Here is a 55,470-nt window from a genome sequence, read left to right as displayed (position 1 = left end):
TATCCGCATTTCGCTGAACCAGAAGGCCGCCGGCAAGGTCACCTTCCTCGCGCGCGACCGCATGGCCGCCCTCCAGCGCGAGCAGCAACTCAAGCAAACCGGCCAGGTCACCGCCAGCGCCGACCCCAACACCGTCGAGTTCAAGGGCGCTGATTATTTTCTCACGGGCAAACTCAGCAGCCTTTCCACCCGCACCAGCCAGGGCCTGAGCGACTACGTCATGTATTCATTCCAGCTCATCAACGCGCGCACCTCGGCCATCGTTTGGGAGGACATGGCCGAAATCAAAAAACAGGGCCTCGAGGATGCCGCGTATCGTTAATATAAAACTTTAAAATACCATTAACCACGGATTGCACGGATAAATACAAAAAACCGGGTTCCGCATACGTGATAATCCGTGCAATCCGTGGTTAAAATAAAAAATATAAAATCGCCAAGCATCATGAAAACACTCCTTTCAGTTCTCGCCATTGCAGTCACGCTTTTCGTGACGGTCGGCTGCGCGTCCAAAAACACACACGGCACCGGTCCCTACCTGCCGCAGGACACCACCAAATACACGATCGAAAACACGGAGAATTTCGTGCTCATGGACCAGGCCGCGCAATACTCGATCACCTGCACCGGATTGCAGCAGCGCACCACGGCCGACGGACGCCTTGAAATTGTGGCAAACGTGAAAAACCGCGAGGCCCGCCGCGTGCAAGTCCAGATCAGCTGCGTGTTCAAGGACGCCCAGCGCTTCTCCACCGGCGACGAAACGCCCTGGCAAACCCTGATCCTCGGCGAAAACGCCACCGAGGCCGTCCGTTTTACCGCGACCAACCTCAACTCCAAAACCTACACAATCCGCGTTCGCCAGGCCCGGTGAGGAATATTAAACAAATATAAACGGAAAGCCGACATATCATGAAAATACAATTCGCGTTCACGCTGGCGGCGGCACTTGCGGCGATTCCCTTTTTCGCGGGCTGCGCCAGCAAATATAAAACACAGCCCTCCGAGCCCGCGCCCGTCACGTCGGTGACGACGGTTGCCGCCCCGCAAAATGAAGCCGCGCGCGCGGACAACCAGCGCCTGTATGGAGCCGAGGGCGTCCCGCTTCCCCAATACACGCACGCCGCGGAAATAATAAACGAATTCCGCCCCGTTTATGAAAAACTCGGCAAGCCCCGCTTTGTGTTTTATATAAACCGCGACCTCAAGGGCAGGGCCCGGCCGTCCGCGAAAACACAATCCGCCAAGGACAAGCTGGCCGATAAGCAAACCGCGCGCGACATCGAGCGCATCGCCGCGCAACCCTTCGTCCAGGCCGGCGCCACCATTGCCGACCAGGCCACCGCCGCCGCGCTCGCCTCGGGTGCCGCGGAACCCGCGCCCGCGAGCAACGACGTCGCCATCGAAACCCTCGTGACCAGCCGCCAAGTGATCGTTCCCGCGATCTCGGGCAACGACCCGGCCGTCACGATACCCGACATTCAAATGACAGCCGTCCGCCTCTCTGACGCCGCGATACTCGGGCAGGCCACCGCCAGCGACATTATCAACCAATTGCCGCCCGCCTCGCTTGGAACCCTGGGCGTCCAGGAAGCCCTCGAAGCCACCGCGTTCAACCTCATGGTTGACATGACCGCGCGGGCGAAATGAGCATTGTATAACCGGACGGGAACAGTGCAACCGCTCCTGTTTGCGAGCGAAAGATGACTAACAAAATAGTTTATATGAAATACAAAAACGGCACAGGCACACCGGCCTGTGCTACTTTGTTTATTTTAACTGTCGCGTTGTTATTCATCACTGGTTGCTCGACCACGCCCCCGCGCCCGCCTCCGCCCGCGCCTACGGGCGATGCGGTTGTTGATTACCAAAACCAACTCGCCGCCGCTTCCGAAAAGGATCGCGCCCTCTGGCAATACCGGCTCGGGCTGGCCGCGCTCCGCCGCGGCGAATCCGACATTGCCACCCCCGCCCTTGACGACGCGCTCGCGATTTCCGCGGCCAATTACGGCAACATCAACAAGGCCGCAGCCAAGTCGCGCGGCATGTTCACCCAAGAGGCCAGCAAACCCTTTGTCGGCGAGGCCTACGAGCGCGTCATGGCCAATTTTTATCGCGGCATTATATACTGGGCCGCGGGCGAGCCCGACAACGCGCGCGCCCTCTTCCGCACCGGGCAGTTGCTCGACTCCGACACGTTGAACAAGGAATACGCGGGCGATTACGTGTTGCTCGATTACCTCGACGGTTACGTCTCGGCAAAACTCAATCCGCACAGTCCCGACGCCGGCGCCGACGCGCTCAAGCGGGCGCGTGCCAGCGCCGCCGCGCAGGAGCGCGCCGCGCCTCCCGACTATGAGACGGCGGCCAACGTCATGGTGTTTGTCGATTACAGTCCCGGCCCGAAAAAATACGCCGGCGGCGACAGCGGCCAGCAACTCCTCTACCGCGTCGTGCCCGCCTCGGCGACCTCCGCGCGCCTGACTGTCGGCGGACGCAGCCATGCGCTGCCGCCCTACGACGACGTGAGTTTTCAGGCCATCACGCGCGGCGGACGCGTCATGGACCAAATCCTCGGCAACAAGGCCGCCTTCAAGCGCACGACCGATACCATTGGCGATGTCGGATTGATCGGAGCCATGGCCGTGTCGAACAGCTCCAACAGCAAGGATGCGCAGATTGTCACCGGCGCGCTGCTCCTCGCGGGGTTCGCCTCAAAAATCATCTCCGCCTCGACCAGAACGCGCGCCGACACCCGCTGTTGGGACAACCTTCCGCGCTACCTCAGCTTTGCCGCGATTCAACTGCCACCCGGCAAGCACCAGGCCGAGCTCACTTTCTTTGACGGGAAAGGCAACGCCTACACGCAGCAGACCCAGCGCTTCACGATCACCGTGCCCGACCCCGCCGCGCTGCCCATCGGCGCGGCGACAAAAGACGTGGTAATCTACCGCAGCCAGATGCGGAATTGAATGAGGCGGATGCGCCTTTTGCAGGGGCGCACCTCACGCGCGCCCCTGTGATTTGCTCCGATCAGACCTTTGCCAGCGCCTGTTCGAGGTCGGCTTGGATATCGACGAAATCCTCCGTGCCGATCGACAGGCGGATGAAGTCCCGCGACACGCCAGAGGCGTTCAACTCGTCCTCGTTGAGCTGGCTGTGCGTTGTGCTCGCGGGATGAATCGCGAGCGAGCGCGCATCGCCGATGTTCGCGAGGTGCGAGAACATTTGCAGCGACTCGATGAAGCGTTTGCCCGCCTCGTAGCCGCCCCTCACGCCGAAGCCGACAAGCCCGCCGTATCCATTTTTCAAATACTTTTTGGCGCTGGCGTGGCGCGGGCTTGCGGGAAGGCCGGGATAGTTGACCCAGGCCGCCTTGGGATGCGCGGAGAGAAACTCGGCGGTTTTGAGCGCGTTTTCGCAGATGCGCGCCATGCGCAAGTGCAGCGTTTCGATGCCGGCGAGCGTCATGAAGGAGTTGAAGGGCGAGGGGCAGCCGCCGGTGTCGCGGAGCAGCTGCAGGCGCATTTTCATGACGTAGGCGATGTTTGCGCCGCCGGCGGGCGGGAAGGCCTTGAACGCGTCCCAATGCGAGAGGCCGTGGTAGCTCGGGTCGGGCTCGGTGAGGCCGGGGAATTTCGCGGCATGTTTGCCCCAGTCGAAATTGCCGCCGTCCACGACGATGCCGCCGATCGAGTTGCCGTGGCCGCCGATGTATTTGGTGGTGGAATGCACGACCACATTGGCGCCCCATTCAAAGGGCCGGTTGAGGATCGGCGAGAGGCAGGTGTTGTCCACGATGAGCGGCACGCCGGTTTCGCGGGCGATGGCGGCGACTTTTTCGAAGTCCAGCACATTGAGCGCGGGATTGCCGAGACCCTCGCCGTAAAAGGCTTTTGTGTTCGGGCGCACGGCGCGGCGGAACGCCTCGGGATCGAGCGCGTCGACAAAGCTCACGTCGATGCCGAGCTTTTTGAGCGTGTAATGGAAGAGCGTGTAGGTGCCGCCGTAGAGTTGCGCGACGGAGACAATGTGGTCGCCCGCGCCGGCGATGTTGAGGATGGCGGCGGTGATGGCGGCCTGGCCCGAGGAGAAGGCGAGCGCGGCGCTGCCGCCCTCGAGCGCCGCGACGCGTTGCTCGAGCACGTCGGTCGTGGGGTTGCCGAGTCGCGTGTAGATGTTGCCCGCCTCCTTCAGGCCAAAAAGATTCGCGGCGTGGTCGGTGTCGCGAAACGTGTAGCTGCTGGTCTGGTAAATCGGCACGGCGCAAGCTCCCGTGGTCGGGTCTGCCTTCTGGCCGGCGTGAAGTGCTTTGGTGCCAAGTCCTGTGAGTTTCATAAAAGTAGCAATTAGTGAGTAGCGAGTGGCGGGTGGAAAGCAAGCGGCGGCGTGATGCAAAGGCGGCTTGCCGGTTTTATGCAAAAAGCCAATGCGGGGCGCGCATTGGCTGGGAAGTTGCGATCCTGGCGTGATTGCGTTTACGCGCGCTTGCCGAGCACGTCGCGCTCGTAGGCTTTCACTTCGGCGAGCCAGGCGTGGCCGGCGGGAACGTCGTTGCGTTTGCAGAACTCGTCCCAAACGGCGCCGAAGGGCATCACCTTCGCGTCCTCAAGAAGGGCGAGCCGCGAGGTGTAGTCGCCCGCGGCCTCGTATTTGCGGAGTTGCGCGGCGGGTTCGAGGAGGGCGAGCAGCAGCGCTTTTTGCGTGTTGCGCGCGCCGATCACCCAGCAGGCGAGGCGGTTGATGCTCGCGTCGAAGAAGTCCATGCCGATATGCACGCGGTCGAGATAATTGCCGCGCACGATTTCCTCCATGAGCGCGCGGGTCTGGTCGTCGAGCGTGACGACGTGGTCGCTGTCCCAGCGCACGCCGCGGCTCACGTGCAGGAGGATTTCGGGGACAAATTGGAGGACGGCGGAAATCTTGTCGGCGAGCGTCTCGGTGGGATGAAAATGGCCGGCGTCGAGGCAGAGGATTTTTTTGTTCTTCACGGTGTAGCCCATGTAGAATTCGTGCGAGCCGATGGTGCACGACTCGACACCCACGCCGAAGAGTTTGCTCTCGACCGCGTCGCGGTTGAGCTTCTGGTCGATCTTGACGGCGAAGATTTTGTCGAGCGAGTCCTCCATGCGCTCGCGGTATTCGCGGCGGTTGACCGGGGTGTCCTTGAAGCCGTCGGGCATCCAGAAGTTGGTGATCACGGTTTTGCCGAGGCGGCGGCCCATTTCCTGCGCGATCTTGCGGCAGGCGATGCCGTGGTTGATCCAGAATTTGCGCACGCCGGCGTCGCGATGCGAGAGCGTGAAGCCGTCGGCGGAAAGCGGGTGCGAGAAATAGGTGGGGTTGAAGTCGAGCCCGATGCGGCGCTTTTTGGCCCAGGCAACCCAGTTTTCGAATTGCGCGATCGTGTAGGCGTCGCGGTCGACTTTTTTGCCGTTGAGCTCGGCGTAGGAGGCGTGGAGGTTGACGCGGTTTTTGCCGGGGATGAGCGAGAGGGCCTTGTCGAGGTCGGCGCGCAGTTCGTCGGCGGTGCGGGCCTTGCCGGGATAGTTGCCGGTGGCCTGGATGCCGCCGGTCAGCTCGGCGCCGGCGCGTTCGAAGCCGCCGACGTCGTCACCCTGCCAGCATTGGAGGGAGACGGGTGTGCGCGCGAGCGTCTTGAGGACTTTTTCGACATCCACGCCGATTTCGGCGTAGCGTTCTTTGGCGAGGTTGAAGGCATCCATGTGATACGAAGGGTTGGGATTAATTAGTGTTGAGGGAAAAACTTTCGGGAGAACTTGCGGGACAATGCCCGCCGCTGAAACAGTGACGGGCATCCAACAGTCAGAAACGCTATTGGATATGACCGGAGTCGCGCAAATAAAAACGAGCGCTATTTGCACCTTGGCGGCATGGTGAAAACGCGGATGGTCGTTTTTAATTGGCGGAAAGGCGCGCAGGGGGCGCGGAGGGCGTTTCCCTTTCCGTTTTCGTTGCAGCGCTTCCTTGCGCGAACACGGTTTTCCTGCATCAGTTTTATTTTTCAATTTCCATGACGACCACTGACAACTCCGCCGCTGATTCCATTCCCAACGTCCTCGCCGAGCGCTATGCCTCGCCCGCGCTCAAGGCCATCTGGTCGCCTTCGGGGCGCATCGCCATCGAGCGCGATTTTTGGATCGCAGTCATGAAGGCGCAGCGTGATCTCGGCGTCGCGATTCCCGCGAAGGCAATCGCCGATTACGAGCGCGTCAAAAACAATATCAACCTCGCCGGCATCGCCGCGCGCGAGCGCGTCACACTTCACGATGTGAAGGCGCGCATCGAGGAGTTTTCCGATCTTGCCGGCCACGAGTTCATCCACCTCGGCCTGACCAGCCGCGACCTCACGGAAAATGTCGAGCAGCTGCAAATCCAGCGCTCGCTCGCCGTCGTGCGCATGAAAACCGCGTCCGCGCTTCTCGCCCTCGCGAAGCAGGCGCGCGCGCATCGCGCGCTCATGATCACGGGCCGCACGCACAACGTGCCCGCGCAACCCACCACGCTTGGCAAGCGCATCGCGATGTTCGGGCAGGAGCTGCTCATCGCGTTCACGCGACTCGGGGAGCTTTGCGCGCGGTATCCGGCGCGCGGGCTCAAGGGCGCCGTCGGCACGCAGCTCGACCAGCTCACGCTTCTCGGCGGCGACGCGAAAAAAGTCGCGCGACTCGAGGCCCGCGTTGTCAAGCACCTCGGTTTCCGCACCGCGCTCAACGCCGTCGGTCAGGTTTATCCGCGCTCGCTGGACTTTGATGTTGTCTCCGCGCTTCACCAGGTCGCGGCGGCGGCGGCGAGCTTCGCCACCACGCTCCGGCTCATGGCGGGGCAGGGGCTTCTCACCGAGGGTTTTCAAAAGGGCCAGGTCGGCTCGTCCGCGATGCCGCACAAGGTCAACGCGCGCAACTGCGAGCGCGTTTGCGGTTTCGCCACGATCATTTCGGGCTACGTCACCATGACTGGCGCGCTCGCCGGGCACCAGTGGAACGAGGGCGATGTTTCCTGCTCGGTGGTGCGCCGCATCGCGTTGCCCGACGCGTTTTACGCCATCGACGGACTCCTCGAAACCTACCTGACCATCCTTCGCCAGATGAATGTGTTCCCCGCCGCGATCGCCGCCGAGAACACGCGCAATCTGCCCTTCCTCGCCACGACCACAATTTTGATGGAGGCGGTCAAGGCCGGCGCGGGACGCGAAACGGCGCACGAGGCAATCAAGGAGCACGCGCTTGCCGCGGCGAATGCGATGCGCTCGGGCGGGGGCGATCCCGACCTCGTCGGACGGCTCGCGGGCGACGCGCGCCTCAAGCTCACCCGAGCGAAGCTCGAGTCGATTCTCGGCGAGAGCGCGCGTTTTGTCGGCGCCGCCCCGCAGCAGGTCGATGCGTTTGTCGCCGAGGCAAGGCGCGTCGCGGCCAGGGTCAAGGGTGCGTCCACCTACCAGCCGGGAAAGCTATTGTAAGCGCGGGCTCACGCCAGCTTCTGTTTTTCCGGCTTGAGCACGCCGATGCACGGCAGGCCGCGGTAACGCTCGGCGTAGTCGAGGCCGTAGCCGACCACAAATTTGTCGGGGATTTCGAACCCGACAAAATCGGCCTCGAAGTCCACCTCGCGGCGTCCTTTTTTGTCGAGGAGCACGCATGTGCGCAGGCTCGCCGGCTTTTGTTTTTTCAGCAGGTTGACGACGGCGGAAAGCGTTTTGCCGGTGTCGAGGATGTCGTCGATCACGAGCACATGCTTGCCCTTGATGTCGAGCGTGAGGCTGTGCAGGAGCTTCGGTTTGCCGTGCGACTTGGTGCTGTTGCGGTAGCTGAAAATGCGGACGCAATCCAGGCGGATCGGGTTGTGCACATGCCGGAGCAAATCCGCCGTGAAAAAGATCGCCCCGTTGATGATGGGCACCACGGTGACCTCCTCCTTGCCGTAGATTTTGCTGATTTTCGCGCCAAGCGCCTTGAGCCGGCGCTTGATTGCGGCGGGTGTGACGAGGACGCTTGCAAGATCGGAGCTCAACGGCGCTTTTACGGAGACTTTTTTGCGAGGCATGGGATTTATGAATGAAGTTTCCCACCGATAGCGGCGGTGTCGCCGGCTGGCAACTGGTTTCCTTTTTTGGATTCGCTCAGCCGGCCTTCGCCGCCTCTCCGGCGAGCCGCCTGTCAACGGCCTTCCGGATTTTTTCCGTATCCACTTTTTGGATATACTTGGGGATGTTTTTCCAGATCGAGTGATAGCCGTAGCCGCCGTTGCGCAACTCGTCGAGCGCGGCGTCCCTTGTCCACCCCTGGTAAACGATGCGATACATCGCCGTCACCAGCCCCGTGCGGTCCGCGCCGTGCTGGCAATGCAACACCACGGGCCCCTCCGCCTGCGCGGCCTGGATCGCGGCAAGCGCCGCAACCACGTGCTTGTCGGTGATGCTCCATGTGTTGATGCGCACGCGCACTTGTTTGATTTCCGAGCCTTCAAGCTCCTTGTCGTCCGAGTTAAAATTGCGCAGATTGACCGACGTGCGGATGCCCAGGCGCTGCAGCTCTGCAACCTCGCTTTTTTTGAATTGTTCGCAGCGGTAAAACGTCGGCGTCACGCGCCATAGATTCATCTCCTTGTTGACGAGCACGGCCCATTCCGGATTGCGCGCCTCCGCGTTCGCGGACTCGGTTGTTTCCGGTTGCGTCGCATTTGTGATGCTGCATCCGCATGCGGCGAACACGCACAAAAACAACACAAGCAGTAAGGGCCTCCCGCCGGAGAATCGGCGTTCCGACTGCCCCACATGCAAAGCCCGCGCTTTCATGACGCCGCTTATTTCGACACGACGTAGGCCGCCTGAAAATCAACCGCCGTCTTGCCATCCTCGACGACGCGCGCGCGCAACTTCAGCTTCGCCTTGCCGTAGCGCGAGAAGGCGTCCTTGAACTCCGCGATGGCGGCTTGCGCGGGACGCTCGCAAATAGCGATCAAGTCGCCGATCACGGGGCGGCGATAGGCGGCCTTGCTTTCCTTCACGACGATGTGCCACTGGGGTTTTTCGGTCGCGCCCTTTCCGTCCGCGGGCTCGCTGCGCATCACATCCCAAACGACACCGTAACCCGCGAGCGTGGCCAGCGAAACAAGGCTGCCGCCAAACGCGGTGTTGAGCGAATTGCGATTTTGCTCCTTTGGCGCGCGGAGCACGAGCGCGTTTTCATCGCTCAAATCCACGCCCACGCCCATCGCCTTCGCGAGCGGAATCATCTCGTGCAGGAAATGCTCAAATGCTGGAATTTTGACCGGCTTCATGGTTCGAATTGGCGTGACTGATCGAAAAACTAGAGTCGCATAAAATGAACAAGTTTATTGCGTTCGTCAAAATCAGACTGAAATCAATTTTCACAAGAGGGAGGGTGTTTTCGCAATTCGTTGGATTAGATTTGGTTGTGGGTCTGTTGATGAAGACGAAAACGGACGCTTTTACTTGTCAGTTTTGGGCAACAAGCGGCCGATCACGTAAAGCAGCACGCCGACAGTCACGGCGAGCGCGACCCAAAACAGGATGCGCGTGGTGATCTGCGACGGTTCGGCGGGAGCGGCGGGCGCGCGATAATCGGGGGTCGCCACAAGCGTCCCCGCGGCGATCTCCGTCAACGGCAGGCGCGCGAGTTCCCTGGAGAGCATCGCGATGTCGTAGCGCGGCGCGGCGGCCTGCGGGTTGCCGGAAAGAAATGTGTGGCGACCCGCGACCGACGGGTTGAAGGCGAGGTGCGCCGGACGTCGTGTCGCGGCCACGCCGCGAATATCGAGCGGGGGACTGTCACCGTTGGCGATGCGCACAAGAATCGTCCGCGAGGGCACGGACGCGCCGTCGAGCGCGACCGTTGTCCGTCCGGATGTCTCGATGCCGCCGATCGAGGTGCGCGAATAAACGGGCCGGTTGCGTGCGAGCGTGTTTTCCCGGTCCGCCGTGTCGTCCCCGGCGGCGGGCAGCGTGACCGTCACTGAACGCGCAAAGAGCGAATCGCCGACGGCGAGGCTGAGCGAGGTCAACCGGAGATTCGCCGCGCCGAGATCGACTGTGAGCACGGTTTCGTCCGCGAGCTGTTTTACGTTTGTGATCGTCGTGGCGACCTCCTCGTCCGGCACGGTGTCGCGCGCGGCGACCTCGTCAACCACCCTGAGCTTCGCACCCGCGACGGCGATCGGCTCGTGTCCCTGGTCGTAAATCGTGACGCGCACAAACGCCGCCGCGCGCCCGCCGAGCGGAAGGGTGTTTTGCGCGACCGCGTCGTAACGCCCGGCCTGGTTGCGCCGGAAAAGCGGCTGGCCGCCGGCAACCGTTGTCCAGTTTTTCCGATCCGGCGAAACCTCCACGCGCGCGGGTTTCATGTAGTCCTTCGCATCGGGGATGCTGAGTTCGATGCTTTCGAGCGGTTTGTCCACGCCGGTTTCGATGGTGACAACCGTGGCCGCGCCGTCGAGCGCGGCGCCGAATGCGCGAGGCGCGACGGTTTGCGAAACGCGATAGGCGGCGCGCGCATCGGGCAGCGCCAGCATCGCGTAGGGCAGCTCGGCGCCGTCCGGCCCGACGATCCGCAAGTCGCGCAAATCCGCGCGGGCGCGGCCGAGCGTGTCGATCGGCACGGAGACGCGCGCGGGGCCGGCTTGCGCGACATCAAACGACTGGCGGCATTCCCAGTCGGCCTGGTTGAGGCCGTGCGCCGTCGCGCCGAAAACGAAAAGTGCCGGAATGAGTGCGAGTAGTTTTTTCATGATTCGGAAGGAGGTTGCGGCGGCGTGGATGTTTTTCCGCCTTCGCGCGGCGCGATGTATTTTTGATAAAGGAACGACGCGAGAATCATCACAATCGCCACGGCAAAAAGCGCGCCGACGCGGTAGAGCGTGTCGAGTTTGTCGAGGTCGTGAAACACGAGCTTGACCGCCACGATTGCGAGCAGCCCCAGCGCCGCGTAGCGCGACACACGCTGCCGCCGCCAGATGCCCGCCACCAGCAGCGCCAGCGCGAACAGCGCCCACGCGATCGTGTAGCTCATGTCGCGAGCGAAATTGCCGGAAAACTCCAGCGTGAGCACGTGGCTGCCGGGCGCCGTGAAGAAATCGGCGATCTCGATGTTGAGCAACAGAAACGCGAGCACCGCGCCGAGCGCGGGGAGGATTTTTACCGTGACGTAGGTGAAGTCGTTTTGCGTCCCCGCCCGCTTCAGCAGCCACGCGCCGCCAAACATGCACGCAATCGCGATGCCGTAGGTGTAGAGATACCAGTTCAAAACCGGCACATCGCCGCGCACATGGTAGCCGAGCACGGCGGGGTTGAGCGCCAGCCGCACGAACGCCACCGCGAGCAGCGCCGCGCCCGCCCAGGGCAGGGCGCGATGCGGCACGCGCGTGTAGAGCCAGAACAGCGCCGCGCCCTCGAGCGCCCACGCGATGGTGACCCATTCGCGGCTGAACTGAATCGGAAATATCAGCGTGACAAAAAGCAGCGTCACCCCGCCGAAAAGCGCGAGCCGCCCCATGCGGCGCGGGTGCCCCGGCGGATCGTAGCGCAACACCGCCGTCAGGCTCGTCAGCGCGGGCAGCGCGAACATCGCGGGGACGATTCCCATCACGTCGTTCGGCCACCACAGTTTTATCATCCAATAAACGAGCGGGAAAAACAGCACGCCCGCCGCCGCGGCGGTCAGCCACGGGCCGCGTGTGTTTGAAAAACAACCACGGAACGCGAACGGAAACACCGCGAAGATCGCATAGAACCCGGCAAACCATCCCAAGCCGACATACGCGTTTGCGGGCGGCGGTTTGCCAATCATGCGCACGGCGTCGAAAACAACGGCCATCTTGTGCGCGTCCTGAAACCACGTCCAGCAAATCGCCAGCACGCCCGCGAGCGCGCACGCCGGCAGCCATTCGTTTTTCAAAAGCTTCGCGAGCCCGAGTGTCATCACCGTGAGCACAAGCCCGAGTCCGAACACCGGCGTCGGATCGACCAGTGTAATTCGCGCCAGCATCATCACGACCAGCACGAACGGCAGCAGCGATGACAGCGCGGGCAGCGCCAGCGTGAAACCCGAGCCCATTTTTTCCGCGCCGCCGATTCGCCGTCCGAGCCAGAGCGACGCCGCGAAAAATAGAATCGCAAACCCGCCCGTGACCAGCAGCACCGGCACGGGGATGCCCGCCATCGTCACGGGAATCTTGCACACCCAGACCGCCGCCGTCGCCAGCGTCAGCACGAGCGACGCCGCGATGCTGCCAAGCGACCGCGTCATCGCCGCGCAAATGATCGCGACAAAATCGATCAGCAAAATCGCCGGCCACACGAGCCAGTGCACGTTGGGGTCCCTGAGCACCGGCATGATGACGAGCAGCAGCGCAAGCGGGGCGAAAAATTGCGCGGCCAAGCCGCCCGCGGCGCGATTCAGCTCCGGGCGCACCCGCGCGAGAATCAGCGGAAACGCAGTGTGCAGCACCGCAAAAACAAAATACGCGCCGAGTGCCCACGGCAGCAAACCCGAGTGCGGGTTCACGCTCACGGGAGTCCATGCGGCGAGCACGACAAACACCGCGATGCCCGCGACAGCGGGCAGCCACACCGAATCCTTCGCGCGCCGGTCGAGCGCGGCCACGGCCATCGCGCACGCGTCGGCGAGAAACACAAAGCCGAGCAGCCACCACGGGCGCCACGCCGCGACCGTGTCGACGCCCAAATACAGCGCAAAGCAAAGCGAAACAAACACCATCGCCGCGACACCGCGGCCGTGCGTTGCGGTTTCACGCCCCATGCGCCGCGCCGCGCAATAACCCGCGAGAAACAGCGCGTCAAAAACGAGGCACACGATCATCGCCGTGAGCGTGTTGTGGTCGCCGAGAAATTTCACCGCCCAGCCGACTTGCATGCAGACCGTGCCTATCACGCCGAGCACCACCAGAAAATTCCAGCGCCGGTGCAGCGCCACCGAGTAAAGACCGATGTTGAGCAGCGCGATGTAGCCGAAGAGCCCGAGCGGATTGTCCACGCCCGTCGAAAGCATGGCCGGCGTCGCGAAACCGCCGAGCAACCCGAGGATCGCGATAAACTTTCCTCGCAACCGCACCGCCAGCGTGAACGCCGCCGCCGTGATGAGCGACATCAGCGCAAACGTCGGCACGACTCCGAAAAACGGAAAGTGATACAGCGCCCGGCACGCAAACGTGACGCCATACAAACTCACAATGCCCGCCGCGCAAAGCGCGTGGCCGAGAATCGGATATGTTTTCCTCACGGCGAACAGCCCTCCGGCAACAAGCCCCGCGCCAAAGACAAATCCCATCGCCGCGCGCACGATCGGCGGAATGAGCCCGCGATCAATTGAGTATTTCAGGAAAAACGCCACGGCGAGAAACGCCGCCACCGCGCCGAGCCACGAGAGAAACTTCGTGCCCATGAAAACCTCCCAGTTGAACGAATGATTGGGCGGTTGTTCCTGCGGGGAAGTCGTTGGCGGAATCTGCGGAGGCGCGGCGCTCACGACCGGTTGCGCCGGCTTTTGCCCTCCGGGAATCGGAGGCGGCGCGGACGCGACAATCCGGGGAGGCGGCGCAACCACCTTGGGCCGGGCTTCCGGCAGCTTGGAAATCTGCATTGGCGCCGGAGCAGGAACGAGAGTCGTAGGAGCGGGTGTTTCCACCTTGGGAGACGGTGTCGGAGCCGATGGTTTTTCATTTACCCGGCTGCGCAACGCAGCCATTTCCTCGCGTGTGCGCCGCGCTTCGCGCGACAGATCCGCAAGGCGCACCATGACCCAGATCGGGAAGGCAACAAAGGCGAGAAGTAACAGAAAGGCTAGGAAGATTAAAAAGGGCTCCATGATAGGCGCGGATGTTGGTTTGCCTCAATATCACGCCCTCCCCGCACCGGCGCAAGGTTTGTCGTCGCGGAGTCCCGCGCCCCGGGTGTAATTGCGAATGGTAGCAAAACGCAAAGATGCAATCCTTTGGAGTGCGGTGGCAAAGCGAAGCGGCGACACCGCTTTGAGCGAGTTGCGCCCGGTGAAAATCTTACGCTGTTCAAAGCGGTGTCGCCGGTCGCTTGCGCTCCCTTTGCCACCGCACTCCAAAATAACTCCGCTTCGTCGCGTATTCCATCAAACTGCCACCAATTGCAATTACACCCCCCGCGCCCCGGCGCATGCGGTTCAACCGGTCACTTGCCCTGCTGGCGCGTGAATGCGTCCGTGTGGACGTCGTCGCGGCGGCGCAGGAACGTGTTGTAATAATCGGACTGGGCCTGATCGGCGCGTTCCGTTTCGCCGGTTGCGCGCAGGAGCGAGATTTCGTCCTTCATGCCGGCCATGTTTCGGAGGCGCTCATCCTCGAGATACATTCCCATCGCCCGCTCCTCGTTCGACGCGCCGAACCCGACCGTCGTCCACGAGTTGAGGCGCATGGAGGCCGTCCACTTGTTGAGCAGCCCCGTGTCGAGCCCGCTCAAGTGGCGCGACATCGCGAGTTTTTTGAGTTCGGCCTGTGTGTAAAGTGTGCGGTCAGTGAAGACCCCCGGTTTTTTGGCGGTCACCGTGTATCGCGGCAGGCGGACGATTTCATTTTTCGGCTTGTCGAGGTCGCGCAGATCGACCTCGTCGTCCTCATCCACCGGCTTGGGCGGCGGGGGCGGTGTGTATTTGAAACCGGCCGTTATCGCCGCCGACGCCCTGGGCGACAGCGCGCGCTCCGGTTGCGGCGGTTGCGCGGTCGTCGAGGTTCCCGATGCCGCGGTTGTCTGCGCGCCGAGTTGCAACGCGGCGAACAGGACGGCGCACGCGCCCAACAGTTGCGGCAATGCTTTGGTCATGGGTTTCATGTTTAGTAAGACAACAAATCCCAAAATGTGTTGTTCGCAAAATGATTTTTCGAAAGTCGGGCCGGTTTACAAACAATGCACAAATGGACGGCTAGCCATTGGCCGGCGCAGGTTGCTTTTTATCAATTTGCAAGGTCGAGCGCGCCATGAACGCCGCGAGACCGATCAGGCAAATGATCACCCCGCAGACAACGAACGAAAGCGTGAGCCCCAGCCTTTCGGCAAAAAAACCGATGCCCGCGAGGCCGATGAGGGACGGGATTATGCTCACCGTGTGAAACATCGAAAACACGCGCCCCAGCGACGCGGACGCCACGTTCGTTTGTATGATCGCGGTGAATGTCGCCATATACACCGCGCCCGCCACGCCGCCGATCGCCGTGTAAACGGCAAACCACGCAAAGCCACTCTGCGACAGCGTGCCCGACAGCGCGAACGTCACGCCCAGCAACAGATACATCCAGTTCACGAGCGCGACCCGGTTTATGTTGTAAACCTTCATGCCCATGACGGCTCCGCCAACCAGCGAGCCGACTCCCCACAAAGCTTCCACGAGGCTCACTTGAAACGCGTTCCCCTTGAAATGCTCCAGCGTCATCAGCGGAAAAAGCACGCTCACCGGCATGATGAAAAACATCACGAGTATGGAAAAAAGAAAAACCAGGCTCAGCGGACGGTTCGCCCACACGGTCAGGAAGCCCTCCTTCATTTCGCGCGCGATTGATTGCGCGCGCGCCTCGGTCCCGGCGGGTTTCGGAATGGCGACAAACAGCAATGTGCCGCACGCAAACAACGCCCCCGCCACGTCCAGCAGCAGCACATATTGCATGTCCCAAATCGTGATGCACAGCGCTCCCAGCGCGGGACCGGCGATGTTGCCGACCGAATAAATCATCTGGTTGATGCCCGCGATGCGCGTCAGCTGCGATTCGGGCGCGAGCAACGGCACCGAGGCCTGCATCGCAGGCATGTGAAACGCCGAACCCACCGAGCGCAGCGCCAGCAGCAGGAAAATATGCCATGTCTCCGCAATCCCCAGCGCAAACAAAACCGCGAGCAAGAGCGTGCACAACGCGATAAAACTGTCCGCCGCGATCATCGTGTGTTTGCGATTCCAGCGGTCGATGAACACGCCGCTCACGGGTCCGATCAACGCCTGCGGCAGCATCGCCGCGATGGCCGCGAGCGCGAGTATTTGCGCGGAACCGGTCTCGATGCTCAGCCACAAAATGACGGCGAAATTGACAATGGTGGAGCTAAGGATCGACAGGAACTGGCCGGCCCAAATGATCGCAAAAACTTTTTTCCACTTTTCCACCGCGCAACCAAGTCCCGATTCCTTGGGGCCTTGACAAGCATGAACTGAGCGAGGCTTCGGCCCGCCGAACGTGAAATCTTTGAAGCCAAATGGAAGCCGTTCTCCTTCGTCGCCGTTCGCGCTTCAAACATCGAGCGCCTCGGCGACGATTCCCCATCGCAGGTTGTAGAGCGAGGTTTCGAATGTCTCGAAATGCGCGAACTCCGCGAGCGCGATGAAAGTGACGAGCGCGGTCGGAAAAACATCGGCGCGGCCAAAGGGCATCGCGGGAATTTGGCGGCGCGATGCGAGGTCGATGCCGGCGATGCGTTCGTAGAGCGCGCGCAGATCGGGAAGCGCGAGGCGCGGGCTGGTCTCGGCGAGCGTTTTGCCCGCGGCGGCGCCGATGACGGCGCGCGCGGTGGTGGTGGTGCCGCCGGTCGCAATGGCGGCGGCGCCGGGCGGCAGGTCGAAAGTAAAACCGCCCGTCTCGAGCGTCGCCTTGACGTGCCCGGAAATGGCGCGGCTGGCGGCGACGGGAATGGGTTGCGCCATGTCGGGCACGAAGCGCTCGCTGAGGCGCACGCAGCCGAGCTGGAGGCTTTTTTCGCGGACAATGCGGCGGTCGCGAAAGGCGAGGCATTCGAGGCTGCCGCCGCCGAGGTCGAAGACGTAGAAATCGCGCAGGCCGGAAAGCGCGGGATCGCAGGCGAGCCCTCGCCCGATGTAACTGGCCTCCTCGTCGCCGGTGAGGATGAGGATGTCGTGTCCCGTGGCGGCGCGAACCATGCCGCGGAATTCATCACTGTTGCTTGCGTCGCGCACCGCGCTTGTCGCGACGAGGATTGTGCGGTCGGGGGCGAATTGCGTGGTGTCGGCGAGCAGTTCCTGAATGGCCTTGAGCCCGCGCGCCATTGATTCGCCGGTGAGCGCGGGGTTTGTCCGGTCGATGCCGGCGCTGATGCGCGCCTCGAGCGTTTTGTAGAAAAGCGAAACGGGTTCGCGGCACGGATTGCGCGTGGCGACAAGTGTTTTGATCGAATTGGAACCGATATCGATGACGGCGACAGTCATTGTTATTTTGAATTTTGGATTGCGCGCTACCGCGCGGGGCTCGAAACGAAAACGGAGCGAAAGCTCCCAATGCAAAATCGAGAATTCAAAAGCATGCGGGTGAATTGCGAGTTAGGGATGCGCATCAGAGGACAAATCCATTTGGCGCTATCAGGAGCGTGAACTCGCCCTTGAGGGCGGTTTTGGCGAGGCGGGCTTGCACGGCGGCGGCGGGGCCGGTGAGGAAGGTTTCGTGGAGCTTGGTGACCTCCTTCGCGACGCAAATCACGCGTTCGGGGCCGAGCACGGCGGTGATTTCGTCCACGAATTTGTCGATGCGATGGCAGCTTTCGTAGAGCGCGAGTGTGTATTCAAAATCCCGATACTTTTCCAGGAAGGCGGCGCGGGCGGAGGTTTTGGGCGGGAGAAATCCGGCGAAGAGAAATCCGTTGGTCGGCAGGCCGGCGGCGCTGATGACCGCGGCGAGGGCGCACGCGCCGGGAACGGGCACCACGGGAAGCCCGAGGCGGCGGCACGCGCGCACGATGCGAAAACCGGGGTCGCTGAGCGCGGGCGTGCCGGCGTCGCTGACGACGGCGACGGACTTGCCCGCGGCGAGCTGGGCGGCGAGGCGTTCGGCGGCCTCGGTTTCGTTGTGGTCGTGGTAGGCGGTGAGTTCGCGGCGGGGCAGGGCGAGGCGGCTGAGGAGCGCGCCGGTGGTGCGTGTGTCCTCGCATGCGATGAGGTCGACCGAGGAAAGGATGGCGCGCGCGCGTTCGGTGAGGTCGGCGAGGTTGCCGATGGGCGTGGCGACGACGTAGAGATGGCCGGGGAGCGGGGTGAGCGAGGCGTTGGAGGGGCGCGGCGCGGGCGTTGAAGGCGTGTCGTCGGTTGCGGACATAAAAAAATCCGGTCACAGGACCGGATTTTTTGCGAAACAAAAGAGAGTGCGCGCGGCAAAAATCAGCGGCGTTGCTCGCCGGCGTTGCCCATGCCGGGAATGCCGCCTTCCCAGTCGGCGGGGCGGCTCCACGGGATCGTGGTGTCCGTGGAGTCCTGGGTTGTGCATCCGCTGAAAATGGCGAGGAGCGCGGCGGCCATAAATGCAATGAGAAATTTTTTCATGGTGTTTCGAGAATCGGCTGTGAGGGAAATGTATGGGTGTTTGGTCGGCGGAGTGCAAGGCGAGTGTTTGCCGATGTTTGTCGGACTTGCGCGGAGGCGGTTTGGTTCCGCAAGGTTTTGCGGCGCGCCGCCCTTTGCGGTTTCCGGCACCTCGCGCGTTCAAAAAAAATGTCACGATTTTGGCTGGTGTTCATGTAATTTTTTTATCCAGTGTCACCCATGGTGTGCAAAGGCCGGGATGCCACTCATCGTCGGGCTTTAAACGCCTCAACGCAAAACCATGGGTAAAAGGTGGAAATTTTTTAAGGAATCCGTGCGCCATTTCTGGCAGGTCGGAACATTGATGCACAGCTCGAGGTATCTGGTCGGCTCCCTGCTTGCGGACGTGGATTTTTCCGAGGCGAGGCTGATCGTCGAATTCGGGCCGGGCAGCGGCTACGTGACACGCGAGATATTGCGCAGGATGCGGCCGGACGCGCGCCTGATCAGTTTCGAGCTGAACGCGGTTTTTTACGAGGAAATCAAATCGATCGCGGAGACCGATCCCCGCCTGACGGCGGTTCACGGCTCGGCCACGCTGGCCGCGACAATGCTGGATCCGCGCTCCGTGGACAACATCGTGTCGGGTTTGCCTATGGGCAATTTCGGCAGGCGCACGAAGCTGGCCGTCCTCGGCACGGTGCAGACGATTTTGAAGCCGGGCGGGCATTTCAGCCAGTTCCAATATTCGCTGCTCGATTACCGCTTGATGAAGCGGCATTTTGAGACGGTGCGACTCGGTTACACACCGTTGAATTTTCCGCCGGCCTTTGTGTATAAGTGCGTGAGCGAGTGATTCGGGTTGCCGGCTCTTTGCCGGCGCGAATTTCGTCGCTTGCACTCCACCGGGGAACCTGCATCGTTCGCGCCTTGTTCTTTGACTGGCAAAACACACCAGTCGGATTTTTAGGCGCGCGGTTTGATTGATCAAAAACCCGTGTCGTGAAATCCAAAATCATTTTGGGGGTGTTCTGGATTCGACCCTTGGTTGGATTATATTGCTGCCGTTCGAGGATGAAGGTTGGCCTCGTTAATCACCCTTCACACCAATAATAGGCAACTGCGAAGAGATGCCCTTGGCCGCCTAAGCGCGGCCTCGTTTGCACGGCGACACCTGCTAGCCGCTGCGGACGTCGACAGCAGGCATAGCGTGCGGAGAGACTCGCAGTCCGCGCGCCGTATACTTCAAAATCTGGGAGTTGGCTGATGCCCAAGCGCGTGGAGTCGCGTGACATCAGCGAGATAAATACGACACTATAACGGTAGATGCGATATGAGAAGGTCAGGGGCACGCGGGTTCAAATCCCGCCACCTCCACCAATTTTTAAAACCAATGCCCGCGCGTCGCTTGAAAATACTCTTTGTCTGCGCAATGAACAGGCGGCGCAGTGCGACCGCCGAGCGGATTTATCGCAACGATCCGCGTGTCGAAGTCCGTTCCGCCGGCGTGCGCGGTGACGCGAATCGCCGCGTTTCGGAGGACGATCTTCGCTGGGCCGATGTTGTTTTTGTCATGGAACGGGAGCATAAGCGTGCGATCACGACGCGCTTTGACGGCCTTTCCGATTTCAGCTTTCCGCCCATCGACGTTCTTGATGTTCCCGATGAGTTCGAGTTCATGGAGCCGAACCTTGTCGAAATGCTGAAACCCATGCTTGATTCGGAAATCGATCACTTGGCTGCAAGCACCGGGTAGGTTGCGGCGGGGCGTCGCCAGGCCGGTTCTTTTACCCGCCTTGACGCAACCTCGCGCGTTTGATTTCGTCATTACAAAATCAAACACCCTGACATGAGCACCCGCCGCATTATTTTTGTCCTGATCGCGCTTGGCTGCGTCGCAATGCGCGCGGGCGTTTCGACCGACTCCCCCTTTGTTCCGCGCGGCTCGGCCGCGGCCGGCAAGCTCGCGAACAACACGCCCATCGAGTTGCGCGCGATCGTGTCCGACGAAAACGGCCCGCGTTTTGCGATTTACGATCCCGCAAAAAAAGAGGGCATATGGGTGAGCGTCGATGAGCCGGGGCAGTCGTTTGTAGTGCGTTCCTACGACGCGGCCACGAATCGCATCAATGTCGACTACCAGGGCAGGACGCAGACCATCGCGCTTGTCGAGCCCAAGTTTGGCCCCGGCAAAAGCATCGCGGTTTCGGCGCCCGCGCCCGCGGGCGTCGCGCGAGCCGGCGCCGCGCAGCCCGTTCAGGGACGCGCATCCCGCGCCAATTCCTCCGGCCAGCAAAACACGCAGCAGCGAAGCGCCGACGAGGCCAAGCGGCTCGAGGCGATTCGCGCCGAGGTCGCCCGCCGTCGCGCCCAGCGCGAGGCGAGCGCGCAGCAAAACCAGCAGCGCCGGTAAGTGATTGCCGGCCGGCGGGCCCGGCGAGTTGTGTATCCAAAATCTTGATACAACACGGGCGCGGTGAAAAATCGCGCGCACCGCCAAGACCTTTTTCAACGACTTGGCAAACTTTCTCCCTCTGAAATGGAAAATTTTCCCTCTGAAAATATGTTGCCTTCGCAAAACGCCGCACTACACCGGATTCCTGTATGGCTAAAAAATCTACTAAAACCAAAAAAACCACCCGCAAGCCGAACGCCGCTTTCATGAAGCCTGTTCAGCCCGATGAAGCCCTCGCGGCCGTCGTCGGTAACAAAGCGCTCCCCCGCACGGAGCTCACCAAGAAACTCTGGGCCTACATCAAAAAGAACGGCCTCCAGGACGCCAAGAACAAGCGCCAGATCAATGCTGACGACAAGCTGAAGGCCGTCTTCAACGGCAAGAAGTCCGTCAACATGTTCGACATGACCAAGCTCGTCTCGACGCACCTCGTCAAATAAGACACAAGGCATCCCCTGCTTTGTTTAAGAAAAACCGCCGCTTCCAAAAAAGCGGCGGTTTTTTGTGCGTTTGTTTCCGCGCAAATGTTATAAGCAATCGCCGCACCTCCCATGCCGATGTTTTCCCTTAGAACAAAAATCACGATAACGATGATCGCCATTGTGAGCGCCGGGCTCGCCGCCGGCGTGTGGGAATATCGCAATGCGCACAGGGCCCGCCTCGACGAGGTGGATCGCAACGCGCGGCGCAGCGCGCTCGCCATCCACCCCGAGCAACTCTCCAAGCTCACCGGCACGCGGGCCGACGAGGGCTCGGAAGCCTACGGGCGGATCAAGCGCCAGTTGATAAGGCTCAACCGCACCCACCCCAATGTTGAATACATTTACCTGTTCCGGCAGAACCCGGAAACCGGCTCACTCGTCTGCCTTGCGGATTCCGAGCCGTTTGACTCGCCGCGCATGCTGCGCCCCGGCGATCCCTTCCCCGGCCAGATCAACGAGGCCGACGTGCTCACGACCCTGCGCACGGGCGTCACCACCGTCAACGAGTTCCAGGCCGATTCCACGGGCAGGTGGGTTACCACCTATGTGCCGGTCGATTCGCTTGACGGCAAACACAACATCATGCGCCTGGACGGCGAGATAGGCGTGTGGAACATGGCGCTGTATGAAAAAGCCTTTGTGCGGGCGCTCTATGCGTGGCTGCTCTTCGGCGTGCCGTTTGCCACATTCGTCATTGCGCGCCGCCACGCGAGGCAGGCTTTTTCCATTCGCAAACTCAACGCCGCCATGGAGCAAAGCGCCACGCCCATGATGATTGTCAGCGACACCGGCGTCATCGAGTATGCCAACCACGGCTTGTGCGCGGTCACAGGTTATGACCGCAAGGAGCTGCTCGGCCAGGTTTGGCTCGGCAAGGCGCGGGCCATGCCCGAGCACAACATCACGAAAATCGAGAAGTTCACCTACGAGGGCAAACCGTGGACGGAGGACTTCGAGCTGGGGCGCAAAAGCGGCGCGCGCTTTCCCGCGAAAGTCACCTCAACCCCGGTCCGCGACGCCGGCGGCGAAATCGCCGCCTACATTATTGTCATTGTGGACATGACCGAGATCCAGCGGCAGGCATCCGAGCTTCGCCTTGCCAAGGAGAGCGCCGAAACCGCCGATCACGCCAAAAGCATTTTCCTCGCGACCATGAGCCACGAGGTGCGCACGCCGCTCAACGGCATCATCGGGTTTTCCGACCTTCTGCTCGACACCGAACTGAGCGCCGAGCAGCGCGAATACGTGCATGCCATTTATGAGGGCGGCGAAACGCTCATGCAGCTCACGGGCGACATACTCGACTATTCGCGCATTGAATCCGGGCGCATGAGTCTCGCCGAGGAACCCTGCGATGTGCGCACCCTCCTCGAGAACACGCTCGAACTGGCCGCGCCGCGCGCCGCCGGCAAACAACTGCAGCTTCTGCATGAGATCGATCCGGCCGTTCCCGCGAGCATCATCACCGACGCCGGTCGGTTGCGCCAGGTGCTCGTCAACCTGATTGGCAACGCGGTCAAGTTCACCCCCGCGGGCGAGGTCGAGGCGTCCGTTCGTTTGGCGGCGTCCGAGCCATCCGGGCCTGTCGCGGACACATTCCCGCCGGAAACCGGGGAAAGCCCCCCGCCCGGCGACTTGCGGGAAAACGGCATCGTCCTTGAGTTCACCGTGCGTGACACCGGCATTGGAATCGCGCCCGAGAACCAGTCGCGCATTTTCCAGCCGTTCACCCAGCTTGATTCATCCAATTCGCGCCGTTACGACGGCGCCGGGCTCGGCCTTTCCATTTGTTATGATCTCGTGCGGCTGATGGGCGGGCGCATGACCGTTGTCAGCGAGTTGGGCAAGGGGGCGGTGTTCTCGTTCACCATACGCTGCGCCGCGCACGAGGATGTTTCCGCCGCGCACGAGGAAATGCCGCTCCTTGATGGAAAACGCATCGCGGTCGTGACATCGCACGATGGTTTCGCGCGCGAACTCAAGCGCGAGCTTGCCCGCGCCGGGGCCGTCGCGCTCGGGCTTCAAATGTCCGGGCTTGGCGCGACGGAATGGGATCTCGCCGTTGTCGAGTGCGACGCCGGCACGCTGACGGCGTTGCGCACCTATGCGACCGAGCCCGAATGCTGGCATGCCGGGCGCGCGGTCGGCCTTGTTGATATTGATATCGACAAACAGCAGAGGAAATTGCTGCGGCCATATTTCCGGACGGTTCTCACCAAGCCCGTGAGCCACCAAACACTGGTGGAGCGACTCGCCAAAAACACCGCCGCCGCCGACGCGCCGGAAAGCTCCGCGCAATTATAAGCGGCGGGGGCCGGGAGTGCATGCGCTACCTTGATGCCAGTTCCGCGCTTTCGATCACACGCACCCCGGCCTTGCGCATCTCGTCAAAGGCGCGCTTGTCGTCGCCCGGTTGCATGTTCACCGCGCGGCAGGCGTCGGCGATCACGCGCGTGTTGAAGCCGAGCTGCGCGGCGTCAAGCGCGCTGTATTTTATGCAGTAATCCGTTGCGAGCCCGGCGATGTAAATATCCGTCAGTCCGTGCTCGCGCAGATACTTTTCCAAGCCGGTTGAGTGCTTGCGGCCGTTGTCGAAGAAGGCGCTGTAACTGTCGACGCGCGGATCGGCGCCCTTGTGAAAAATGTGCTCGATGCGCCGCGTTTCGAGACCGTCGGCGAAAGCCGCGCCGCGTGTTTGTTGCACGCAATGCACGGGCCAGAGGATTTGCCGGATGCCGTGGAGATCAATGACCTCGCCCGGCGAGCGCCCGGCGTGTTGCGCCGCGAAGCTGCCATGGTCGGCGGGATGCCAGTCCTGTGTCGCGAGGACATGTTGAAACAGCGGTTGCAGGCGGTTCACCAGCGGGATGATTTTGTCGCCATCGGGCGCGGCAAGCGCGCCGCCCGGCACAAAGTCGTTCTGTATGTCAACAAGCAGGAGCGTTTTTTTCATGCGGTGAATCAGGGTTGGCCGTTGGGAAAAATCGCGCCGTCTCAAACGCCGAGCAACTCGCGCGCGCGGGCGACAAAGGCCGCGCCGCCGGCGATGTATTGGATGCGTTTCATCTTCAGGTCGAAGGTTCGCACGGGGAGCGGGTTGGTGTTGTTGAAGAAATAAAGTTCGCCGCCCCCGGCCATGCAGAGCGGGATCGCGGCGGCGATGTCCCATATCTTGACGTTGTGGTCGACGACGCCTTCGAGCATTCCGTTGGCGACGTAGGAGAGGAGGAGCGTGCTGCTGCCGAGTCCGCGGATCTTGAAATTTTCGACGATGGTTTTTGCCTGCGCCGCGTAGATTTTGTCGTGGGGGCTGTGAAAGCCGACCAGGCTTTGCGGCGTGGGCGCGGCCTGCGAAACGGAAACCGCCCGGTCGCCGTCGAACACGCCGAGGCCGGGGCCGCCGTGGATGAGCGCGCGCCGGCTCATGTCGTAAACGATGCCGTAAACGGGGAGGCCGTTTTCGTAGAGGCCGAGTGAAATCGCGCAGCTGGCGAGGCCGGTGGCGTAGTTGTTGGTGCCGTCGATCGGGTCGAGTATCCACGCGAAACGCGCGCGCAGCGGCTCGGACTCGAAGCGCGCGGGATCGGCGAGCTCCTCGCTGAAAAACTCGTCGTCCGCAAAACGCTCGTGAATGAGCCGCTCGATGTTTTGTGAAATCGCGATATCGACGGGCGTGACTCGCGTGCCGTCGGATTTCCAGTTGCTTTGGGCGCGGCCGAATTCGCGCAACATAAGATCGGTTTGCGCGAGCACGGCGGCCTTGCCGGCCTCGATGCGCGAGAGGAGTTCCTGCGACGCGGTGTTTTCGGTGTGATTTGTGGACATGGAAGAGCGCAAGAAAACACGTTCGCGCGCCCGCGCGCAAGCGCGCGGTTTGGCGGGCCTTTTCCCCCCGGCCGCGGCTCGCGACTTTTGGCTGTTTATTGCCGTGCCAGAAACCGCTCGATTCGCGCCAGCACGCGGTCGCGGCCGAGCACGCGGAACATGCCCGTGAGGTTTGGCCCCACGTTGGTGCCGGAAACGGCGAGGCGCGCGATGGACTGATAGTCGCCGAAACCGAGACCCTTGTCGGCGGCGAGTTTTTTGATCGCCTCCTCGATCACGAGGTCGTTCGAAAAATCGACGGTCTTCAGCGCGTCGGCGAGTTCGAGCAGGCGGGTTTTCGGATCGCCCTTGCCCATGATTTTCGCGGCGGCTTTTTCGTTGAGGGAAAAGTTTTCCGTGAAGAAATACTCCGTGTAGCCGGGCAGGTCCTCGATGCCTTTTATCTTGGGCTGGCTGAGCAGGAGGACTTCGCGCAGATAATTTTCGTCGGGCATACCGGCGGCGAAGGTGCCGTGTCGCGCGAAATACGCCTTGGCTCGCGCCACAAAATCGTCGGGCGGCAGCTCCAGCACGTAGGTCATGTTCATGTGTGCGAGTTTTTTGTCGTCAAAGCGCGCGTTGCTTTGGTTCACGCCGGGAAGGTCGAAGAGGCGGATGATTTCCGCGACGGGCATTTTTTCGCGATCGTCGCCGGGATTCCATCCGAGGAGGCTGAGGAAGTTGACGAGCGCCTCGGGAATGTATCCGCGGCGCTGATACTCCTCGACGAGCGCGCCCTGGTCGCGCTTGGACATTTTGCCGGGCCCGTTTTGCTTGAGGATGAGCGGTATGTGCGCGAAGTGCGGCACGGGCGCGCCGAAGGCCTTGAAGAGCTCGACGTGCTTGCTGGTGTTTGAAAGGTGATCCTCGCCGCGAATCACGTGCGTGATTTTCATGGCGATGTCGTCGATGACGTTGACAAGGTGAAACACGGGGCTGCCGTCGGAGCGCACGATCACGAAGTCCTCGTCCTCGACGCGCTCGACCCGTCCGCGGATGAGATCGTCGATTACGGTGGGGGCGACCTTTACCTTTTCGACGGTCTTTTTGCGATGGTCGTCGAAGGTTTCGTAGCGCTCGCCGAGGAGCTTGAACCATACGGCGCCGTCCTTCTCGTAGGCGCGCCCGGCGTCGAAGAGTTTCCGGATGTATTCCTTGTAGATCGCGTCGCGCTCGCTCTGGCGGTAGGGGCCGTAATCGCCGCCAACGCCCGGCCCCTCGTCCCAGTTCATGCCGAGCCACTTGAGGCTGTCATAAATGACATTGAGGAAGTCCTCGCTGTTGCGCTCCTTGTCGGTGTCCTCGATGCGCAGCACGAACGTGCCGCCGGTGTGGCGCGCGTAGAGCCAGTTGAAGAGCGCGGTGCGTGCGCTGCCGATGTGGAAAAAGCCCGTGGGGCTTGGTGCGAAACGGACGCGGATGTTGGACATGGTGAAAATGCGGAGTGCGGGATTCGAGATGTGAAATGAAAAACGTCAGGCAATGGATTGCCTGACGTCGTGTCAAAAAGGAAGCGCGGGGCGGGTCGCTTACAAATCGGCGTATTCCGACTTGCTGGTGACGGGCCACTCCTTGTTCGTGCGCTTAACGTGGCCGGCGAGCACGCCGCCGGGCCCGAGTTCGAGAAACGCCGTCGCGCCCGCCGCTTGCGCGCTGACGAGGCAGTCCTCCCAGAGCACGGACGAGACGACCTGCTTCACGAGCGCGGCGCGGATGTCGGCGGGCTCGCTGACTGCCTTGCCGGTGGTGTTGGTGAACACGGTCATTTGCGGCGCGGCGAAGGGAATGGTTTCGAGGAATTTTTCAAACGCGTCGCGCGCCGGAACCATCAGGCGGCTGTGATAGGCACCGGCCACATTGAGCTCCATGGCCTTTCGGATGCCGTTTGCCTTGGCGTCGGCGACGGCATCGACGATTTTTTGTTTTTCGCCGGAAATGATGATCTGGCCGGGGCAGTTGAAGTTGGCCGCCTCAAGGTCGAACTTCGCGCAAAGCGCCGCGACGGTTTCGCGCGATTCGCCGATGATCGCCGCCATGCTGCCGTGCGTCGCCTCGCACGCCATCTGCATGAGGCGTCCGCGTTCGGCGACGACGCGCAGGCCGGTCGCAAAATCGAACACGCCCGCGGCGGTCAGCGCGGTGATTTCGCCGAGGCTGAGGCCGAGCGCGTATTTTGCGTCCGCGATTCCGGCGTCGCCCTTTTCCTTGAGCGCGGCGAGGAGCGCGAGCCCGTGCACGAACAGCGCGGGCTGGCAGACCTTCGTTTGCGTGAGCTCGGCATCGGGGCCCTCGAACGAGATTTTTTTCAAATCCCAGCCGAGAACACTGTTTGCCTCGTCATAAAGCGCGCGCGCGGCGGCGGAGTTTTCGTAGAGCGATTTGCCCATGCCGACTTTTTGTGCGCCTTGACCGGCGAAGAGAAGTGCGAGTGACATATTTTTGTTATTGGTGAATGGTGAAGCCCGCAATGGCTATGAATCGCGCGCCAGAAACCAATCAGAAAATTTCCGAAAAAATTGAACACGCTTCGCAAAACACGCGCGCGGACATTTGGGTCGCGCGCGGCTTGCGCATGCCGGCGCTTTGTTTTTGTCCGTGTAAATCCCCGCAATCCGTGCTTAGAAAACCGGCTTTCAAATGAGCATCCCCTACAAACTCGCCGTTCTTGTTTTTATCGAAAACGCGTGGGGCGAACAACTCCTCATCCGCCGCGCAAAAGCTCCGAACCTCGGCGCGTGGAGCCCTGTCGGCGGCAAGCTCGAAACCGCCTCCGGCGAGTCGCCCTACGAGTGCGCCATCCGCGAGACGCGCGAGGAAACCGGTTTTGAAATCACAACCGCCGACTTGCACCTGTTCTGCATGATCGCGGAAAAATCCTACGAGGGCAGCGGTCACTGGCTCATGTTTCTCTTCCGATGCAAGAAACCCATTCCCGCGCTTCCGCCCGACATCGACGAGGGCAAGTTCGGTTTTTTCACACGCGCCGCGATGGACGACATTTACATCCCCGAAACCGACCGCGCCGCACTCTGGCCGATTTTCGACAACCACCGCGACCGCTTCGTGACGCTGCGCGTTGATTGCGACCCGGCGAAACCGCTGAGCGTCGAGACGGAGGAAATTATCTGAGCACAAGAACAAGCGCGAAGAGGCGCGAAAGACACCGCGGCGGCTTTGTTTTTCCTGTGACTCTTGCGCCTCTTTGAGGTTATTAGTTTTCTGACAATTGCCATGGCCACCGACGAACAACCCAAAATCATTTTTTCCATGATGCGCGTCTCGAAAAAAATCGAGCGCAAGGAAATACTCCGCGACGTCTCGCTTTCGTTTTTCTACGGGGCGAAAATCGGCGTGCTCGGCTTCAACGGCTCCGGCAAATCCTCGCTCATGCGCATCCTCGCCGGGCGCGACACGGAGTTCGACGGCCAGGTCGTGTTCAAGCCCGGATACAGCGTCGGCCTGCTCGAGCAGGAGCCGCAGCTCGCCGCCGGCAAAACCGTGCGCGCCTGCGTCGAGGAGGGCGTGAAACACCTCGCCGACCTTGTCGAGGCCTACAACGCCACGTGGGACGAAATCGACTCCGCCGCCGACGATGCCGCGCGCGACGCCATCTCCGAAAAACAGGGCGAGCTTCAGGAAAAAATCGACGCGCTCAACGCTTGGGATGTCGCCTCGCAAGTTGACATGGCCATGGACGCGCTCCGTTGCCCGCCGCCCGAAACAATCGTGGACACGCTCTCCGGCGGCGAGCGCCGCCGCGTCGCGCTCGCGCGCCTGCTCCTCCAAAAACCCGACATCCTCCTGCTCGACGAACCGACCAACCATCTCGACGCCGAGAGCGTGCACTGGCTCGAGCAGCACCTCTCGCGTTACGAGGGCACCGTGATCGCCGTCACGCACGATCGTTACTTTCTCGACAATGTCGCCGGCTGGATTCTCGAACTCGACCGCGGTCACGGCATTCCGTGGCAGGGAAATTATTCCTCGTGGCTCGAGCAAAAACAGCGCCGCCTCGCCATCGAGCAGCGCACCGAGGACCGCCGCCAAAAGGCCATGGCGCGCGAGCTCGAATGGATTCGCAAATCCGCGAAGGCGCGCGTCGCCAAATCGCAGGCGCGCATCAGCGCCTACGAGTCCATGCTCAAGGAAAACGTGGCCGAAAAGGAGCGCGAATTCGAAATCCTCATTCCCGCCGGCCCGCGCCTCGGCACGCTTGTTGTCGAGGCCGACAAACTCGCGAAAAGCTACGGCGACAAACTCCTCTTCGAAAGCCTCACCTTCTCGCTTCCGCCCGGCGGCATCGTCGGCGTGATCGGCCCCAACGGCGCGGGCAAGACGACGCTCTTCCGCCTCATCACCGGCGCGGAGAAACCCGACTCGGGCACGCTGCGCATCGGCGAGACGGTGCAAATCGCGCACGTCGATCAATCGCGCGACTCGCTTCCCGACGAATCCACGATTTACGAAGCCATCAGCGACGGGCAGGAAATCCTGAAACTCGGCGGGGCGGGAGGGCGCGAAGTGAACGCCCGCGCCTACTGCGCGCAATTCGGATTCACCGGCGCCGACCAGCAGAAAAAAGTCGGCATCCTCTCCGGCGGCGAGCGCAACCGCGTGCACCTCGCGCGCCTCCTCAAGAGCGGCGCCAACCTGATCCTGCTCGACGAGCCAACCAACGACCTCGACGTGAACTCGATCCGCGCGCTTGAGGAAGGCCTGGAAAATTTCGCCGGATGCGCCGTGGTTGTTTCGCACGACCGCTGGTTCCTCGACCGCGTGGCGACTCACATCCTCGCCTTCGAGGGCGACAGCGCCGTCGCGTGGTGGTCGGGCAATTACACGAGTTACCTCGAGGATTACCGCCGCCGCAAAGGCAAGGACGCCGACCAGCCGCACCGCATTAAATACCGCAAACTGACGCGATAGGGGGCACGTCGTGCGCGCTCGCGTGTGTTCACGGATGCGCGCGCCCTACTTCCCGTTTTCGCGCCGGTGCTCTCAGCAAACCCCGCTCTTGATTTTTTCCGTGCGCGGCTAAAATCCTTTTTCTCTTTCGACACTTTCACAAACCAAACACACAACAACTCAACACGCATTATTCGCATCATGTCCGACAAAAAAACCGACGCACAAACCGCACCGCAAAAATTCGAGTTCCAGGCCGAGATCAAGCAGCTCCTCGATATCGTCATCCACTCGCTCTACACCGAGAAGGAAATCTTCGTGCGCGAGCTCGTCTCGAACGCCTCCGACGCGCTCGAAAAATTCCGCCACCTCCAGCTCACCGAAAAAAATCTCCCCGACGACCCGCGCCCCCTCGAGGTCAACATCACCACCGACGACAAGGCCGGCGAAAAAACCATCACCATCGCCGACGACGGCCTCGGCATGACCGGCGCCGAGCTCGTTGAAAACCTCGGCACCATCGCGCACTCCGGCTCCAAGGCCTTCCTCAAGGCGCTCGGCGAAAACGGCCAGAAAAACGCCAACCTCATCGGCCAGTTTGGCGTCGGCTTCTACTCCGCGTTCATGGTCGCCAAGCACGTGCGCGTCACCTCGCGCTCATGGCGCGCCGACGAGCCCGCGCACACCTGGTCGAGCGACGGCTCCGGCTCCTACACCATCGAAACCGCGCCCGCCGACACCCCGCGCGGCACCACCATCGCCATCACGCTCAAGGACGATTGCGCCGACTTCGCCGGCGAGGCGCGCATCAAGCAAATCCTCGAGCACTACTCCGCCTTCGTCTCCTTCCCCGTCAACCTCAACACCAAGCGCATCAACACCGTCCAGGCGCTCTGGCTGCGCAACAAAAACGAAATCAAGCCCGAGGAATACACCGAGTTCTACAAGTTCCAAGCCCACGCCTGGGACGAGCCGCGCACGCACCTCCACTTTTCCGCCGACGCCCCGCTCGCCATCAACGCCCTCCTCTTCGTGCCCAACGAAAACCCCGAGCGTTTCGGCATGACGCGCCTCGAACCCTCCGTCGCGCTCTACTGCCGCAAAGTCCTCATCGACTCGCGCCCGAAAGACCTCCTCCCCGAATGGCTCCGCTTCCTCAAGGGCGTCGTCGATTGCGAGGACCTTCCGCTCAACATCTCGCGCGAAACCATGCAGGACAAGGCCCTGCTCGACAAACTCGGCAAGGTCATCACCAAGCGCTTCCTCAAGCACCTCGACGAACTCGCGCAAAACAACGCCGACGCCTACGCCGACCTCTACGCCCAGTTCGGCATCTTCCTCAAGGAAGGCGCCGCGCTCGACTTCACGCACAAGGAGCAACTCACCAAGCTTCTCCGCTACGAATCCTCGCTCACCGAAAAAGGCAAAACCACCTCGCTCGCCGACTACGTCTCGCGCATGAAGGAAGGCCAAACCGAGATCTACTACCTCATCGGCGCCACCCGCGAATCGATCGAAAGCGGCCCCTACATCGAGGGCTTCAAATCGCGCAACCTCGAAGTCCTCTACTGCTACGAGGCCGTTGACGATTACGTGATGAGCAACGTCCGCGAATTCGACGGCAAAAAACTCGTCTCCGCCGACAGCGCCGACCTGAAACTCCCCGACGCGCCCAAGCCGCCCGCCGATGAAAACGCGCTCTCCGAAACCGACACCGCCGCCCTCGTTGAATGGCTCAAAACAACGCTCGCCGCGCGCGGAGTCGCCGAGGTGAAGTCGAGTGACCGCCTCACCGATTCGCCCGCGCTCGCGCTCAACGCCGACCCCATGCCCGCGCACATGCGCCGCATGATGCGCGCCATGCGCCAGCAGCAAGCCGCATCGGGAACCGAAGGCAAGGAAGGCGAAATCCCCGCCGAGCCCCCGCTCAAGGTGAATCTCGAAGTCAACCCGCGCAGCGCCGTGATCAAGCGCCTTGCCGACGCGCAAAAAACCGCGCCTGAAAAAGCCGCTTTGATTGCCGAGCAAATCCTGGACAACGCCCTCATCAGCGCCGGCCTCCTCGACGACGCCAGCAAAATGGTCGCGCGAATCTACAAGCTGCTGGAAACGGCGTGATTTCTCCGAACGGAGCGGCGATTTCCAAGTCGCCACTCCGCAAAAACCAAACGCCAACTCCAAGCAATTCGATCATTGACGTCCGCAGTGATAACAAAAACGTTGCCGCCCATGAGCCCAACTCCAACCCCCAAGGCCAGTTTGGCCTAATAACACTGTTAGGCTAAGAGTGAAGGCCTACACGCTACTCTTCGTTTGTATTATGCTAGTCGGTTGTGCGGACCGACCTATCGAGGTCATGCAGATTCAAACTCACCCTATCACGTTAAGCATCGAGATAGAATCGTTCAGACCACCACCGAAGAAGAATAAGGGTGTTCCAGCATATGCGATTAGCGCACGCCTCATCGAAAAAAGAAAAGATGGTATTTCGAAGGTGCTACTTGTGGTTTCAGATATTACGAGCGAATCAATACCATTTTTAGCCATTGGTTCTCGATGGCGCATCAATGTTGACGAAGGTATATTCCACCAGCGAAAAGACGAAGGGCTCTGCTTTGGGACTCTGAGTGAATTGCAGCCGATTCCGCTCGAAAAAAGAGCCGAACCAGTCGTTCGAGCCAACGCGGATGAACGATAGTTCTGTTTTCTAAGAGACGCAAAAAAGGTTGAGTCGAAAATTGTTGATTTATCCGTTTCAGCGTTTCGGACACACGCGTGCGCTGGAGGGCGGAGCTCTGCGACGCCGTCATGCCACGATTGCAGGCAACGGCGTCGCAGAGCTCCGCCCTCCAGCCCGGTTTCGATTATTATAAGTTTGAATGTAATTTGACGCGAAATCGTTGACATGCATGTGGGCCAGCCGCGAAGTGGCTGGCTGAAAGATCGCGGTCTGGCAAAAACACCCGCGCAGTGAAGCCACCTCCCGAAACACAATGCCCGGACAAAATACCCAAGCACAACCTGCCTCCCCGGCGTCGCCCCCGCCGCTTGTCGGCAGCCTGAACGCCGCCGTGAAAGATGCGGTGCTCTTCGCAATCATGGGGATTGTCCTGATTCCGTTTCGGAAGGCGAAAACCTGCGTGCTCGTCGTCGCCGCGCCCGGTGTCCGGATGCAATTCGACCGTTGACGTCCGCAGCGACACCAAAAACGTTGTCGTCCATAAACACTCCATCTCCCCACGACCGCCTTGGCCTAATATCACTGCTAACCAGAAGAAAAATACGATGCCTAATATCGAGTTAACTTTTGATAACGTTCCCGTGCGCATAATGGATGGGCCATATCTAAAAGACGGAAAACCTTCAGCCACGGCGGTCAAACACTACAAAAGCCTGGTCAAACGATTGCCGGAGTTTCGCGCATTTGCCGCCAAAGAATTGTGCTCTCTCTACAATGACACTTGGCTTGATGAGAGCATTGGGACCGTGGATGAGAAGCGATTTGCCCGCATGTTGACCAACCCAAGCATTCACCTGTTCGACGAAGTCGGGGCATCCGTGGTATATTTCGACGATGCAGGATTATTCGCCGGCCATAGTATCGAAGTCTCAGTCGAAGATGGAGCCCCAACTTCTGCAGACATCATCGGGTAACCAATAAGCAAAAAAGGTTGGAGTGAAAGCCCGCTACACCTCCAAAATGACTGTAGCAGCATGAATATCATGAAATGGGCAAAAATAATTACATTTTAATTCATTGGTAATGAATGAATTAACTTTTAATTGAAAGAACATTTCAATTTCTTGTTGACGAAGACACCTGAATTTAATCTTCTCTGCTTATCAATTTCACTTCTCCCGCATAGCGGGAGTTTTGGGGTAACTAAGAAAGCAAATGGCCGGTCGCTTAGGGGTAGGCGACCGGCCAACTTTTTTTACCGATTCGAAGGTTGCTGTTTTACTGAAAACACACGGCCCCAATGACACTTCCCGGAAGCGCGCATTGCGTGTTGCGCATGCTCATGAGTTGAGCCCTTGGCGGATCATTGAGATGGCGATTGCGGCGAGGAGCATGGAGATGATTTTTGAAATCGCCTTCATGCCCGTGATGCCGATCAGTTTTCCGAGTTTGTCACTCCACGCCAGCGCGAGCACGACGAGCGCGAGATTCGCCGCGAGCGCGGCAAGCGTCATCACAAAACCGACCATGTCGACGCAGATGAACAAAGTCGCGATCACCGCCGGCCCCGCGATGAGCGGCATGCCCAGCGGCACCACGCCAAAATCTTCCGAAAGCGTTTGCGGCGCCGACTCGCTCGATGTGAGCAGATCGCGGGCGGCCAGGATCAACAGGATAAGCCCGCCGGCGATTTGAAAATCGCCCGGCGTGATATACAGCGCGCGGAAAATCGCCTGTCCGAGAAACAAAAATAACAACGCCACGCCCGCGCCCGTGAGGATGGCCTGGCGCGTGATGCGCTTGCGCTTTTCCATGGGGATGAGCGGGGTGAAACCGAGATACAACGCCGCAAGCCCGATCGGGTCCATCGCGACAAAAAGCGGAATGAATGCCTTAAGAAATTTCTCAGCCAATTCAATCATGCCGCGAATCATCACAAAACGCGCGCCAAGGGCAAACCAAAGTGGAGGCGGGCGCGTTCCCCCGCCGTTTTATAAAAACAAGCGACGGGACACCGCTTCCACTTTGACACATCCCGAAAAATCCATGCGCATACATGGCATCATGCGAATCTACTTCATGGGCATTTGCGGCACGGCGATGGGCAACGCGGCGCTGCTTGTGCGCGCCGCCGGGCACGAGGTGCTCGGAGCCGACACCGGCGTGTATCCGCCCATGAGCACCGTGCTCGCGGCGGCGGGCATTTCGCTCCACGAGGGCTACGATCCCGCGCGCCTCGAAAAACTCGCGCCCGACCTCGTCGTAATCGGCAACGCGATGTCGCGCGGCAATCCCGAGGTCGAATGGCTTCTCGCCGGGCGCGCGATTCCCTTCACGTCGCTCCCCGCGTTGCTGCACGATCACATCCTCGCACGGCGCGACAACATCGTCGTCTGCGGCACGCACGGCAAAACCACCACCACCGCGATGACGGCGTTTCTCCTTCGGAAAAACGGGCGCGATCCCGGCTTTCTCATCGGCGGTGTTCCGCAGGATCCGCCCGTCGGCAACCACCTCGGTGCGCCCGCCGATCCTTTTGTGATCGAGGGCGACGAATACGACAGCGCGTTCTTCGACAAGCGCAGCAAGTTCATCCATTACGCGCCGCGCGTCGCCATCCTCAACAACCTCGAGTTCGACCACGCCGACATCTTTCGCGATCTCGCCGACGTGAAACGCACGTTCACGCACCTCACCCGCCTCGTGCCGGGCAATGGCGCCATCGTTTTTAATGGCGACGATGCCAATCTTTGCGAAGTCGTCGAAAAAGTGACCTGGTGCAAAATCCTCGGTGTTGGCACGGGTGAGAATAATTTTGCGCGCATCGCCGACTTTTCGGAGGACGCGGACGGCATATCCTTCACGCTTCTCTGGAACGGCGCCGAGTGGACAAAAATCTGCATGGCCACGCCCGGCCTTTACAATGCCCGCAATGCCGCGATGGCGGCCGTGGCGACGGCGCTAAGCCTTGACGGGGCGAAGCCTCCGGCTGAGTCGCAAGCGTTAGTTTTTCCTAACAATTTCGGCTTAGCTGGAGGCTTCGCTCCACCCAAAGAGAGTCTTCACATCGCCGGGCCATTAGCCCGTTTTCGCGGAGTGAAACGCCGTCAGGAAACACTTGTCGCCACTCCCGCGCTCACCGTGGTTGAGGATTTTGGGCATCATCCGACCGCGATTGCCGAAACACTAAAATCATTTCGCAACCGTTTTCCCGGCGCAACGCTCACGGCGGTTTTTGAACCGCGCAGCAACACCGCGCGCACGCGCACCCTGCAAAACGATTTTGCCGCCGCGCTTGTTTTTGCCGACGAAGTTTATCTCGGCCCGGTTAGCCGCGCCGAAAAACTTTCAGCTGACGAGCGCTTCGACACCGCCGCTGTGATTCAACAACTCGCCGCGCGCGACATCCGCGCCGGGGCGTTTTCGAGCAATATCGCGCTTCTCGAAAAACTCACCGCCGCCACCCTTCCGGCAAATCCCGCGAATCCGCGTGCCGTGATCTTTTTCAGCAACGGCAGCTTCGACGGCATCATCGCAAAATACGCGAAGGCGGCGGCGTGACGCGGACGGCCCTTAGCAGACCCGCACCACGGGCATCTGCAACAACTGGCCGAGTTTTTCGATCTTTTGCGCGATGTGACCGACGCCAACCGCGCAGTGATGCGCGGGGCCGTGGCTGTTCCAGCGATTCACAAACTCGCGCGCACCGCACTTGAAGCGATAGCGGCTGTTTGTGTTGCCGATGGCGAGAATCGGTCCCGGCACCGACTCCGCTTCCGCGCAGAGCAGGCCGAGTTTGCCGTCGCCCGTCTCGACCACCGCGAGCAATGTCACCGGCCCGTGACGCACGGCCATCTCGACCGAAACGCCGCTGCCGACCTTGCCGTGGTAAACCGTGAGCGGGCGCACTTTGGTTTTGCCCTCGGCGATTTTTATGTGCCCCGGGCCGTCGTGTCCCATGAGCACGACATCGTCCGCGAAATCCATCGCGTAATATTCCGTGAACGAGCCGCCCGCGCCAAACAAATCCATGATCTTCATCGCTTGCGCGTTCTTCACCTCATACTCGCCCGCGACGGGAACGCCGCGACCGGTCAGCATCGACGTGCCGAGTATGATTGAGCTGATCGCGTCCTCGCATTCCTTCACGCCGGAGCCCTTGTGGAAATACGCCATCGAGCCCAGGCGATAATCCGCGACCAGCTTGTCGAGCGCGACGGATGTGCGCGCGGCTTCCGCGAGCGCGTCGTCGCCGCAGTCGGGCTGCACGTCAAATATCTCGCGAAACTCCGTCACGCGCGCGGCGATTTTATCCGCGGCGACCTCGCGCCGGCGCGCAACCAGCTCCTCGACTTCGAGCATTTCGACATGCGTGCCAAACGTCGCGCATTGCAGCGTGACGTCCGAATAAATGTCCAGCATGCCGCCGTAATAGTGCCCCATCAATCCGAGCCGGTTCCCGGCCATGCCGGCGGCCACGCGCGCGGCCTCCACCCACGCGTCGACTTCCGACCAGCACACGGGGTCGTCCTCAAGCACGCCCGTGACTTGGTGGAACCGCACGCCCGCTCGATTGAAGACATTGGCGATTTCCGGCACCGGGCACGCCGCGCAATGCGCGAGCCACTCGCCCGTCATCCGCGTGCGATCGCCCATGTTGTTGAAAGTTTTGTAGTCGATCGCAGGCTCGGGCGCGAGATTGAGCACGATCACGGGCACCCGCGCCCGCTGCACGACCGGCAGCACCGTCGAGGACAGCGCATACGTGGTGACATGCAAAAAGATCAAGTCCACATCCGCGCGCCGCAACTCGCCGCCCGCCTCGCGCGCCCGGTCGGCATTGTCAACGAGGCCGACATTCACCACCTCGACGTTTGGACGCGCCAGTTTTTGCGCGACCCGCGCCAAATAACCCTCAAGCCGTTCCTTCAGGCCGGAAAACTGGGGCCAGTAGGCGTCCAGGCCAATGCCAAACAAACCGATTCGAAGCGCGGACGCATTTTGGGGAGCATTCGGTGAATTCATGGTTGTGAAGCTTAGCGTGTGGACACAGCGTTGTGAATTGTCTTATTGCTTTTTTTCATATAAAAAATGTCCACCCCTGACAAAACCGCCCGTGATTATTTTCGCTATTTCGCAACGCCGCCCGAAATGAACATCTGGGGGCTGGCGGTGACCGCGTCGGGGTTCACCCGCATTCCGCCCGGCGCCCGTTATCCCATGTCCGCGCATCCCGACGACCACGCGCTGAACTGGACGCGCGGTCGAGTCCTCGACGCGCTTCAAATCGTCCTCATCGAGGAGGGGCGCGGACGGTTTGAAACCCGCCAGACGGGGCTGGTCGAAGTCGGCCCGGGCGCGGCATTCGCCCTGCTGCCCGGCGTCTGGCACCGCTACCAGCCCGACCCGCAGACCGGCTGGGTGGAGAGCTGGCTGGAGGCGCGCGGCCCGCTCGTGACGCGCTTGATTTCGAAAAAAATCATCAATGCCGCCCAATCCGTGCGCGCGAACGTGCTCGCGACGGAAATGGAGGCGTCGCTGCAACGCCTGCACACGCACTCAAGGGAAAACGGCGCGTCGCACGACCCGGCGCGAAGCGCGGCGGCCTACGCCGTCCTCGCCGCGTGGGAGCAGGCGGGCCGGATTGAGAACGCGCCCCCCACGCGCCTGAGCCATTCGGTCGGCCAGCTTGAGCGCATCCTTGCCGAGCGTTACACCGAGGCGGTGAATGTGCGGGAGCTGTCCAAAAAACTCGGCGTGGCCTACTCGCATTTGCGGCGCGCTTTCAAGCAGCATACAAATTATGCCCCCTGGCAATATGTGATAAATCTGCGCATGGCGCACGCGCGCCGCCTGCTTGCGTCAACCGACGCAACCCTTGACGAGGCGGCGGCCCAGCTCGGCTTTAGCTCCGCCTTTCACCTGTCGGCCACCTTCAAACAAGTGCACGGAATCTCGCCGAGCGCATGGAGGCGCAACCTTGTGAATCATGACAAGGCGGGCGCGGGTTAGGCGCGTTTTGTTCTTGGGTGGGCGCCGGTTCAGGTTGTGGCGATGCCGAGGGGTTTGATGGCTTTCCAATCGCCACGGGTGAAGTCGGGGATGCCGACGGGGTGGCTGCCTTCCTGGACTGATTTTGCCGACAGTTCGAGGATGCAGCTCCAGAGCGCGGCGTCGTAAACCGTCATGTCGGGAGTGAGACCCTTGCGGATGCAATCAAGCAGGCGGTAGCTCATGACATAATCCATGCCTCCGTGGCCGCTGTTCTTGGCGCGTTCCTGCAATTGTTTGTAGAGCGGATGGTCGAACCTTTCGCGCATGGCCTTAAAATCGTCGTCCTTGAGCCAGCCGTGGCTGCTCTTGGCCTTGAGGTTGTATTTTTTCGGGTCATCGAGCGCGAGGCGGTTCGGGTAGCCGAAAAAGGTGCCGCCGGTGCCGCTGAGGGCGTTGATGCGGCTGTAGGGGCGCGGGCTGATCACGTCGTGCTGGATCATGATGGAGCGGCCCAGCTCGGTTTTGACAAGGGTGGTGTTCATGTCGCCGCAGACGTATTTTTCGCCGGCGTGGCGCCCGTCGTTTGGATTTTTTTCCCTGAGCCACTTGGAGAGGCCGGCTTCGGGCGAGCTCATGGAGACGAGGTATTTCATCTGGTCGCCGCGCCCGATGCCCATGTATTGGCAGACGGGGCCGAGGCCGTGCGTGGGATAGAGATTGCCGTCGAGGGTCTTGTGGTATTCGCGGCGCCAGTCGCCCTCGGTGCCGAGCTTGAAGAGCATGCCGCGCAGGTCGTGGATGTAGGCGCACTCGGCGTGCGTGAGCTCGCCGAAAACACCCTCGCGGGCCATGTTGAGCACAAAGAGTTCGTTGCGGCCGTAACAACAGTTTTCCAAAATCGCGCAGTGGCGCTGGGTTTTTTCCGAGGTGTTCACGAGTTTCCAGCACTCGTCAACCGTGACGGCGGCGGAGACTTCCACGAAGGCATGCTTGCCCGCCTCCATCGCCTTGACGCTCATTTCGCAATGCCATTCCCAAGGTGTGGCGACGTAAACGACATCGATGTTGTCCTGCCGCAGGAGGTTTTCCCAGGCGCGGTCGCCGCCGGAATAGGTTCTCGGGGTCTGCCCCTTGTCCCCGGCGCGCTTGAGCATCATGGCGACGCGCTCCTCGCGGACGTCGCAGATGGCGGTGACTTCAACAAAAGGGATGTTCAACAGGTCCTTGAGCAGCGAGCCGCCCCGGCCGCCGCAGCCGATGAGCCCGACGCGAACTTTTTCAATCGGCGAGGTGGTCAGGGAATGGACGGGTTTTTGTCCGGCGGGGCGGCGGCGTGTCTGGCTGATGTTTTTGGCGCGACTGCGCACGGCGCCGAATCCGGGTTCCGCGCCGGCCGCGCGGGAGGGTGCCATTCCGGCGAGGCCGATGCCCAGCCCCGCGAGGGCTGTTGTTTTGAGGAAGTCGCGGCGCGAGTGGTTGTGTTTGCTCATGTGATGACGTTGGTGGTGAGGAATCAGGGGCGGGTGTTGGATGAGGAGGGGAATGAAAGAAACAGAGCCTTGAAAGAAACCCCTTTTGCAATCGCGGGTCAATGCGGCAGGTTGGTTTTTCGCGCGCGCCCTGGGGGCTCCGCGCTCAATGAGAAGCCTCGCCCGCGCGCAGTCGCACCGCGATGGCGGCGCTTCCCTTCGCGGATGCCTTGGCGCGGACGACCAGGATGTGCGTCCCCGGATTTGGCGCGTCGTAATTGTTTTTGGGCGAGGCCTCGGCCGGGATGGTTTCAAAGCGCATTGAGCCGGCTTGGCCGGGAAGAAGCGAGGCGTGCAGTTGCTTTCCTTTTTGAATCAGCGTCGCGCTGCCTCCATCCGGGGAGATTGTGACTTTTGCCTTTGTTACCATCGCCCAGCGGATTTCAGCGCGGGCGGGCGCCCCGTCGAGCGTGTCGGTGATCGTCACGGCGCGCGCGCGCGCGTCGAAGTGAAAATCACGCCGCACGTTTTTGGCCTGTCCGGAAAAAACGGGGGACAGGTCGATCGTCGCGCCGGTGTCGCCGAATTTCACAAACTCCGAGCGCCCGTCAACGCGGTGCGGCTGGTTGTCGATGGTGAGCGTGTTGTGCGAAAAATTGTTCATGCGAAAAACCGTCCAGCGCTGCGCGTCCTGCGTGCGTCCGAAGATGCGCATGCCTTTGGACTCAAGTGATTCGTAGCCCTGCATTCCGAGGTCGATTGCCCAGCGCACGCCGTCGGCCTCCAGGATGAACGAACCGGCGTCCATGTGTCCGTGCGAGGCGTTGGCCGCGCCGGCTTTGCAGGCGAGGAAGAGCGCGCTTGGGTCGGTCCACGAACTGCGAAACGCCGCGATGGGGTTGATCCCCTCGCCCTTCCATGCGAGCGGAAGGCCCGGCTCGGTGTTTCGTGGCGCAAGTCCGCCGTCAGGCCACCAGAGCGCGACAAGCGGAAGGAAACGATCCTTCGATTTTAAATTTGGCGGCGCGGCGAGGACGGGGTTGTTTAGTTTTTTGGCGAACCAATACAAAATCGGATCGAAGAATCCCTGGTTCCCGCAGTCGGAAAAATTGAATTGTTTGCCGGTTGGCCCGGTGAGGTGGAGCTGCACGTTGGCGCTCGCAAGAAATCCGGGGCTGGCGCTCAGGTTCCAATCCGTGCCGAGCGCGGATTCGAGCGCGGCGACGAGGAGCACTTGATATGTCGTGCCGTAGCTCCAGTAGCCCGGGCCCTCGGGGTAAATGCCGTCGGGTGCATAGGGGCGCAGTCCGTTGGCGATGCCGGTGCGCGCGGCCTTGAGCATGTCGCGGGCGAGCTCGGGTTCGTCCTCGGCGATGGCGAGCGCGCCGAGGGAAAGTCCGCCGAGGCAAACTTGGTTCCAGTTGTTTTCGACGCGATGCCAGTAGTTTCTCCGAAGTTTCGGATCGATGCCTTCGCGGAGTCCCTTGGCGACAATTGCCCGACGAATGGTCGCGCGCGTTTCGGGGGAAAGTTTTTCATAAAACCAATCGTAGCCGAGCGCGAGCGCGGCGGTCATTTCCCCGACGTCGAGAAAGTGCGAGGGGTTCCAGTTGTCGAACTCGGCGGCGGCGAGCATCTCCTGTTCGGCGCGTTGCAGAAACGCCTCGTTTTGCGTCGAGCGATAGGCTACCGCGAGTGTGAGCACGCGGCGCAACGCTTCGCGGGAAACGCCGAGCAGGCGGCGCCCGGTGAGTTTGCGCTCGAGCGGCGGCGCGGCGAGGATTGCGCGCGCGTTTTTTTCGAGTTGCGCAAGAAGCGCGTCGAATTGCGGATCGTTGGCGCGATTGCGCGCGCGCTGGTCAAACGCCGCCCAATCCCGCGCGGTGAAAAGAAGGCGCGGGTGCTCCTTGCGCAGCGTGGAGAGCGGATCATCGGCTGACGCCCGGGTTGCGGCAGCCGGGAAAAACAAGGAGCAAAGCAAAAATGAAAACAGGGCGGCGAGGGGGATTCTCATGCGCCCATGGAAAGACTGTCGGCATTGTTTTTCCAGCCAATAACGAGCGCGAAAAAAATGTCCGGCGTGGCGGTGTAAAAAATTTTTGCGCAAGGTGTGTAACTTTCCGGCGGCCCGGCGTGTTTGATGGGGCATGAACTTTTTTACTTCCAAAAAAACAACTCTGTTTCTCGCGACGGCCTGCGCCCTCGCTTTCTTTTCCACTGTCGCGTCGGCCAGAATTGAGCGCGCGGTCGAAAAAACATTTTCGGTTCAATCTGGCGCGAAGCTTTCCGTCTCGACGTCGGGCGGCAAGGTGCGTGTCGAGCCGGGCGATGTTCAAAGTGTGCGAATTGTCGCCCGGCAAATTTTCCCGCGGGCGAAGAGCGAGGCCGAGGCCGATGAGATTGCGAAATCGCTCGATCTCGTCATGGAGCAGTCGGGCAACTCGGTGAGCGCGTCGGCGAAATACACAAAAGCCACGTTGAGGCGCGCGCCGGTTTGCGTGGAGTTCGATGTCATCGTGCCGCGCGCATGCGATGCCACGGTGACGACTTCCGGCGGCGATGTGTTTGTGGGCGACCTTGCCGGCACGGTCAAGGTGCGCACGAGCGGGGGCGATGTTGAGCTCGGGCGGATCGACGGGATTGTCAGCGCGCACACAAGCGGCGGTGATGTTGATCTCGCGGGTTGCACAAAAAACGCGACGCTCGAAACCAGCGGCGGCGACATCGAGACGGGTGCGGTGGCGGGTGATTTGGCGATCACAACAAGCGGAGGCGACATCAAGATAAAAGGAGTCTCGGGCACGGTCACCGCGCGCACGAGCGGGGGCGACATTGAGGCCGACCTCTCCGATGTGACGAGCGAGTGTTCGCTGAGCACTTCCGGCGGCGATGTGGAATTGAAGCTTGGCAAATCGTCCGGATTGCTGGTGGACGCAGTGACAAAAAGCGGGCGTGTGAAAACCGAAGGCAACCTGCAAATCGCCCTGCTTGCGGGCGGCAATGGCAAGAGCCGCCTGTCGGGCAAAATCAACGGCGGCGGCCCGCTGGTCAAGGTGCGCACCTCGGGCGGCGACATTGAGGTGAAGGCGCGTTGATTTTGGGAATATTTTGGGGCGTCGCGGCCGCTTGAGGGCCGCCGTTTCATCAAAGCGGGTCGCTTGGCTTGGCGACCCGCTTATTGTTTTGGGTTTATTCCGCCGGGCGCATATTGGAAACGCGCAAATGGCTTTTTGTCGTGTTGCCGGGGCGTGTGAAGCGTGCTCGTATTTGCGGAAACTGATTCCTCAAAAATGTTCGCCCAACCGTCATCCGCTTCCTCCTGCAAACTCGCGATCAAGGCCATCCCCAACGCGCCGCGCAACGAGGTCGCGGGGTGGCTCGGCGACGCGCTCAAGGTCAAGGTGCGCGCGCCCGCGCTTGAGGGGCGCGCCAACGAGGAGCTGTGCGAATTTTTGGCGGAGACGCTGGACCTGCCAAAGCGCGCGGTTTCGGTCGCGCATGGCGGGAAGTCCCGCCAGAAGGTCGTCCAAATTGACGGGCTTTCGCTGGACGAGGCGCGCGCGCGGCTAAAGGTGTGAGCGGTCGCGTTCCTTGGTTGCCAAAACACGGCGAAGCGCAACGCTGGGCTGATCGTGATCGCATACCTTATCCTCGCAGCAATCTTGGGCGTCATCGCGGGCGCGCTTTTGGCCTGGCTTCATGCTCGCGGACAGCGTGCCGCGCTTGTCGAGCGGTTGCGCGCGCGCGATGCCGAGCTTGCGCGGCTTGCGGAGGTTGAGGCGCGGCGCATCGATCTCGAACAGACACTCGCCGCCGAGCGCGCCGCCGCCGCGGAAAAAATCGCCGCGTTCAACGACGCGCACGCGCGCCTGACCGCGGAGTTCAAGGCGCTTTCCTCCGACGCGCTGAAGAGCAACAGCGACGCGTTTGTGCAATTCGCCCAGCAAGCGCTCAAGCAATACCAGCAAAAGGCCGAGGGCGACCTCGCCGCGCGCCAGCAGGCGATCGACTCGCTCGTCAAGCCGCTCAAGGAATCGCTCGAAAAAGTGGACACCAAGATCGGCGAGCTTGAGCAAAAGCGCGCAAACGCCTACGGGCAGCTCGGCCAGCAGCTCGAATCGCTCAACACCGCGCAAACCCGCCTGCAGGCGGAAACGCTCAAGTTGTCGAATGCGTTTCGCTCCACTTCCTACGCCGGAAGCTGGGGCGAGCTTCAACTGCGCCGCGTGGTTGAGCTTGCCGACATGCTTTCGTATTGTGATTTCACCGAGCAGGAAACCGCCACCGGTGGCGACGGCGAGAAACTGCGCGCCGACCTTGTGGTGCGCTTGCCGGGCGGGCAGCGCATCGTGGTCGATGCGAAGACGCCGGTGCAGGCCTATCGCGACGCGCTTGATGCGGCGGACGAAAACGCGCGCGCGTCGAAACTCGCCGAGCATGCGCAAAAAATGCGCATGCACATCGACCAGCTTGGCGCGAAGAATTACTGGCAGCAGTTCCAGCCCGCGCCCGAGTTTGTCGTTTTGTTTGTGCCGGGGGATCACTTTTTGACGGCCGCGCTGCAGACGGACAACACGCTGCTGGATCGCGCGATTTCAAAAAAAGTGCTGCTCGCCACGCCCACGACTTTGATCGCGCTTCTCAAGGCCGCCGCGTATGGATGGCGTCAGGAGGCGGTGTCGAAAAACGCCGAGGAAGTCAGCCGGCTCGGTCGCGAGTTGTATGACCGCATTGCGACGTTTGCCGACCATTTGGGCAAAGTGGGCCGCGGGCTTGATGCCGCGACCAAAAGCTACAACGCCGCCGTCGGTTCGCTCGAGGGCAGCGTGCTGCCCGGCGCGCGAAAGTTCGAGGAGCTTGGCGCGAAGGGGCAGAAGAAACTGGCCGATCCCTCGCAGGTGGAAACCGCCCCGCGAGAAATCAGCAAGCGCGAGTGAGGTTTCGGAAAATCGGTTTCGCGCGCGAAACCGGGTTATTCCAGCGTGCGCGCGAATGCCGGGAAGTCGTCGAACACGGGCACGTCGCGATAGGCGGGAATCGCAGCCCAGTCGGCGCGGGTGAGTTTGCCGGTGCAGAGCGCGGCGGGGTGAATTTTTGCGTTGAGGCCGGCGTCGATGTCGGCGTCGCGGTCGCCGACCATCCAGCATTGCGCGGGGTCGAGGTTGTCGCGCGCGATCATCTCGAGGATGAAACGCGGCGAGGGTTTGCGATAGCGCTGGGGCTGCTCGGGTGTTTCGGGCGCGATGCAGATTTCGGCGAAGAGCGGACGGGGGCCGAGCCCGATGAGCTGCTCCATGCGTTCGTTGCAACGAACGGCGTCCGCCTCGGTGTAATAACCGCGCCCGATGCCGGACTGGTTTGTGATAAGGTAAAGCCGGTAGCCGAGTTTGCGCGCGTGCGCGATGCTTTCGGCCACGCCGGGAAAAAGCTCCACGCCTTCCGGATCGTGGAGGTAGTGCTTGTCGATGATAAGCGTGCCGTCGCGGTCGAGAAACAGGGCCTTCATTAAAATTAAGAATTAAGAATTATGAATTAAGAAGTCGGAGGGGCGCTGCCGCGCCGTTGGTTTTTCGGAGGGGGCGCTGTCTCTTTCTATATTCTTAAATCACACTATTTAATTTCCATTGAAGCGCACGGCCACGATGCGCTCCTCGGCGGGCTTATACATGACGGTGAAGTAGCGCGGGCCGCCTTTTTCGGGCATCACATAGCGGCTGTCGGTGAGAAGCGTGGCTGCCTCCGGGAGGCTTTTGTGAACCGCCTCGCCGAGAATGTAGCGGCTTTCGACGGGGCCGGTGCCGGTGTAGCGAATGTTGTATTCGGAAAGTGAATACGGGGGCAGGCCCTCGGCGATTCCGGAGATGACCATTTTGTCGGGCATGCTGAACTGGCGCGTGAGTTTTTTCTCCAGGGTGGCGATGTCGCCCTCGGTGGGGGTCCATGAGGTTTCGCGTCCGTGGGCCCCGGCGGGGATGATGTTGTAGGCGGCGCTTTTGGACGTGCCGGAGGCGCAGCCGGACGCGAGGGCAAGGGCCAGCGCGGAAAGGAGGAAAAGGAGTGCGGTTCTCATTCGGTGTGTTGGTAGTGAGGGGCGCGCGGCAAAAAAGAGCCAGCGAATTATGGCGGGGGCTATTTCCCGGCGCGCGCGAGGATTTCGGCGGGGCTGGCGACGGCGGTGCCGACCTTGCCGACGACGACGCCCGCGGCGATGTTGGCAAATTGCGCGGCGGTTTCGAGCGAGCTGCCGGCGGCGAGGGCGAGCGTGAGCGCGGCGAGAGAGGTGTCGCCCGCGCCGGACACGTCGAACACTTCGCGCGCGGCGGTGGGGATTGTTTTGCCGATCTTGCCCTTGCTCGAAAGGAGCATGCCGTCCTCGCTCATGGTGATGACGAGGTTGCGGGTGCGGTAGAGTTTGTGGAGGCGTGCGCAGACTTCGGCCGCGGGGAAGGGCGTGCCCGCCTCGGGTTCGACGCCGGCGAGCTGGAGCGCCTCCTTGCGGTTGGGCGTGATGAGATCGAGGTCGCGGAAGGCGAGCGCGCGCTTGGGTTTCGGGTCGAGTGCGACGACCTTGCCCTCGCGGCGCGCAATCTTGGTGACGGTGGCGACGAGTTTGTCGGACAGGATGCCCTTGGCGTAATCGGAAAAGACAACGGCGTCGTGCGCGCGGACCGCGTCGCGAAAGAGCGGGGTTATTTTTTCGGGTGGAATTGCGTAGGCCGAGGGCGGGTTTTCGCGGTCGAGGCGGCAGAGTTGCTGGTGCTGCACGAGCACGCGCGTCTTGAGGATTGTGGCGCCGGCGCCGGGTGTGCGGATGGTGGCGATGTCATGGCCGGCGAGGATTTCGGTGAGTTTTTTGCCCGCCTCGTCGTCCGCAAAAAATCCGGCCACGGTGCAGCGCGCGCCGAGCGAGGCAATGTTGAGTGCGACGTTGGCCGCGCCGCCGGCGGTGTGCGTGTCGCGCGCGATGTCCACGACGGGCACGGGAGCCTCGGGGGAGATGCGCGTGGCGTCGCCCCAAATGTAGTGGTCGAGCATCACGTCGCCGATGACGAGGATTCGCAGGCCGGCGATTTTTTTAAGGAGCGCGGTGGCGGTGGCAGTGGTGATCATACGAATGCGGAATGCGGATTTCGGAATGCGGAATTGCCGGACGCAAGCGTTATATGCGCGCGGATTTCCAGATTTCAGTTTTCATTCCGCATTTCGAAATCCGCATTCCGCATTTATTTAATTTCCCAGTTGTAGTGGAAGCTGGAGAGCATCTTGGGTTTGGCGTCGGTGACTTGCACGACGTCCTCGATGCGGCAGCCGCCGTGGCCGGGATAATAGAGACCCGGCTCGATGGTGACAACCGAGCCCGCCTTCAAAACGTAATCGACGGTGCTCACGCGCGGGGCCTCGTGCACGGCGAGGCCGAGTCCGTGGCCGGTGCCGTGGAAAAAGCCGGTGGCTCCTTTCTCGGTGCGCTCGGTTTTGTAGCCGTGTTTGGAGAAGGTGTCGTTGACGGCCTGGTGCACGACTTGTCCGTTGACGCCCGCCTTGACGAGCTTGAGCGCGGCGAGCTGGGCCTCGCGCACGGTGGCGACGAGTTTTTTCTGAAAGTCGTTGGCGCGGCCCTTGAGGAACGTGCGCGTCATGTCGCCATGGTAGCCGGTCGCCTGCACGCGCGGGAACACGTCCACGACGATGAGCTGGTTGGCGCGGAGCACGCCGCTGCCGCCGTGGTGCGGGTCGCAGGCTTGGTTGCCGCCCGCGGCGATGGTGTCGATTGAAAGCGAGCCGGCCTCGAGGCAGGCGATTTCGATGGCGGTCCTGAGGCGCTCGGAGGTGAGCGGCTTGCGTTGCCACGTGAGTTTTCCGTTGGAGATTTTACTTTCCTTGAGCACTTTTTCGGCGGCGGCGATGCCTGCCGCGGCGCAACGGTTGCCCTCCTTGATTTTCGCGGCCTCGGCGGGTGTCTTGATTTCGCGCTCGGGGAAAATGGGGCCGTTGACGGGCTCGAGTTTGATGCCGTGCAGAATCGAGAGGCGCGCGTAGAGGCTGGCGGGAAAATCCTCGGGCACGAGGAAGGATTTTTGCCCGAACTCGGCGGCGATCACGGCAATGGTTTCGGCGGGTGAGAGGCGTCCGAACTTGCCGAAGCGCTCCATTGCCTTCTCGGCGTAGGTTTCGAGGGGCAGCACGACGTCAAAGGCGGAGTCGCGCTTGACGCGGGCGTATTCGAGCGCGTTGACGATGGCGTATTTTTTGCCCGCGATCGAAAACGCGATAAACGGATCGGGCACGCTGACGCGTCCGAAATAAAGCTGGTCTGGATTGTTGGCGGAAGCCGCGTAGAGGAGTTTTGAGGTGGGAGTAGCCATGTGGATTTTGTGATTGGGAATTGAATTTAAAAGGGACACCGATTACCCACAAATATCGTGAAAAACGCAAATATGCTTTCTGTTATTGTGAGGATCGTTGTGACAGCAGCGACCCTTTTTCTGGCAACAAGCTGCAAGGATGGCAAGACGGCAGCTGCTCCAAAGGCGATAAAATCGGCCTCGGAATATTTCACCATAAGCGTGGGCGGTCAGCCTGTGCGCATGCAACTCGCTGTGGAGCAGCCGAATAACCTGCGCGAGCTCAATCGCGGCCTGATGGGGCGTCGCGATCTCGCGGAGAACCAGGGGATGATTTTTGTCTATCAATACCCGCAGCGCATGGGCTTCTACATGCGCAACACCCCGCTCCCGTTGGACATAGGATTTTTCACAAAAGACGGCGTGCTGCGCGAAGTGCGCCAGATGTTTCCGTTTGACGAAACCTCGGTGACCTCGGCGCGCACGGATATCCACTACGCGCTCGAAATGAACCAAGGTTGGTTCGAGCGCCACGGCGTGAAACCGGCCCCGTCGATGACATCGGACGCCGGCGCAAAACTCGACTTGAAGGCGCTCGGGGAGGCGTTGGAAGCGCGCGGTTTTAAGCCGGAAAACTACGGTTTGCGGGACGAGGCGGCGCGGTGAGAGCGGGCTTTTGGGGCAGTGCGAACCGTCCTGGTGAGCCAAAATTGGGCGGCTCACCGGGGACGGTTCGCCCTACCTGCTTGAAACCGCAACGCGCTCAGTTCTGACAGGTTTCACGTTGCGGGATCTCGTCTCGCGCACCTTTGGTGCCTTGGAAAAATTACTTTTCCTGCTTGAGCGTGATCGGGCCGCTCATGGTGGTGAGCTGGATGTCGATGCCGCCGCCGTTGAGCGCGCCGGTGATCGTCTTGCCGCCGACCGAGGGCATGCCGGTTACGCGAACCGTGCGCGGCATGGCGTTTCCACCGGCTTGGATCTTGCGCTTGATGAGTTCTTTTTCCTCGTCGCTGAGGCCCTTGATTCCATCGATTGCCTGAATTGCGGCGGCGATGCCTTTTTGGGCGGCGGCGAGCCCTTTGTCGGCGTAATCAAATGCCTGCGCCTTGCGCGTTTCGATAATGGTTTCGACAAGCTCGCCATCACTCGGCGCGGCGGGCGGGGGGATTTGCGCCTCGCCGGTTGTCGTCGAGAAAGCGTAACTGTCGCCGGAATTGCTCGTGACAACCGTCACGTTGCTGTCGCCGTCGTGCGTGACTTGCATGCTGACCTTCCGTGCCTTGGCGTCGGCGCGCGTTTCGGTGGTCGTCTTGAGCGCGCTTTCTGGGAAGTTGGTTCGGATGGCGCCACTCAGGGTGCGCATGCGGAGGTTGGCCGCGGTTTTTGGCGGCAGGGAAAGCTCGATGGCGCCGCTCATTGAAGTGAGCGAAACGGGTTTTTGCGGGGCGCGCTTGAACTCGGCGTCGATTTTTCCGCTCATCGTGTTGGCGACAACTGAGCCGCTAATATTTTCGAGGCTGATTTCGCCGCTGGTGCTGCTTACCTCGATGTCGCCGTCGATGTCGTCGATTTCAACACCCTCGACGGATTGCGTTCTGATGGAAAGGTTGGTGTTGCGCGGAACCTTGATTTTGAACTCGGCCCCGGCGGCAAACCTCGGGCTGCCCCCCGCGATGCGAAGCGTGGCGACATTGTCCTTTTCGATGAGTTCAAAAGCCTGTTCCCGGTCGAGGCGGCGGAAGCCGTCGTCGTCGGTTTTGGGCGCGCCTTTCTGGTCGAGCGAGGAGGTGACGATGATTTCGTTTCCGCTTGTGCCCTCGATGTCGATTTCAGCGACGGTCATGTTGATTTTTAACGTGCCGGGCTTGCTCCGGTCGGAGAAGGAAATGCGCGCGGTGGTGGTGTTTTTGCCGGGCTGGCTGCTGTAACTGGCTTTTTTAGCCGGGCTGGCTTCAGCGGCGGGCGGCGGCGTGGCTCCGAGCTCGCGGTAGGCGTCCTGCGCGGGAAGCAGGGCGGCGGAACAGGCGATGGCGGCGGCGAGAAGCGGCGCGCGGAGGAATGCGGTTTTGGATTTCATGGCAAATTGCAGCGGGGCTGCGGGTTTCAAGTGGTTGTTTTTGTGTCGGTGGATGTGTGCGAAAGATTGTGGTCGTGCGCCGGTTCAAGGGGCGGTGCGTGCGGCGAGTCGAGCACGGCGAGGGCGCGGCGCGCGGTTTCGCGGACGGAGGGGTCGGCGCGGTCGTCCAGCATGAGCCGGGCAAAAACGGGCGCGGCCTCGGTGTCGCGGGCGGAGGCGAGGAGTTCGATCATGGCGACTTGCACGAGCGGCGCGGTTTCGCGCGGGAGCGCGGCGATGAGGCCGGCGCGCACGAGGTCCTCGCCGGTGTGCGGCGCGAGCGCCTCGACCGCGGAAAGCCGGACGTTGACGGACGGGTCGAACGCAAGCGTGCCGACAAGGTCGGTGAGAAGCTGGCGGTCGGGCGATTTGAGCTGGAGCGTGGCGAGCACGGATTGCAGGCGTTCGCTCGTGGATTTCTGCTGGAGCAACGAATAGGTGACGAGTCGGCCCATGTTGTTCACTTGCTCGCGAAGCTCGGCCAGCTCCATGGCGGTGGAGTTGGGCGCGGGCGTTTCCGGGCCGGCGCCCGGCGTTGAAGCCGGTGTGAGGAAACGCGCGCCGACGAAAAGACCGAGCGCAAGAAGCGCGAGCGACGCGCCGAATTGATACACGGGGCGTCGCGGGAAAAGGCGTGCGAAAAAGGTGTCGAGGCGCGAAATGCGGCGCGGATTGTTAAGACTGTTGTTTTTCTGGAGCGCTTTTTCGGCGGCGAGCATGGCGTCGAAACCGGCGCGCATGCGCTGCGAGGGCGCGGCGGGAGCCGGGAGCCGGTCGAGCTGCGCGATGATGGTTTCGAGCTCCGCGAGTTGAGCGCGGCAGGCCGGGCAGGCGGCGAGGTGGGCGCGCACGGCATCGGCTGTTGCGGACGGGAGCGAGCCGTCGTGCAGGGCCTCGATGAGGCATTCGTCCTGGATGCGTTGGCAATTCATAGCGGTGTGTTGTTAAAGTGGTTGCGGGTTTTGGCGGAGCGCGAGGTAGGTTTCGCGCAGGGCTTTTAATGCGCGGTGCGCGCGGACCTTGGCGGCGCCGACGGAGCAGTCGAGGATGCGCGCGGCTTCGCGATGCCCGAGGTTTTGGAGGCGGGAGAGGACGATGATTTCACGGTGCTCGACGGGGAGCCGGTCGAGCGCGGCGCGCAGGAGCGCGAGATCATCGGTTTGAGCGGCGCGCGCGTCGGGCGGCGACTCGGACGAGGCGTGCGCGTGCAGATCGCCGGGATCGACGGGCACGGGCGCGGTGGATTGTTTCTGGAAAAAGTCGGCGGCGCAGTTGCGCGCGAGGTGATACATCCACGCGGTGAAGTTGCCGTTGTCGCGATAGGTGTGGCGGTATTTGAGGATGCGGTGGAAGACGTTTTGCACAATGTCCTCCGCGGCGGCGGGCTGGCGCGTGAGTTGCGCGCAAAACGCGTAGAGGCGGCGATGATGGCGCTCAAAGAGCTCGCCGAGCCGGTCGATGTCGCCGTCGCGCACGGCGAGCATGAGCGCATGGTCCCCGGGCGCGGTGTTTGCGGCGGCGTTGTCGGAGCCGGCGCGGGCTGGTGCTGGAATTTCTGTGTTCAGAGGCGTCGGAAGAAAAATGTTTATGGAAACAGTGACAGTCATTTCGCGCAAAGGGAAACCGAACTCGCAAAAAAAGGTTACAGAAAATCTTTTTTACAGGGGTGGTTGCGTCTGGCGCGCGCGCGAAATAATGCTTTTATCGGAACACACAAAGTCGATGAAACTGCTCGTCTTCGCACAAACCCCGCCGCCCGTGCACGGGCAAAGTGTCATGGTGCGGACGCTTGTCGATGGATTGGGCGGGGCGGCGCGCGCGCGCGGGACGGAGATCAAGGTTGTTCACGTCAATCCGGCGTTGTCGCGCGACGCCGCGGATGTCGGGCGCGTGCGCATCGGAAAGATTTTCGCACTGTGGGCCGCCTGCTGGCGGGCGTTGCGAGCGCGCTGGCGCGGACGCGGCGCGGGCGGCATGACGCTTTATTATGTGCCCGCGCCGGGCAAGCGCCCCGCCGTCTGGCGCGACTTGATGGTGATGTTTGCGCTAAGGCCGTTTTTCACGAGGCTGGTGCTGCACTGGCATGCGGTCGGACTGGGCGCGTGGCTGGAAAATAAAGCGCGCGCGCCCGAACGCTGGCTGGCGCGACTCGCGCTTGGGCGCGCGGATATCGCCATTGTGCTCGCGCCGGAACTGGCGGACGACGCGATGGAGTTTGCGCCGCGAAGAGTGTGCGTGGTGCCGAATGGAATTGATGTTTTCGCTTCCCAAAAACAGGGCGCCGAGCCTGCGCGGGTGATCTGCCGCCTGTTGTTTCTCGGGCTGTGCGGTCGCGAGAAAGGCGTGTTTGCCGCGCTTGACGCAATGGCGGTTTTGGAGCGCGAAACGCCGGGCGCGTTCGAGCTCGTCGTCGCGGGCGCGTTTGCGAGCGAGGAGGAGGAGCGCGAGTTCAACGCACGCCTTGCCACCGACAACGCGGGCCTTCGCAAATGCGTGCGTTACGCCGGGCCGGCGGATGACGCGGAAAAGCACGCGCTCTACGATGGGGCCGATATGTTTGTTTTTCCGACGCACTACGCGCACGAGGCACAGCCGCTGGTGTTAATCGAGGCGATGGCGCACGACCTGCCTGTCGTGACAACGCACTGGCGCGCGATTCCCGGAATGCTGCCGGAGTGTCCGCACGCGCAAGTCGTCGGCGCGCATGCGTCGGCCGAAAAACTCGCGTCGGCAATTCGGGACGCGCGCGCGGCGGGTCCGGTGAATGGAATCATGCGCGCGCATTACGAAAAACATTTCACGCGCTCAAAGCATCTCGCGACGCTGGTGTCCGCGCTGCGCAAAACGGAGGAATAGAAGCCGGGGCGGAATGGCCGAAAGCCGGATGTCAAAACGCTTCCGCTTTGCTTTCCCTTGTTTTCACTATTCATCTTTCACTTCGCACCTTTCTGAATAATTGTCGCTCCTGTCATGCTCAAACAATCCCGGCAGACTCGCACCCGGTTTCACCAGATTTGCGACGGCGCGCTTTTTGCGCTTTCGCTGGTGGGCGCGTATTTGCTTCGCGATGGATTGGCGCGCGTGGACGCGCTCGGGCTTTCCCCGCTGGAGCCGTTTGTCGAACTGGTGTGGGTGCTGCCCCTTGTCGCCGTGCTCGGCCCGGTGTTTTTGGGCGCGCAGCGTTTTTATGCCGGGCAACGGCCTTCGGGTTTCGCGGCGGCGCGCGCGGCGGCGTTCACGGCGCTGGCGGTTGTCATCATTTTGTTTCTCGTGCGCGCGCAGGTGGCGCGCTCGGTGATTTTGCTCGGGTGCGCGGCGGGAGGAGCCTTTGCGTATGCGCGCTCGGTTTTCGCCGCGCGCCTCGCGTCGACGCGGCTTGCGCGCGAACAGTGGCGCGAGCGCGTGCTCTGGGTCGGCGATCCGGACGCGAACAAGCGGCGGCGCGCCTCGCTTTCGGCCCAGGAGATGTCGCATATCGCGGATGTCGGCGATTTCGACCCGCGGAGCGAGCCGCCGGCGCGCCTCGCGGAATTGCTCCACAAGCACGCGGTCAACACCGCGATTTTTGACAGCGCCGGCACCGCGCAACTTGCGCCGTATGTTGACTGCTGCACGCGCGAGGGCGTGGCGGTCATTATTTGCACGGGGCTCGCGCCGTTGAGCGCCTCGCTCGATTCCGCCGCGCACCTCGATTCGCTCGGGGGCGAAATGGTTGTCCACTTTCGCGCGCACAAGGCCGGTCCGTCCGCGCTCGCGCTCAAGCGCGCGACGGATGTTTTGTTTTCCGCGGCCGCCCTCGTGTTGTTATCGCCGGTGTTCGCTCTTGCCGCGCTCACGATCAAACTCACATCGCGCGGGCCGGTGTTGTTCAGGCAGACGCGCGCGGGCCTCAACGGGCGTCCGTTTGAAATGGTGAAGTTTCGCACGATGCGCGCCGGGGCGGAAAACGAGCAGGACGCGCTCGCGGATAAAAACGAAATGCGCGGGCCGGTTTTCAAGATGGGGGACGACCCCCGTGTCACACCGGCGGGGCGTTTTTTTCGCAGGCACGCGATCGACGAACTGCCGCAGCTTTGGAATGTGCTGCGCGGCGAGATGAGCCTGGTGGGGCCGCGTCCGCTGCCGTTGTATGAAGTGCGGCGTTTTGACGACGATGCGCACAGGCGGCGGCAAAGCATGCGCCCCGGCCTGACGTGCCTCTGGCAAACCAGCGGGCGCAACGACATCGACGACTTCGCGGAGTGGGTGCGGCTCGACCTGGCCTACATCGACCACTGGTCGCCGTGGCTCGACGCGCGCATCGTGCTCGCGACGATTCCGGTTGTTATTTCCGGCAGGGGCGGGAGGTAGGGAGCGTCCCGAACGAAGGTTTTCTAATTTTTAAACCACGGGGGACGTCGGGATACACGGAGCAATTGGTGAGGGATCGCCGCGGCTCGAATTGCCATTGCAGATTTGCGGCGCGTTTTTTTAACGTGCGCGACTTTGAAGGCTTTTTATGTATCCGCAACTATTGACACTTTTGGGCATATTGACCGTGGGGCTGATTTCCCCGGGGCCGGATTTTTTTCTCATCGTTAAAAACAGCATGAGCGGTTCGCGACTGCGCGCGTTCGCCACCGGCTGGGGAATCGCGGCGGGATTGTGCGTTCAGGTGATTGTCCTGTCGCTCGGCCTGGCGATGGCCCCGCCGGTTGTGTTGCGAATCGTGCAGCTCGCGGGCGCCGCGGTGCTGATGTGGATCGGCTTGAAGACGCTGCTGGCGCGCCCCGCCGTGAACCAGCCGGCGCAAGCATCGGAAGGACTGGACGCTGACAAATACGAGCGCAAGCAGGCGACCGCCGGCTTCATG

General features: G+C 61.6%; 52 protein-coding genes and 1 other RNA gene (2 of these 53 only partly in view). 25 read left to right on the top strand and 28 right to left on the bottom strand.

Going from position 1 to position 55,470, the window contains the following annotated elements:
• The 4 genes from M2447_RS08970 to M2447_RS08955 form a co-directional block, all read left to right on the top strand.
• Nucleotides 1–322: the end of a CsgG/HfaB family protein gene (locus M2447_RS08970; RefSeq protein WP_277558328.1), read on the top strand. The gene continues 332 nt to the left of window position 1, outside the view; 322 of the gene's 654 nt are visible here — the last part of the coding sequence; its start codon lies off the left edge, out of view; the stop codon is at nucleotides 320–322.
• 123 nt (nucleotides 323–445) lie between these two features.
• Nucleotides 446–874, top strand: a complete 429-nt coding sequence (locus M2447_RS08965) for a YcfL family protein (RefSeq protein WP_277558327.1) — start codon at nucleotides 446–448, stop codon at nucleotides 872–874.
• A 38-nt stretch (nucleotides 875–912) separates the two neighbouring features.
• Nucleotides 913–1,650 carry a hypothetical protein gene (locus M2447_RS08960; protein ID WP_277558326.1) on the top strand — a complete coding sequence of 246 codons (738 nt, stop codon included), beginning with the start codon at nucleotides 913–915 and terminating at the stop codon, nucleotides 1,648–1,650.
• A gap of 74 nt (nucleotides 1,651–1,724) precedes the next feature.
• Complete coding sequence (locus M2447_RS08955) at nucleotides 1,725–2,972, top strand: hypothetical protein (RefSeq protein ID WP_277558324.1); 1,248 nt, start codon at nucleotides 1,725–1,727, stop codon at nucleotides 2,970–2,972.
• A gap of 61 nt (nucleotides 2,973–3,033) precedes the next feature.
• Here M2447_RS08955 and M2447_RS08950 read toward each other — a convergent pair whose 3' ends face one another.
• Both M2447_RS08950 and M2447_RS08945 read right to left on the bottom strand, forming a co-directional pair.
• Nucleotides 3,034–4,338: an O-acetylhomoserine aminocarboxypropyltransferase/cysteine synthase family protein gene (locus M2447_RS08950; protein WP_277509204.1), complete on the bottom strand. Its 1,305-nt coding sequence runs from the start codon at nucleotides 4,336–4,338 to the stop codon at nucleotides 3,034–3,036.
• 140 nt (nucleotides 4,339–4,478) lie between these two features.
• Nucleotides 4,479–5,726, bottom strand: coding sequence for an L-rhamnose isomerase (locus tag M2447_RS08945; RefSeq protein WP_277509203.1), 1,248 nt, complete (start codon nucleotides 5,724–5,726; stop codon nucleotides 4,479–4,481).
• 308 nt (nucleotides 5,727–6,034) lie between these two features.
• Between M2447_RS08945 and purB the strand changes: the two genes are divergently transcribed.
• Nucleotides 6,035–7,480, top strand: a complete 1,446-nt coding sequence (gene purB, locus M2447_RS08940) for an adenylosuccinate lyase (RefSeq protein ID WP_277558323.1) — start codon at nucleotides 6,035–6,037, stop codon at nucleotides 7,478–7,480.
• An 8-nt stretch (nucleotides 7,481–7,488) separates the two neighbouring features.
• On the opposite strand, the gene hpt is transcribed toward purB, so the two are convergent.
• From hpt to M2447_RS08890, 10 genes are all read right to left on the bottom strand, one after another.
• Nucleotides 7,489–8,064 (bottom strand): hypoxanthine phosphoribosyltransferase, encoded by a 576-nt coding sequence (gene hpt, locus M2447_RS08935; protein ID WP_277558322.1) that lies wholly within the window; start codon nucleotides 8,062–8,064, stop codon nucleotides 7,489–7,491.
• Nucleotides 8,065–8,140: 76 nt separating this feature from the next.
• A complete protein-coding gene (locus tag M2447_RS08930) occupies nucleotides 8,141–8,731 on the bottom strand; it encodes a dual specificity protein phosphatase family protein (protein WP_277558321.1) in 591 nt (196 codons plus the stop codon).
• Nucleotides 8,732–8,823: 92 nt separating this feature from the next.
• Entirely contained in the window at nucleotides 8,824–9,300 is a 477-nt protein-coding gene (locus M2447_RS08925) for a YiiD C-terminal domain-containing protein (RefSeq protein WP_108824368.1), read from the bottom strand.
• Nucleotides 9,301–9,471: 171 nt separating this feature from the next.
• Complete coding sequence (locus M2447_RS08920; RefSeq protein WP_277558320.1) at nucleotides 9,472–10,767, bottom strand: DUF3999 family protein; 1,296 nt, start codon at nucleotides 10,765–10,767, stop codon at nucleotides 9,472–9,474.
• Nucleotides 10,764–13,637 (bottom strand): DUF2339 domain-containing protein, encoded by a 2,874-nt coding sequence (locus M2447_RS08915; protein WP_277558319.1) that lies wholly within the window; start codon nucleotides 13,635–13,637, stop codon nucleotides 10,764–10,766. Before M2447_RS08915 ends, M2447_RS08920 begins: the two co-directional genes overlap by 4 nt.
• 560 nt (nucleotides 13,638–14,197) lie before the next feature.
• Nucleotides 14,198–14,845, bottom strand: a complete 648-nt coding sequence (locus M2447_RS08910) for a hypothetical protein (protein ID WP_277509197.1) — start codon at nucleotides 14,843–14,845, stop codon at nucleotides 14,198–14,200.
• Between the two features lie 100 nt (nucleotides 14,846–14,945).
• A complete protein-coding gene (locus M2447_RS08905) occupies nucleotides 14,946–16,172 on the bottom strand; it encodes an MFS transporter (protein ID WP_277558318.1) in 1,227 nt (408 codons plus the stop codon).
• Nucleotides 16,173–16,295: 123 nt separating this feature from the next.
• Nucleotides 16,296–17,225 (bottom strand): phosphatase, encoded by a 930-nt coding sequence (locus M2447_RS08900; RefSeq protein ID WP_277558317.1) that lies wholly within the window; start codon nucleotides 17,223–17,225, stop codon nucleotides 16,296–16,298.
• Nucleotides 17,226–17,349: 124 nt separating this feature from the next.
• A complete protein-coding gene (gene rsmI, locus M2447_RS08895) occupies nucleotides 17,350–18,105 on the bottom strand; it encodes a 16S rRNA (cytidine(1402)-2'-O)-methyltransferase (protein WP_277558316.1) in 756 nt (251 codons plus the stop codon).
• 62 nt (nucleotides 18,106–18,167) lie between these two features.
• On the bottom strand, nucleotides 18,168–18,329 hold the full coding sequence (locus M2447_RS08890) for a RagB/SusD family nutrient uptake outer membrane protein (RefSeq protein ID WP_161554718.1): 162 nt from the start codon (nucleotides 18,327–18,329) through the stop codon (nucleotides 18,168–18,170).
• Between the two features lie 313 nt (nucleotides 18,330–18,642).
• Between M2447_RS08890 and M2447_RS08885 the strand changes: the two genes are divergently transcribed.
• Nucleotides 18,643–19,164, top strand: coding sequence for a methyltransferase domain-containing protein (locus tag M2447_RS08885; protein ID WP_277558315.1), 522 nt, complete (start codon nucleotides 18,643–18,645; stop codon nucleotides 19,162–19,164).
• A 166-nt stretch (nucleotides 19,165–19,330) separates the two neighbouring features.
• Nucleotides 19,331–19,688, top strand: a transfer-messenger RNA (tmRNA) gene (gene ssrA, locus M2447_RS08880).
• 4 nt (nucleotides 19,689–19,692) lie between these two features.
• Here ssrA and M2447_RS08875 read toward each other — a convergent pair.
• On the bottom strand, nucleotides 19,693–20,136 hold the full coding sequence (locus M2447_RS08875) for a hypothetical protein (RefSeq protein ID WP_277558314.1): 444 nt from the start codon (nucleotides 20,134–20,136) through the stop codon (nucleotides 19,693–19,695).
• 21 nt (nucleotides 20,137–20,157) lie between these two features.
• On the opposite strand from M2447_RS08875, the gene M2447_RS08870 reads away from it, so the two are divergent.
• From M2447_RS08870 to M2447_RS08860, 3 genes are all read left to right on the top strand, one after another.
• On the top strand, nucleotides 20,158–20,721 hold the full coding sequence (locus M2447_RS08870; RefSeq protein ID WP_277509188.1) for a hypothetical protein: 564 nt from the start codon (nucleotides 20,158–20,160) through the stop codon (nucleotides 20,719–20,721).
• Nucleotides 20,722–20,912: 191 nt separating this feature from the next.
• The gene (locus tag M2447_RS08865; RefSeq protein ID WP_108824358.1) at nucleotides 20,913–21,203 is read left to right on the top strand and encodes an SWIB/MDM2 domain-containing protein; all 291 of its coding nucleotides are present in this window, start codon (nucleotides 20,913–20,915) and stop codon (nucleotides 21,201–21,203) included.
• Between the two features lie 150 nt (nucleotides 21,204–21,353).
• On the top strand, nucleotides 21,354–23,549 hold the full coding sequence (locus M2447_RS08860) for an ATP-binding protein (protein WP_277558313.1): 2,196 nt from the start codon (nucleotides 21,354–21,356) through the stop codon (nucleotides 23,547–23,549).
• Between the two features lie 25 nt (nucleotides 23,550–23,574).
• Here M2447_RS08860 and pncA read toward each other — a convergent pair whose 3' ends face one another.
• The 4 genes from pncA to fabD all read right to left on the bottom strand — a co-directional run bounded on the left by pncA (nucleotide 23,575) and on the right by fabD (nucleotide 27,544).
• Nucleotides 23,575–24,198, bottom strand: coding sequence for a bifunctional nicotinamidase/pyrazinamidase (pncA, locus tag M2447_RS08855; RefSeq protein WP_277558312.1), 624 nt, complete (start codon nucleotides 24,196–24,198; stop codon nucleotides 23,575–23,577).
• Between the two features lie 41 nt (nucleotides 24,199–24,239).
• Nucleotides 24,240–25,070, bottom strand: a complete 831-nt coding sequence (locus M2447_RS08850; RefSeq protein WP_277558311.1) for an inositol monophosphatase — start codon at nucleotides 25,068–25,070, stop codon at nucleotides 24,240–24,242.
• Nucleotides 25,071–25,165: 95 nt separating this feature from the next.
• Entirely contained in the window at nucleotides 25,166–26,539 is a 1,374-nt protein-coding gene (locus M2447_RS08845; RefSeq protein WP_277558310.1) for a glutamate--tRNA ligase family protein, read from the bottom strand.
• A 99-nt stretch (nucleotides 26,540–26,638) separates the two neighbouring features.
• A complete protein-coding gene (fabD, locus tag M2447_RS08840; protein ID WP_277558309.1) occupies nucleotides 26,639–27,544 on the bottom strand; it encodes an ACP S-malonyltransferase in 906 nt (301 codons plus the stop codon).
• A 202-nt stretch (nucleotides 27,545–27,746) separates the two neighbouring features.
• Here fabD and M2447_RS08835 point away from each other — a divergent pair, with 202 nt between their 5' ends.
• From M2447_RS08835 to M2447_RS08810, 6 genes are all read left to right on the top strand, one after another.
• A complete protein-coding gene (locus tag M2447_RS08835; RefSeq protein ID WP_277558308.1) occupies nucleotides 27,747–28,238 on the top strand; it encodes an NUDIX hydrolase in 492 nt (163 codons plus the stop codon).
• 102 nt (nucleotides 28,239–28,340) lie between these two features.
• Entirely contained in the window at nucleotides 28,341–30,035 is a 1,695-nt protein-coding gene (gene ettA, locus M2447_RS08830) for an energy-dependent translational throttle protein EttA (RefSeq protein WP_277558307.1), read from the top strand.
• A gap of 180 nt (nucleotides 30,036–30,215) precedes the next feature.
• Nucleotides 30,216–32,132 carry a molecular chaperone HtpG gene (htpG, locus tag M2447_RS08825; RefSeq protein ID WP_277558304.1) on the top strand — a complete coding sequence of 639 codons (1,917 nt, stop codon included), beginning with the start codon at nucleotides 30,216–30,218 and terminating at the stop codon, nucleotides 32,130–32,132.
• 238 nt (nucleotides 32,133–32,370) lie between these two features.
• Nucleotides 32,371–32,712 carry a hypothetical protein gene (locus M2447_RS08820; protein WP_277558303.1) on the top strand — a complete coding sequence of 114 codons (342 nt, stop codon included), beginning with the start codon at nucleotides 32,371–32,373 and terminating at the stop codon, nucleotides 32,710–32,712.
• A 295-nt stretch (nucleotides 32,713–33,007) separates the two neighbouring features.
• Entirely contained in the window at nucleotides 33,008–33,202 is a 195-nt protein-coding gene (locus tag M2447_RS08815) for a hypothetical protein (protein ID WP_277558302.1), read from the top strand.
• Between the two features lie 97 nt (nucleotides 33,203–33,299).
• Nucleotides 33,300–33,668, top strand: a complete 369-nt coding sequence (locus M2447_RS08810) for a DUF2262 domain-containing protein (protein WP_277509177.1) — start codon at nucleotides 33,300–33,302, stop codon at nucleotides 33,666–33,668.
• Between the two features lie 366 nt (nucleotides 33,669–34,034).
• On the opposite strand, the gene M2447_RS08805 is transcribed toward M2447_RS08810, so the two are convergent.
• Nucleotides 34,035–34,616 (bottom strand): MarC family protein, encoded by a 582-nt coding sequence (locus tag M2447_RS08805; protein WP_108824349.1) that lies wholly within the window; start codon nucleotides 34,614–34,616, stop codon nucleotides 34,035–34,037.
• A gap of 124 nt (nucleotides 34,617–34,740) precedes the next feature.
• On the opposite strand from M2447_RS08805, the gene M2447_RS08800 reads away from it, so the two are divergent.
• Complete coding sequence (locus tag M2447_RS08800) at nucleotides 34,741–36,255, top strand: Mur ligase family protein (protein WP_277558301.1); 1,515 nt, start codon at nucleotides 34,741–34,743, stop codon at nucleotides 36,253–36,255.
• 12 nt (nucleotides 36,256–36,267) lie between these two features.
• Here M2447_RS08800 and M2447_RS08795 read toward each other — a convergent pair whose 3' ends face one another.
• The gene (locus M2447_RS08795) at nucleotides 36,268–37,719 is read right to left on the bottom strand and encodes an arabinose isomerase (RefSeq protein ID WP_277558300.1); all 1,452 of its coding nucleotides are present in this window, start codon (nucleotides 37,717–37,719) and stop codon (nucleotides 36,268–36,270) included.
• A 66-nt stretch (nucleotides 37,720–37,785) separates the two neighbouring features.
• On the opposite strand from M2447_RS08795, the gene M2447_RS08790 reads away from it, so the two are divergent.
• The gene (locus M2447_RS08790; RefSeq protein ID WP_277509170.1) at nucleotides 37,786–38,706 is read left to right on the top strand and encodes an AraC family transcriptional regulator; all 921 of its coding nucleotides are present in this window, start codon (nucleotides 37,786–37,788) and stop codon (nucleotides 38,704–38,706) included.
• A 29-nt stretch (nucleotides 38,707–38,735) separates the two neighbouring features.
• On the opposite strand, the gene M2447_RS08785 is transcribed toward M2447_RS08790, so the two are convergent.
• Together M2447_RS08785 and M2447_RS08780 are read right to left on the bottom strand one after the other, a co-directional pair.
• Nucleotides 38,736–40,178 (bottom strand): Gfo/Idh/MocA family oxidoreductase, encoded by a 1,443-nt coding sequence (locus tag M2447_RS08785; RefSeq protein ID WP_277558299.1) that lies wholly within the window; start codon nucleotides 40,176–40,178, stop codon nucleotides 38,736–38,738.
• A gap of 145 nt (nucleotides 40,179–40,323) precedes the next feature.
• Nucleotides 40,324–42,171, bottom strand: coding sequence for a heparinase II/III family protein (locus M2447_RS08780; protein WP_277558298.1), 1,848 nt, complete (start codon nucleotides 42,169–42,171; stop codon nucleotides 40,324–40,326).
• A 133-nt stretch (nucleotides 42,172–42,304) separates the two neighbouring features.
• Here M2447_RS08780 and M2447_RS08775 point away from each other — a divergent pair, with 133 nt between their 5' ends.
• The 3 genes from M2447_RS08775 (at nucleotide 42,305) to M2447_RS08765 (ending at nucleotide 45,094) form a co-directional block, all read left to right on the top strand.
• The gene (locus M2447_RS08775) at nucleotides 42,305–43,252 is read left to right on the top strand and encodes a DUF4097 family beta strand repeat-containing protein (protein WP_277558297.1); all 948 of its coding nucleotides are present in this window, start codon (nucleotides 42,305–42,307) and stop codon (nucleotides 43,250–43,252) included.
• Nucleotides 43,253–43,447: 195 nt separating this feature from the next.
• Nucleotides 43,448–43,735: a DUF167 domain-containing protein gene (locus M2447_RS08770; protein ID WP_277558296.1), complete on the top strand. Its 288-nt coding sequence runs from the start codon at nucleotides 43,448–43,450 to the stop codon at nucleotides 43,733–43,735.
• Between the two features lie 54 nt (nucleotides 43,736–43,789).
• Entirely contained in the window at nucleotides 43,790–45,094 is a 1,305-nt protein-coding gene (locus M2447_RS08765) for a DNA recombination protein RmuC (RefSeq protein ID WP_277558295.1), read from the top strand.
• 35 nt (nucleotides 45,095–45,129) lie between these two features.
• Here M2447_RS08765 and M2447_RS08760 read toward each other — a convergent pair whose 3' ends face one another.
• From M2447_RS08760 to M2447_RS08745, 4 genes are all read right to left on the bottom strand, one after another.
• Entirely contained in the window at nucleotides 45,130–45,663 is a 534-nt protein-coding gene (locus tag M2447_RS08760) for an HAD-IIIA family hydrolase (RefSeq protein WP_277558294.1), read from the bottom strand.
• 108 nt (nucleotides 45,664–45,771) lie between these two features.
• A complete protein-coding gene (locus M2447_RS08755; protein ID WP_277509161.1) occupies nucleotides 45,772–46,227 on the bottom strand; it encodes a hypothetical protein in 456 nt (151 codons plus the stop codon).
• Between the two features lie 59 nt (nucleotides 46,228–46,286).
• Nucleotides 46,287–47,267, bottom strand: a complete 981-nt coding sequence (locus M2447_RS08750) for a PfkB family carbohydrate kinase (RefSeq protein ID WP_277558293.1) — start codon at nucleotides 47,265–47,267, stop codon at nucleotides 46,287–46,289.
• A gap of 113 nt (nucleotides 47,268–47,380) precedes the next feature.
• On the bottom strand, nucleotides 47,381–48,520 hold the full coding sequence (locus M2447_RS08745) for a M24 family metallopeptidase (RefSeq protein ID WP_108826400.1): 1,140 nt from the start codon (nucleotides 48,518–48,520) through the stop codon (nucleotides 47,381–47,383).
• Nucleotides 48,521–48,742: 222 nt separating this feature from the next.
• Between M2447_RS08745 and M2447_RS08740 the strand changes: the two genes are divergently transcribed.
• Entirely contained in the window at nucleotides 48,743–49,165 is a 423-nt protein-coding gene (locus tag M2447_RS08740) for a DUF192 domain-containing protein (protein WP_277558292.1), read from the top strand.
• Between the two features lie 160 nt (nucleotides 49,166–49,325).
• Here the strand turns inward: M2447_RS08740 and M2447_RS08735 are convergent, their stop codons facing one another.
• From M2447_RS08735 to M2447_RS08725, 3 genes are read right to left on the bottom strand one after another with little or no spacing between them, the layout of a single operon-like run.
• Nucleotides 49,326–50,579 (bottom strand): DUF4097 family beta strand repeat-containing protein, encoded by a 1,254-nt coding sequence (locus M2447_RS08735; RefSeq protein WP_277558291.1) that lies wholly within the window; start codon nucleotides 50,577–50,579, stop codon nucleotides 49,326–49,328.
• 26 nt (nucleotides 50,580–50,605) lie between these two features.
• Nucleotides 50,606–51,550, bottom strand: coding sequence for a zf-HC2 domain-containing protein (locus M2447_RS08730; RefSeq protein WP_277558290.1), 945 nt, complete (start codon nucleotides 51,548–51,550; stop codon nucleotides 50,606–50,608).
• 12 nt (nucleotides 51,551–51,562) lie between these two features.
• Nucleotides 51,563–52,225: an RNA polymerase sigma factor gene (locus tag M2447_RS08725; protein ID WP_277558289.1), complete on the bottom strand. Its 663-nt coding sequence runs from the start codon at nucleotides 52,223–52,225 to the stop codon at nucleotides 51,563–51,565.
• 115 nt (nucleotides 52,226–52,340) lie between these two features.
• Between M2447_RS08725 and M2447_RS08720 the strand changes: the two genes are divergently transcribed.
• The 3 genes from M2447_RS08720 to M2447_RS08710 all read left to right on the top strand — a co-directional run.
• Nucleotides 52,341–53,474: a glycosyltransferase family 4 protein gene (locus M2447_RS08720; RefSeq protein ID WP_277558288.1), complete on the top strand. Its 1,134-nt coding sequence runs from the start codon at nucleotides 52,341–52,343 to the stop codon at nucleotides 53,472–53,474.
• 114 nt (nucleotides 53,475–53,588) lie between these two features.
• Nucleotides 53,589–54,968: a sugar transferase gene (locus M2447_RS08715; RefSeq protein ID WP_277558287.1), complete on the top strand. Its 1,380-nt coding sequence runs from the start codon at nucleotides 53,589–53,591 to the stop codon at nucleotides 54,966–54,968.
• A 148-nt stretch (nucleotides 54,969–55,116) separates the two neighbouring features.
• Nucleotides 55,117–55,470, top strand: partial view of a LysE family translocator gene (locus tag M2447_RS08710; RefSeq protein WP_277509147.1) — the 5' portion only. Its footprint extends 291 nt past the window's final position; the window shows 354 of its 645 coding nt (coding positions 1–354); the start codon lies at nucleotides 55,117–55,119; its stop codon lies off the right edge, out of view.

The sequence above is a fragment of the Ereboglobus sp. PH5-10 genome (assembly GCF_029504735.1).
GTDB lineage: Bacteria > Verrucomicrobiota > Verrucomicrobiia > Opitutales > Opitutaceae > Ereboglobus.
Note: the sequence above shows the minus strand (reverse complement) of the source record. Positions and strands in the feature narration are given on the sequence as shown.

Excerpts from the sequence above, each read along its gene's own strand:
- M2447_RS08965 (WP_277558327.1), top strand. The coding sequence starts at position 446 with ATGAAAACACTCCTTTCAGTTCTCGCCATTGCAGTCACGCTTTTCGTG.
- M2447_RS08960 (WP_277558326.1), top strand. The coding sequence starts at position 913 with ATGAAAATACAATTCGCGTTCACGCTGGCGGCGGCACTTGCGGCGATT.
- M2447_RS08955 (WP_277558324.1), top strand. The coding sequence starts at position 1,725 with ATGAAATACAAAAACGGCACAGGCACACCGGCCTGTGCTACTTTGTTT.
- M2447_RS08950 (WP_277509204.1), bottom strand. The coding sequence starts at position 4,338 with ATGAAACTCACAGGACTTGGCACCAAAGCACTTCACGCCGGCCAGAAG.
- M2447_RS08945 (WP_277509203.1), bottom strand. The coding sequence starts at position 5,726 with ATGGATGCCTTCAACCTCGCCAAAGAACGCTACGCCGAAATCGGCGTG.
- purB (WP_277558323.1), top strand. The coding sequence starts at position 6,035 with ATGACGACCACTGACAACTCCGCCGCTGATTCCATTCCCAACGTCCTC.
- hpt (WP_277558322.1), bottom strand. The coding sequence starts at position 8,064 with ATGCCTCGCAAAAAAGTCTCCGTAAAAGCGCCGTTGAGCTCCGATCTT.
- M2447_RS08925 (WP_108824368.1), bottom strand. The coding sequence starts at position 9,300 with ATGAAGCCGGTCAAAATTCCAGCATTTGAGCATTTCCTGCACGAGATG.
- M2447_RS08920 (WP_277558320.1), bottom strand. The coding sequence starts at position 10,767 with ATGAAAAAACTACTCGCACTCATTCCGGCACTTTTCGTTTTCGGCGCG.
- M2447_RS08915 (WP_277558319.1), bottom strand. The coding sequence starts at position 13,637 with ATGCAGATTTCCAAGCTGCCGGAAGCCCGGCCCAAGGTGGTTGCGCCG.
- M2447_RS08910 (WP_277509197.1), bottom strand. The coding sequence starts at position 14,845 with ATGACCAAAGCATTGCCGCAACTGTTGGGCGCGTGCGCCGTCCTGTTC.
- M2447_RS08900 (WP_277558317.1), bottom strand. The coding sequence starts at position 17,225 with ATGACTGTCGCCGTCATCGATATCGGTTCCAATTCGATCAAAACACTT.
- rsmI (WP_277558316.1), bottom strand. The coding sequence starts at position 18,105 with ATGTCCGCAACCGACGACACGCCTTCAACGCCCGCGCCGCGCCCCTCC.
- M2447_RS08890 (WP_161554718.1), bottom strand. The coding sequence starts at position 18,329 with ATGAAAAAATTTCTCATTGCATTTATGGCCGCCGCGCTCCTCGCCATT.
- M2447_RS08875 (WP_277558314.1), bottom strand. The coding sequence starts at position 20,136 with ATGACGAAATCAAACGCGCGAGGTTGCGTCAAGGCGGGTAAAAGAACC.
- M2447_RS08870 (WP_277509188.1), top strand. The coding sequence starts at position 20,158 with ATGAGCACCCGCCGCATTATTTTTGTCCTGATCGCGCTTGGCTGCGTC.
- M2447_RS08865 (WP_108824358.1), top strand. The coding sequence starts at position 20,913 with ATGGCTAAAAAATCTACTAAAACCAAAAAAACCACCCGCAAGCCGAAC.
- M2447_RS08860 (WP_277558313.1), top strand. The coding sequence starts at position 21,354 with ATGATCGCCATTGTGAGCGCCGGGCTCGCCGCCGGCGTGTGGGAATAT.
- pncA (WP_277558312.1), bottom strand. The coding sequence starts at position 24,198 with ATGAAAAAAACGCTCCTGCTTGTTGACATACAGAACGACTTTGTGCCG.
- M2447_RS08850 (WP_277558311.1), bottom strand. The coding sequence starts at position 25,070 with ATGTCCACAAATCACACCGAAAACACCGCGTCGCAGGAACTCCTCTCG.
- M2447_RS08845 (WP_277558310.1), bottom strand. The coding sequence starts at position 26,539 with ATGTCCAACATCCGCGTCCGTTTCGCACCAAGCCCCACGGGCTTTTTC.
- fabD (WP_277558309.1), bottom strand. The coding sequence starts at position 27,544 with ATGTCACTCGCACTTCTCTTCGCCGGTCAAGGCGCACAAAAAGTCGGC.
- M2447_RS08835 (WP_277558308.1), top strand. The coding sequence starts at position 27,747 with ATGAGCATCCCCTACAAACTCGCCGTTCTTGTTTTTATCGAAAACGCG.
- ettA (WP_277558307.1), top strand. The coding sequence starts at position 28,341 with ATGGCCACCGACGAACAACCCAAAATCATTTTTTCCATGATGCGCGTC.
- htpG (WP_277558304.1), top strand. The coding sequence starts at position 30,216 with ATGTCCGACAAAAAAACCGACGCACAAACCGCACCGCAAAAATTCGAG.
- M2447_RS08820 (WP_277558303.1), top strand. The coding sequence starts at position 32,371 with ATGCAGATTCAAACTCACCCTATCACGTTAAGCATCGAGATAGAATCG.
- M2447_RS08815 (WP_277558302.1), top strand. The coding sequence starts at position 33,008 with ATGCCCGGACAAAATACCCAAGCACAACCTGCCTCCCCGGCGTCGCCC.
- M2447_RS08810 (WP_277509177.1), top strand. The coding sequence starts at position 33,300 with ATGCCTAATATCGAGTTAACTTTTGATAACGTTCCCGTGCGCATAATG.
- M2447_RS08805 (WP_108824349.1), bottom strand. The coding sequence starts at position 34,616 with ATGATTGAATTGGCTGAGAAATTTCTTAAGGCATTCATTCCGCTTTTT.
- M2447_RS08800 (WP_277558301.1), top strand. The coding sequence starts at position 34,741 with ATGCGCATACATGGCATCATGCGAATCTACTTCATGGGCATTTGCGGC.
- M2447_RS08795 (WP_277558300.1), bottom strand. The coding sequence starts at position 37,719 with ATGAATTCACCGAATGCTCCCCAAAATGCGTCCGCGCTTCGAATCGGT.
- M2447_RS08790 (WP_277509170.1), top strand. The coding sequence starts at position 37,786 with ATGTCCACCCCTGACAAAACCGCCCGTGATTATTTTCGCTATTTCGCA.
- M2447_RS08785 (WP_277558299.1), bottom strand. The coding sequence starts at position 40,178 with ATGAGCAAACACAACCACTCGCGCCGCGACTTCCTCAAAACAACAGCC.
- M2447_RS08780 (WP_277558298.1), bottom strand. The coding sequence starts at position 42,171 with ATGAGAATCCCCCTCGCCGCCCTGTTTTCATTTTTGCTTTGCTCCTTG.
- M2447_RS08775 (WP_277558297.1), top strand. The coding sequence starts at position 42,305 with ATGAACTTTTTTACTTCCAAAAAAACAACTCTGTTTCTCGCGACGGCC.
- M2447_RS08770 (WP_277558296.1), top strand. The coding sequence starts at position 43,448 with ATGTTCGCCCAACCGTCATCCGCTTCCTCCTGCAAACTCGCGATCAAG.
- M2447_RS08760 (WP_277558294.1), bottom strand. The coding sequence starts at position 45,663 with ATGAAGGCCCTGTTTCTCGACCGCGACGGCACGCTTATCATCGACAAG.
- M2447_RS08755 (WP_277509161.1), bottom strand. The coding sequence starts at position 46,227 with ATGAGAACCGCACTCCTTTTCCTCCTTTCCGCGCTGGCCCTTGCCCTC.
- M2447_RS08750 (WP_277558293.1), bottom strand. The coding sequence starts at position 47,267 with ATGATCACCACTGCCACCGCCACCGCGCTCCTTAAAAAAATCGCCGGC.
- M2447_RS08745 (WP_108826400.1), bottom strand. The coding sequence starts at position 48,520 with ATGGCTACTCCCACCTCAAAACTCCTCTACGCGGCTTCCGCCAACAAT.
- M2447_RS08740 (WP_277558292.1), top strand. The coding sequence starts at position 48,743 with ATGCAACTCGCTGTGGAGCAGCCGAATAACCTGCGCGAGCTCAATCGC.
- M2447_RS08735 (WP_277558291.1), bottom strand. The coding sequence starts at position 50,579 with ATGAAATCCAAAACCGCATTCCTCCGCGCGCCGCTTCTCGCCGCCGCC.
- M2447_RS08730 (WP_277558290.1), bottom strand. The coding sequence starts at position 51,550 with ATGAATTGCCAACGCATCCAGGACGAATGCCTCATCGAGGCCCTGCAC.
- M2447_RS08725 (WP_277558289.1), bottom strand. The coding sequence starts at position 52,225 with ATGACTGTCACTGTTTCCATAAACATTTTTCTTCCGACGCCTCTGAAC.
- M2447_RS08720 (WP_277558288.1), top strand. The coding sequence starts at position 52,341 with ATGAAACTGCTCGTCTTCGCACAAACCCCGCCGCCCGTGCACGGGCAA.
- M2447_RS08715 (WP_277558287.1), top strand. The coding sequence starts at position 53,589 with ATGCTCAAACAATCCCGGCAGACTCGCACCCGGTTTCACCAGATTTGC.